Annotated in this window: 54 protein-coding genes and 1 pseudogene (2 of these 55 cut by a window edge); 23 read left to right on the forward strand and 32 right to left on the reverse strand. The window is 66.6% G+C overall.

The window, feature by feature from the left end:
- Nucleotides 1-198, forward strand: the 3' end of a protein-coding gene (locus D9X30_RS19065) for a CreA family protein (RefSeq protein WP_153947974.1). 291 nt of this gene lie to the left of the window's left edge; the window shows 198 of its 489 coding nt (coding positions 292-489); its start codon lies beyond the left edge, outside the window; it ends in the stop codon at nt 196-198.
- A 40-nt stretch (nt 199-238) separates the two neighbouring features.
- On the opposite strand, the gene D9X30_RS19070 is transcribed toward D9X30_RS19065, so the two are convergent.
- The 3 genes from D9X30_RS19070 to D9X30_RS19080 form a co-directional block, all read right to left on the reverse strand.
- Nucleotides 239-2,005 (reverse strand): class I adenylate-forming enzyme family protein, encoded by a 1,767-nt coding sequence (locus D9X30_RS19070; RefSeq protein WP_153947973.1) that lies wholly within the window; start codon nt 2,003-2,005, stop codon nt 239-241.
- A 24-nt stretch (nt 2,006-2,029) separates the two neighbouring features.
- On the reverse strand, nt 2,030-2,794 hold the full coding sequence (locus tag D9X30_RS19075) for an SDR family oxidoreductase (protein ID WP_153947972.1): 765 nt from the start codon (nt 2,792-2,794) through the stop codon (nt 2,030-2,032).
- Nucleotides 2,795-2,974: 180 nt separating this feature from the next.
- Nucleotides 2,975-3,871, reverse strand: a complete 897-nt coding sequence (locus D9X30_RS19080) for an arylamine N-acetyltransferase family protein (protein ID WP_153947971.1) — start codon at nt 3,869-3,871, stop codon at nt 2,975-2,977.
- A 215-nt stretch (nt 3,872-4,086) separates the two neighbouring features.
- Here D9X30_RS19080 and D9X30_RS19085 point away from each other — a divergent pair, with 215 nt between their 5' ends.
- The gene (locus D9X30_RS19085; protein WP_249641011.1) at nt 4,087-4,584 is read left to right on the forward strand and encodes an Mpo1 family 2-hydroxy fatty acid dioxygenase; all 498 of its coding nucleotides are present in this window, start codon (nt 4,087-4,089) and stop codon (nt 4,582-4,584) included.
- 274 nt (nt 4,585-4,858) lie between these two features.
- Nucleotides 4,859-5,317: an HU family DNA-binding protein gene (locus D9X30_RS19090; RefSeq protein WP_153947970.1), complete on the forward strand. Its 459-nt coding sequence runs from the start codon at nt 4,859-4,861 to the stop codon at nt 5,315-5,317.
- A 125-nt stretch (nt 5,318-5,442) separates the two neighbouring features.
- On the opposite strand, the gene D9X30_RS19095 is transcribed toward D9X30_RS19090, so the two are convergent.
- The 3 genes from D9X30_RS19095 to kdgD all read right to left on the reverse strand — a co-directional run bounded on the left by D9X30_RS19095 (nt 5,443) and on the right by kdgD (nt 8,708).
- The gene (locus D9X30_RS19095; protein ID WP_153947969.1) at nt 5,443-6,438 is read right to left on the reverse strand and encodes an isopenicillin N synthase family dioxygenase; all 996 of its coding nucleotides are present in this window, start codon (nt 6,436-6,438) and stop codon (nt 5,443-5,445) included.
- A gap of 335 nt (nt 6,439-6,773) precedes the next feature.
- Nucleotides 6,774-7,577, reverse strand: a complete 804-nt coding sequence (locus D9X30_RS19100; RefSeq protein WP_153947968.1) for an enoyl-CoA hydratase — start codon at nt 7,575-7,577, stop codon at nt 6,774-6,776.
- A gap of 216 nt (nt 7,578-7,793) precedes the next feature.
- On the reverse strand, nt 7,794-8,708 hold the full coding sequence (kdgD, locus tag D9X30_RS19105; protein ID WP_153947967.1) for a 5-dehydro-4-deoxyglucarate dehydratase: 915 nt from the start codon (nt 8,706-8,708) through the stop codon (nt 7,794-7,796).
- A 432-nt stretch (nt 8,709-9,140) separates the two neighbouring features.
- On the opposite strand from kdgD, the gene D9X30_RS19110 reads away from it, so the two are divergent.
- Both D9X30_RS19110 and garD read left to right on the forward strand, forming a co-directional pair.
- Nucleotides 9,141-10,508 (forward strand): MFS transporter, encoded by a 1,368-nt coding sequence (locus tag D9X30_RS19110; protein ID WP_153947966.1) that lies wholly within the window; start codon nt 9,141-9,143, stop codon nt 10,506-10,508.
- Nucleotides 10,509-10,524: 16 nt separating this feature from the next.
- Nucleotides 10,525-12,114, forward strand: coding sequence for a galactarate dehydratase (garD, locus tag D9X30_RS19115; protein WP_153947965.1), 1,590 nt, complete (start codon nt 10,525-10,527; stop codon nt 12,112-12,114).
- A 93-nt stretch (nt 12,115-12,207) separates the two neighbouring features.
- Here the strand turns inward: garD and D9X30_RS19120 are convergent, their stop codons facing one another.
- The 3 genes from D9X30_RS19120 to D9X30_RS19130 form a co-directional block, all read right to left on the reverse strand.
- Entirely contained in the window at nt 12,208-12,585 is a 378-nt protein-coding gene (locus tag D9X30_RS19120) for a hypothetical protein (RefSeq protein ID WP_153947964.1), read from the reverse strand.
- 152 nt (nt 12,586-12,737) lie between these two features.
- Nucleotides 12,738-12,977, reverse strand: coding sequence for a DUF2789 domain-containing protein (locus D9X30_RS19125; protein WP_153947963.1), 240 nt, complete (start codon nt 12,975-12,977; stop codon nt 12,738-12,740).
- Nucleotides 12,978-13,083: 106 nt separating this feature from the next.
- Complete coding sequence (locus tag D9X30_RS19130; RefSeq protein ID WP_153947962.1) at nt 13,084-13,452, reverse strand: 5-carboxymethyl-2-hydroxymuconate Delta-isomerase; 369 nt, start codon at nt 13,450-13,452, stop codon at nt 13,084-13,086.
- A 91-nt stretch (nt 13,453-13,543) separates the two neighbouring features.
- On the opposite strand from D9X30_RS19130, the gene D9X30_RS19135 reads away from it, so the two are divergent.
- Entirely contained in the window at nt 13,544-14,047 is a 504-nt protein-coding gene (locus D9X30_RS19135; protein ID WP_153947961.1) for an MgtC/SapB family protein, read from the forward strand.
- 32 nt (nt 14,048-14,079) lie between these two features.
- Here D9X30_RS19135 and D9X30_RS19140 read toward each other — a convergent pair whose 3' ends face one another.
- On the reverse strand, nt 14,080-14,952 hold the full coding sequence (locus tag D9X30_RS19140; RefSeq protein WP_228770917.1) for an IclR family transcriptional regulator: 873 nt from the start codon (nt 14,950-14,952) through the stop codon (nt 14,080-14,082).
- A gap of 8 nt (nt 14,953-14,960) precedes the next feature.
- Nucleotides 14,961-16,562, reverse strand: coding sequence for a class I adenylate-forming enzyme family protein (locus D9X30_RS19145; protein WP_228770916.1), 1,602 nt, complete (start codon nt 16,560-16,562; stop codon nt 14,961-14,963).
- Between the two features lie 306 nt (nt 16,563-16,868).
- On the opposite strand from D9X30_RS19145, the gene D9X30_RS19150 reads away from it, so the two are divergent.
- From D9X30_RS19150 to D9X30_RS19165, 4 genes are all read left to right on the forward strand, one after another.
- Nucleotides 16,869-17,168 carry a DUF3649 domain-containing protein gene (locus tag D9X30_RS19150; RefSeq protein ID WP_153947960.1) on the forward strand — a complete coding sequence of 100 codons (300 nt, stop codon included), beginning with the start codon at nt 16,869-16,871 and terminating at the stop codon, nt 17,166-17,168.
- Entirely contained in the window at nt 17,168-18,814 is a 1,647-nt protein-coding gene (locus D9X30_RS19155) for a PepSY-associated TM helix domain-containing protein (protein WP_153947959.1), read from the forward strand. The genes D9X30_RS19150 and D9X30_RS19155 overlap by 1 nt, the downstream gene beginning before the upstream one ends.
- Entirely contained in the window at nt 18,811-19,191 is a 381-nt protein-coding gene (locus D9X30_RS19160; protein ID WP_228770915.1) for a DUF3325 domain-containing protein, read from the forward strand. The genes D9X30_RS19155 and D9X30_RS19160 overlap by 4 nt, the downstream gene beginning before the upstream one ends.
- 137 nt (nt 19,192-19,328) lie before the next feature.
- On the forward strand, nt 19,329-21,542 hold the full coding sequence (locus D9X30_RS19165; RefSeq protein ID WP_194946516.1) for a TonB-dependent receptor: 2,214 nt from the start codon (nt 19,329-19,331) through the stop codon (nt 21,540-21,542).
- On the opposite strand, the gene D9X30_RS19170 is transcribed toward D9X30_RS19165, so the two are convergent.
- Entirely contained in the window at nt 21,536-22,561 is a 1,026-nt protein-coding gene (locus D9X30_RS19170) for an AraC family transcriptional regulator (RefSeq protein ID WP_228770914.1), read from the reverse strand. The two genes, D9X30_RS19165 and D9X30_RS19170, sit on opposite strands and share 7 nt — an antisense overlap.
- Here D9X30_RS19170 and D9X30_RS19175 point away from each other — a divergent pair.
- A complete protein-coding gene (locus D9X30_RS19175; protein WP_153947957.1) occupies nt 22,560-23,105 on the forward strand; it encodes a carboxymuconolactone decarboxylase family protein in 546 nt (181 codons plus the stop codon). The genes D9X30_RS19170 and D9X30_RS19175 overlap by 2 nt on opposite strands.
- Nucleotides 23,106-23,208: 103 nt before the next feature.
- Here D9X30_RS19175 and D9X30_RS19180 read toward each other — a convergent pair whose 3' ends face one another.
- The 4 genes from D9X30_RS19180 to D9X30_RS19195 form a co-directional block, all read right to left on the reverse strand.
- Nucleotides 23,209-23,859 (reverse strand): HAD domain-containing protein, encoded by a 651-nt coding sequence (locus D9X30_RS19180; RefSeq protein ID WP_153947956.1) that lies wholly within the window; start codon nt 23,857-23,859, stop codon nt 23,209-23,211.
- 370 nt (nt 23,860-24,229) lie between these two features.
- Nucleotides 24,230-24,430 (reverse strand): hypothetical protein, encoded by a 201-nt coding sequence (locus D9X30_RS19185; protein WP_153947955.1) that lies wholly within the window; start codon nt 24,428-24,430, stop codon nt 24,230-24,232.
- Nucleotides 24,431-24,645: 215 nt separating this feature from the next.
- Nucleotides 24,646-26,250 (reverse strand): methyl-accepting chemotaxis protein, encoded by a 1,605-nt coding sequence (locus tag D9X30_RS19190; RefSeq protein ID WP_249641012.1) that lies wholly within the window; start codon nt 26,248-26,250, stop codon nt 24,646-24,648.
- Nucleotides 26,251-26,740: 490 nt separating this feature from the next.
- On the reverse strand, nt 26,741-27,514 hold the full coding sequence (locus D9X30_RS19195) for a response regulator transcription factor (protein WP_153947953.1): 774 nt from the start codon (nt 27,512-27,514) through the stop codon (nt 26,741-26,743).
- Between the two features lie 385 nt (nt 27,515-27,899).
- Between D9X30_RS19195 and cls the strand changes: the two genes are divergently transcribed.
- Entirely contained in the window at nt 27,900-29,333 is a 1,434-nt protein-coding gene (gene cls, locus D9X30_RS19200) for a cardiolipin synthase (protein ID WP_153947952.1), read from the forward strand.
- 121 nt (nt 29,334-29,454) lie between these two features.
- Complete coding sequence (locus tag D9X30_RS19205) at nt 29,455-30,114, forward strand: TetR/AcrR family transcriptional regulator (protein ID WP_153947951.1); 660 nt, start codon at nt 29,455-29,457, stop codon at nt 30,112-30,114.
- A gap of 39 nt (nt 30,115-30,153) precedes the next feature.
- On the opposite strand, the gene D9X30_RS19210 is transcribed toward D9X30_RS19205, so the two are convergent.
- Nucleotides 30,154-30,489, reverse strand: a complete 336-nt coding sequence (locus D9X30_RS19210; RefSeq protein ID WP_228770913.1) for a hypothetical protein — start codon at nt 30,487-30,489, stop codon at nt 30,154-30,156.
- A gap of 52 nt (nt 30,490-30,541) precedes the next feature.
- Nucleotides 30,542-31,696, reverse strand: coding sequence for a 3-deoxy-7-phosphoheptulonate synthase (locus D9X30_RS19215; protein WP_153947950.1), 1,155 nt, complete (start codon nt 31,694-31,696; stop codon nt 30,542-30,544).
- Nucleotides 31,697-31,932: 236 nt separating this feature from the next.
- On the opposite strand from D9X30_RS19215, the gene D9X30_RS19220 reads away from it, so the two are divergent.
- Nucleotides 31,933-33,210: a TIGR03862 family flavoprotein gene (locus tag D9X30_RS19220; RefSeq protein WP_153947949.1), complete on the forward strand. Its 1,278-nt coding sequence runs from the start codon at nt 31,933-31,935 to the stop codon at nt 33,208-33,210.
- A 5-nt stretch (nt 33,211-33,215) separates the two neighbouring features.
- On the opposite strand, the gene D9X30_RS19225 is transcribed toward D9X30_RS19220, so the two are convergent.
- The 10 genes from D9X30_RS19225 to D9X30_RS19270 all read right to left on the reverse strand — a co-directional run bounded on the left by D9X30_RS19225 (nt 33,216) and on the right by D9X30_RS19270 (nt 42,331).
- Nucleotides 33,216-34,283, reverse strand: coding sequence for an AbrB family transcriptional regulator (locus D9X30_RS19225; protein WP_153947948.1), 1,068 nt, complete (start codon nt 34,281-34,283; stop codon nt 33,216-33,218).
- A gap of 94 nt (nt 34,284-34,377) precedes the next feature.
- The gene (locus D9X30_RS19230; protein WP_228770912.1) at nt 34,378-35,355 is read right to left on the reverse strand and encodes a Bug family tripartite tricarboxylate transporter substrate binding protein; all 978 of its coding nucleotides are present in this window, start codon (nt 35,353-35,355) and stop codon (nt 34,378-34,380) included.
- A gap of 171 nt (nt 35,356-35,526) precedes the next feature.
- Nucleotides 35,527-37,011 carry an FAD/NAD(P)-dependent oxidoreductase gene (locus D9X30_RS19235; RefSeq protein WP_228770911.1) on the reverse strand — a complete coding sequence of 495 codons (1,485 nt, stop codon included), beginning with the start codon at nt 37,009-37,011 and terminating at the stop codon, nt 35,527-35,529.
- Nucleotides 37,008-37,316 (reverse strand): (2Fe-2S)-binding protein, encoded by a 309-nt coding sequence (locus D9X30_RS19240; RefSeq protein ID WP_228770910.1) that lies wholly within the window; start codon nt 37,314-37,316, stop codon nt 37,008-37,010. Before D9X30_RS19240 ends, D9X30_RS19235 begins: the two co-directional genes overlap by 4 nt.
- The gene (locus D9X30_RS19245; RefSeq protein ID WP_194946515.1) at nt 37,300-38,439 is read right to left on the reverse strand and encodes an NAD(P)/FAD-dependent oxidoreductase; all 1,140 of its coding nucleotides are present in this window, start codon (nt 38,437-38,439) and stop codon (nt 37,300-37,302) included. The genes D9X30_RS19240 and D9X30_RS19245 overlap by 17 nt, the downstream gene beginning before the upstream one ends.
- Nucleotides 38,440-38,604: 165 nt before the next feature.
- Nucleotides 38,605-39,528, reverse strand: a complete 924-nt coding sequence (locus D9X30_RS19250; RefSeq protein ID WP_153947946.1) for a LysR substrate-binding domain-containing protein — start codon at nt 39,526-39,528, stop codon at nt 38,605-38,607.
- 87 nt (nt 39,529-39,615) lie between these two features.
- Nucleotides 39,616-40,290, reverse strand: coding sequence for a 5,6-dimethylbenzimidazole synthase (bluB, locus tag D9X30_RS19255; RefSeq protein WP_153947945.1), 675 nt, complete (start codon nt 40,288-40,290; stop codon nt 39,616-39,618).
- 14 nt (nt 40,291-40,304) lie between these two features.
- Complete coding sequence (locus tag D9X30_RS19260; protein WP_153947944.1) at nt 40,305-40,892, reverse strand: redoxin domain-containing protein; 588 nt, start codon at nt 40,890-40,892, stop codon at nt 40,305-40,307.
- A gap of 133 nt (nt 40,893-41,025) precedes the next feature.
- Nucleotides 41,026-41,718, reverse strand: coding sequence for a ProQ/FinO family protein (locus D9X30_RS19265; RefSeq protein WP_153947943.1), 693 nt, complete (start codon nt 41,716-41,718; stop codon nt 41,026-41,028).
- A 103-nt stretch (nt 41,719-41,821) separates the two neighbouring features.
- Nucleotides 41,822-42,331, reverse strand: coding sequence for a hypothetical protein (locus tag D9X30_RS19270; protein ID WP_153947942.1), 510 nt, complete (start codon nt 42,329-42,331; stop codon nt 41,822-41,824).
- Between the two features lie 427 nt (nt 42,332-42,758).
- Here D9X30_RS19270 and D9X30_RS19275 point away from each other — a divergent pair, with 427 nt between their 5' ends.
- Nucleotides 42,759-42,962, forward strand: coding sequence for a cold-shock protein (locus tag D9X30_RS19275; RefSeq protein WP_066740354.1), 204 nt, complete (start codon nt 42,759-42,761; stop codon nt 42,960-42,962).
- Between the two features lie 82 nt (nt 42,963-43,044).
- On the opposite strand, the gene rpoD is transcribed toward D9X30_RS19275, so the two are convergent.
- The 3 genes and pseudogenes from rpoD to D9X30_RS19290 all read right to left on the reverse strand — a co-directional run bounded on the left by rpoD (nt 43,045) and on the right by D9X30_RS19290 (nt 47,441).
- Entirely contained in the window at nt 43,045-45,012 is a 1,968-nt protein-coding gene (gene rpoD, locus D9X30_RS19280) for an RNA polymerase sigma factor RpoD (protein WP_153947941.1), read from the reverse strand.
- A gap of 630 nt (nt 45,013-45,642) precedes the next feature.
- A pseudogene (yihG, locus tag D9X30_RS19285) lies at nt 45,643-46,548 on the reverse strand (1-acylglycerol-3-phosphate O-acyltransferase, YihG family).
- Between the two features lie 284 nt (nt 46,549-46,832).
- The gene (locus D9X30_RS19290) at nt 46,833-47,441 is read right to left on the reverse strand and encodes a hypothetical protein (RefSeq protein ID WP_153947940.1); all 609 of its coding nucleotides are present in this window, start codon (nt 47,439-47,441) and stop codon (nt 46,833-46,835) included.
- Nucleotides 47,442-47,583: 142 nt separating this feature from the next.
- Between D9X30_RS19290 and yddG the strand changes: the two genes are divergently transcribed.
- Nucleotides 47,584-48,513, forward strand: a complete 930-nt coding sequence (yddG, locus tag D9X30_RS19295) for an aromatic amino acid DMT transporter YddG (RefSeq protein ID WP_153947939.1) — start codon at nt 47,584-47,586, stop codon at nt 48,511-48,513.
- A 102-nt stretch (nt 48,514-48,615) separates the two neighbouring features.
- On the opposite strand, the gene D9X30_RS19300 is transcribed toward yddG, so the two are convergent.
- Nucleotides 48,616-48,972: a hypothetical protein gene (locus tag D9X30_RS19300; protein WP_153947938.1), complete on the reverse strand. Its 357-nt coding sequence runs from the start codon at nt 48,970-48,972 to the stop codon at nt 48,616-48,618.
- 276 nt (nt 48,973-49,248) lie between these two features.
- Between D9X30_RS19300 and D9X30_RS19305 the strand changes: the two genes are divergently transcribed.
- The 7 genes from D9X30_RS19305 to D9X30_RS19335 form a co-directional block, all read left to right on the forward strand.
- Nucleotides 49,249-50,331, forward strand: a complete 1,083-nt coding sequence (locus tag D9X30_RS19305) for a mechanosensitive ion channel family protein (protein ID WP_153947937.1) — start codon at nt 49,249-49,251, stop codon at nt 50,329-50,331.
- A 290-nt stretch (nt 50,332-50,621) separates the two neighbouring features.
- Nucleotides 50,622-51,155: a type IV pilin protein gene (locus tag D9X30_RS19310; RefSeq protein WP_153947936.1), complete on the forward strand. Its 534-nt coding sequence runs from the start codon at nt 50,622-50,624 to the stop codon at nt 51,153-51,155.
- Nucleotides 51,156-51,196: 41 nt separating this feature from the next.
- Nucleotides 51,197-51,661, forward strand: a complete 465-nt coding sequence (locus D9X30_RS19315) for a GspH/FimT family pseudopilin (RefSeq protein WP_153948063.1) — start codon at nt 51,197-51,199, stop codon at nt 51,659-51,661.
- Entirely contained in the window at nt 51,658-52,257 is a 600-nt protein-coding gene (pilV, locus tag D9X30_RS19320) for a type IV pilus modification protein PilV (protein ID WP_153947935.1), read from the forward strand. The genes D9X30_RS19315 and pilV overlap by 4 nt, the downstream gene beginning before the upstream one ends.
- Complete coding sequence (locus tag D9X30_RS19325; protein ID WP_153947934.1) at nt 52,254-53,303, forward strand: PilW family protein; 1,050 nt, start codon at nt 52,254-52,256, stop codon at nt 53,301-53,303. The genes pilV and D9X30_RS19325 overlap by 4 nt, the downstream gene beginning before the upstream one ends.
- Nucleotides 53,300-53,842 carry a pilus assembly PilX family protein gene (locus D9X30_RS19330; RefSeq protein WP_153947933.1) on the forward strand — a complete coding sequence of 181 codons (543 nt, stop codon included), beginning with the start codon at nt 53,300-53,302 and terminating at the stop codon, nt 53,840-53,842. Before D9X30_RS19325 ends, D9X30_RS19330 begins: the two co-directional genes overlap by 4 nt.
- A gap of 75 nt (nt 53,843-53,917) precedes the next feature.
- A protein-coding gene (locus D9X30_RS19335; protein ID WP_153947932.1) for a pilus assembly protein crosses the window boundary here: on the forward strand, nt 53,918-55,362 show its 5' portion. The gene runs 1,744 nt beyond the window's last position; 1,445 of the gene's 3,189 nt are visible here — the first part of the coding sequence; the start codon lies at nt 53,918-53,920; its stop codon lies beyond the right edge, outside the window.

The raw sequence follows: 55,362 nt of genomic DNA on the forward strand, positions 1-55,362 counted from the left end.
CCGCTCAAGGCGCAGGAGGACGTGTTCTCCGAACGCATGTCGATCCTGTTCAAGACGCTGCACGTGGTGCGCGCGGTGGATCGCAAGCGTAATACGCTGGTCTACCTGACCTATTCGGACCGCATCGTCAGCGGCAGCCCGCAGAACGCGGTGACGGCCGTCCCGGTGCCCGCCGGGACGCCGATTCCTGTGAAGTGACAGCCTCGCGGCGTCGCCGGGCGTTGCGACGCCGGCCTTCCTATTCGAACAGCTTGCGCAGGTTCGATTTCAGGATCTTGCCGTTCGGATTGCGGGGCAGCATGTCGTCCCGGACGATGACCCGTACCGGCACCTTGAACGCGGCCAGCTGCTGGCGCACGAAATCCTGCAGCTCCGCTTCGGTGGCCCGGGCGCCCGGCTTGAGGCTGACCACGGCGCCCGGCTCCTCGCCCAGCGTCCGGTGCGCAATGCCGACCACGGCCGCGTCCATGACGGCCGGATGCGCATACAACGCGCTTTCCACCTCGATACAGTAGATGTTCTCGCCGCCCCGGATCAGCATGTCCTTCATGCGGTCGACGATGTAGAGAAAGCCTTCCTCGTCCAGCCTCGCCACGTCGCCGGTGTGCAGCCATCCATCGACAAAGGTCTTTGCCGTGGCCTCAGGCTTGTTCCAGTAGCCACGCACGACGTTGGCGCCGCGCACCATCAGTTCGCCGATCTCCCCGGGCGGCAGCGCATTGCCGAAGCCATCGTCGATCTTCATCTCGCCGATCGGCAGCGCAGGGCCGCTGGCGTCCGGCCGGTGAATGTACTCGTCGGCGCTGTGGCTGGTGAACGTGGCGGACGTTTCCGTCATGCCCCAGCCGATGCCGGGCGCGGCGTTCGGAAAGGCCGCCTGGATGCGGCGCACCAGTTCGGGCGATGCCGGCGCGCCGCCGTAGTGGATGTTTTCGAGCGACGACAGGTCGAATTCGTCGCGCCGCGGATGTTCGATGATCTGCCAGGCGATCGTGGGTACGCCGCCGGCCGACGTGCATCGCTCGCGTTCGATCAGTTCCATTGCGCGCAGCGTGTCCCAGCGATACATCAGCACGATCTTGCCGCCGCTGGCCAGCGCCCCGTTCAGCACCGACATGCAGCCGGTGACGTGGAAGAACGGCACGGCCAGCAGCGCGGCCTTCTGCGGGGCATCGGGATTCGGCTCAGGCACCGGCTCGCCGCGCCGCAGCAAGTTGCGCAGCGGGCTGAACTGCGCGCAGACGGCCACCGAGCAGGCGTTGCGGTGGGTGCCGACGGCGCCCTTGGGTTTGCCCGTGGTGCCCGACGTATAGAAGATCGTGGCGTCGTCTTCGGGGTCGAGCGGCACCAGCGGCAGCGATTGCGACGGCAGCGACGGCCAGGCGCCGGAATCGCCGATCACCGAGGCCAGCGGCACGATGCGCGGGTCGTCGAACGTGGCGTCGGCCGGCGCACGGGACACGTAGATGCGTTCCAGCGCGGGGCAGTCCGGCAGGTGCTCCAGGATGCGGTCAAGGCGCTCGTGATCGACGATGGCGATGCGGCTGCCCGAATCCGACAGGCCGTATTCGAGTTCGGGGCCGGTCCACCAGGCATTGAGCGGCGTGACGATGGCGCCCGTCAGCAGCCCGGCATAGAGCGCCACGGGCCACTCGGGCAGGTTGCGCATGGCCACGGCCACGCGGTCGCCCTTGCGCACGCCGTCGCGCACCAGCTGGTGGGCAAGCGCGGTGGCGGCCAGCGCAAATGCGCGATAGCTGACCCGTTCGTCCTCGTAGACGACGAACGTCTTTTCGCCCCAGGCCGCGGCGACCAGGAACAGGTCGCGCAGCGTGGGCGGGGCGTTCTTCCAGACCGTGGTGGGAATGCCCCGGATCACACGCGTCTCGGTTTCGAACGGCGCCCCGGGGGCGGTCAGCCGGGCGTGCGCCTCGGCAATCGACATGACCGGCCACTGTGGGCCGGCCGGCGAGGGTTGCTGCGGATGTTGCGGATGTTGCGACATGCGTTGCCTCCCGCGCAAGACAGATCAGATCGTGACGCCCCCGTCCACCACCAAGGCCTGGCCGGTCATGAAGGTACTGGCCGCCGATGCCAGGAAGCAGGCCGCGCCGGCGATTTCCACCGGCTCGCCGATGCGGCGCAGCGGCGCGTTCTCGGTGGACTGCTTGTAGCGCACGGGATCGTCCCACAAGGCCTTGGCGAAATCGGTCTTGATCAGGCCCGGGGCGATGCAGTTCACGCGCACGTTGTGCGGCCCGAATTCCACGGCCAGGTTGCGCGCCAGCTGGAAGTCGGCCGCCTTCGAGACGTTGTAGACGCCAATCGTGGGCGATCCGCGCAGGCCGCCGATCGACGACACGATGATGATCGAGCCTTCCTTGCGTTCGATCATCTGCGGCGCCACCATCTGGATCAGCCAGTGGTTCGAGATCACGTTGTTGTCCAGCACCTTGCGGAACTGGTCGTCCGACACACCGCTCATCGGCCCGTAGTAGGGGTTCGACGCGGCATTGCAGACCAGGATGTCGACCTTGCCGAAAGTGCGGTTGGTTTCGTCGACCAGGTTTTGCAGGGCTTCCTTGGACGAGATGTTGGCGGCCACGGCCAGCGCCGTGCCGGCGCCGTGTTGCGCATTGATGGCATCGGCCACCTCCTGGCAGGCCTCGGCCTTGCGCGACGAGATGACGACCTTGGCGCCCTGGACGGCCATTTGCTCGGCAATGGCCCGGCCGATACCGCGCGAGGACCCGGTGATGATGGCAACCTTGCCCGACAGATCGAACAATGACATGGTGTCTCCTGATAGGGATGGGCAGCGGTCTTGGCCGCCGCCTGAATCGTGAATTGGCCGGGACATTATGGGCAGGCGTCGTTTCCCAGTCCACAGCCCGACTCGTACGGCAGGGCCGATATCAGCAAACTTTCTGCGGGCAATTCATGCGATGCATGAACCGTGCCGCAGCGCGGAATGTCAGGGCGCCGCCAGCACGGCTGGCAGCCGTGCCGCCAGCCCGGCGCGCAGGTCGTCGTCGATACGGATGCCGAAGCGGTCGGCCAGAGCGTCGATGACGTGGCCGGCCGTCGGCAGGTCGGTCTTTTGCACGCTGCCGTCCGGCATGCGCGCGGTCAGGCTGCCGTTGCCGAGCGACAGCCGCGTGCCGTCGGCTTCCGTGCGGGCGGCGATCAGCTTCTGCGTGAAGTGGCTGTCGGGATGCGTCGAGACGTACCAGTTGCGCGCCACGTAGTCGATTTGCGGCTGCGGCGTCAGGTCGAAGCGATACAGCACGCGCCAGGCCTCTGCATCGTCAGCATTCGCCTCGGGATCACGCACGGCCAGGTCATACGAATGGAAGCCCGTGCCGGCCACGGCGGCCGGCGTGGGCAGCAGCCGGTACGGGGATGCGGCAGCCGCCGGCAATGACAGCGCCAGCGCGCGGTCCGGCGTGGGGCCGCCAAAGCCGACATCGGCGACATGGCTTTCGTGCGCCACTTCCACGCGCAGCAGCATGTGCGACAGCCCCGTGGGGCGCTCGTCTGGCACGTTCCAGCGCACGCGGGCGGCCAGTGGCGTCACCGCGAATCCCAGCGCCTTGAGGCCCGCGCAAAACAGCGTATTGAGCTCGAAACAGTAGCCACCGCGCCGCTGCGCGACGAGCTTGTCGAATACCGCCGGCAGATCGATATTCACGCGCCAGCCCACCAGCGGGGTCAGGTTTTCGAACGGGATATGTCGCAGGTGGGCGCCGATCAGGATATTCAGCGTGTCCAGGGTGGGCGACAGATCGGCCTCGTTGCCGATGCCGATCCGTTCGAGCCAGGCATCGCGCTGGCCGATGGTGAGGGCGGGGATCTCGTCTTCGTGGCGCATATCGAGGGGACTGGAAGAATTAGTAGGGCGGCTCGAACGGCGGGTTGACCCTCTTCCGGAGCACGCGGTGCATCACTAATATAAATCCACAGCAAAACCCGGCGCGCAACGTGGTCTGGCGGTGCCGGCGGCCTGCGGGTGCGATCGCGCACGACCGCGCGCACGAGCAGAGACCAGAAAGCGCCTGAAAAAAGCCAGAAGAGAGGAGACGCCCCGTGAAAACCCTGATCGATCATCTGTCCAGCTACGCAGCCTACCACCGCGACAGCCGTAACGTCGTCACGCATTTCGTCGGCATTCCGATGATCGTGCTGGCCGTTACCGCGCTGCTGGGCCGCCCCGCCATGCCGCTTGGGGAAGGCGCGCTGTTCCTGACGCCGGCCATCGTCGTTTATGTGCTGGCCTGCCTGTTCTACCTGCGCCTGTCCTTCGGCTTTGGCGTGGCGATGGCCGCGATCCTGGCCATATTCGTGTGGGCGGGGGCATGGATTGCCGCGCTGTCCACCGTGGCGTGGCTGACCACGGGGATCGGCCTGTTCGTGGCAGGGTGGGTCATCCAGTTCGTCGGCCACTACTTCGAGGGCCGCAAGCCGGCCTTTGTCGACGACCTCGTCGGCCTGCTGGTGGGGCCGCTGTTTCTGGTGGCCGAAGCCGCCTTTGCCATGGGGCTGGCGCGCGAAACGCGCGATGCGGTGGCCGCGCACGCGCACTGATTCGCGGAAACTTTTGCGCGTTCGCGGCGTCTGTCACGTGCGAAAGTGGGGGGACGTACCGCTCCGCAGCGCATCTGCTGACGCAAACCAGCGACAAAACCCGGGTTTTTCCCTTGGTTTGACCTGTCGCATGTGAGAAAACCCCTTTACTTCTGGCCGTTTCCGCTATGATTCAGTGCGTGCCGGCCAGCACGATTCGCAAGCGATGACAGGTGCTACGCTGCGATGGATGGCAAATGGCCGGGACATCAATCTTCAACTCTCGTATATCGATATGGCGACCAAAGCGAAACCGACCGCGAAGACTGCAACCAAGCCTGCTGCCAAGAAGGCCGCAGCAACCAAGGCACCCGTGAAGGCTGCCGCAAAGAAGGCCGCACCGGCCAAGAAGGCTGCTCCCGCCGCTGCTCCGACCGTGAAGCCGCTGAAGGACACCTTCAACAAGTCGAGCCTGGTCGCTCACCTGGTGGCACAAACCCAGCTCGAAGCCAAGGCTGTGAAGACGGTGCTGGCTCACCTCGAAAACACCATCGTCAGCGCGCTGAACAAGAAGGGCGCTGGCGAATTCACGCTGCCGGGCCTGCTGAAGGTGACCGCGCAGCAAGTGCCGGCCAAGAAGAAGCGTTTCGGCAAGGACCCGTTCACGGGTGAAGAGCGTTGGTTCCCGGCCAAGCCGGCCAGCGTCAAGGTCAAGGTCCGTCCGCTGAAGAAGCTGAAGGACGCTGCGGCCTGATAGCCGAACTTTGGTAGTCGCCCGCCCGATGCCTGCCCCGTGCAGGCGCCGGACGGCTAAAGACCCCGTGTCTCGCAAGAGCACGGGGTCTTTTGGTTTATGGGCGCCCGGCCGGCGCCCGGGCGTCAGTACGCCTTGAAGTTCGCCGCCACGCGCTGGCGCAGGAAATCGCCGGCGGTGATCGGCGGATACTGCTTCGCCGGCCCCTCGATCACGGCATTGCGGTTGGCCTGGCAAAAGAACGCCAGGCTGTAGCGCGGGCCCATGTATTCGCCCGGCAGCGGGTTGCGTACGCGGTGAAAGTTCGACGGCAGGCGGTCGTCGCTCCAGCGCATCAGCATGTCGCCGATGTTGCAGGTGATCACGTCCTCGTCCGGTGGAATCGGCGTCCATGCCTGGGCCTCCATCTCCTTGCCGGGGCATACCTGCAAGCCGCCTTGTCCCTGGCGCTGGAAAAGCAGCGTCAGGCAGTCGAAATCGGTGTGCGCGCCGGCGCGCCAGAGGTCCAGTTTGTCCTGCGCCTCAGGGGGAATCGCGTAGTAGTGGAGCAGGCGCAGCGTGCTCTGATAGTCGGGCGCTACGGGGTCGTGCGCGCGCCTGAAGAAACCGGCGTCAAAGCCCAGCTTGTCGGCAAAGCAGGACAGCACCTTCATGCCGACGTCCCAGCATTGCCGTTCGAACGCGAGCATGGTGGCCTGGAAACCGGGCAGCTCGGTGTCCGTGGGCCACAGCGCGGCCATATGCGGGCGCGTGATCTGGTACGACTCTTTCTGATCGGGCGTGCCGGTGGACGGGCGGACCTGGGCGCGGGTTTCCCAGCCGGCGTTGTTGGCCTTCTGCAGCGGATACTGGCCCTTGATCGTCTCAGGCAGCGCGAAGAACTGTTCGGTCATGGCAAACGCTTCGCGCACGGCTGTCAGGTCGATGCCGTGGTTTTCCAGCTGGAAGAAGCCAATTTCGACGGCAGCCTGCCAGAGCTGGTCGGCAATCTCGGCTTTGCGTTGGTCAAAATCCGACAGGTCGATGCGGCGGATGTCCCGCGCATCGGTCTCGGTGCCGTGGGCGCCCATGCGCGACTCGCGCGCCAGTTCGTGCAGGGGGAGGGTGGTTGTCCTGGTCATGTCGTTCCGGGTTCAGGAAAAGTTGAACGGGTCCGGCCGACCGGGAAAGCGGGATACCTGGAATACCTGGGATGCAGGAAGTCTCTGGCTCTCGAGTTCCGCAGCGGCGCGGACATCAAGAGCAATTTCCTGCCGCCCGCCTGCGCCGATGGGTCGTCAGGAAACGGGCGGTTGAACGCTTCTACTCTTCAATCATCACCATCGCAGGTTTTGGGCCAGCGCAAAACGGACGAAATCCAGGTGTTTTTCACCTTCCTGGCGCATGGGGGGGGCGGTTGTGGTGCGTGGATGGGCTGGCGACGGTGCATCATCCGCACGGGGCGATGCATCCGGTGCTATCGCTGGGTCCAGCGCGGATCGCGCTTCTGCAGGAACGCGTCGATCCCTTCGCCCGCATCCTCTTCCATCATGTTGCGCGCCATCACGTCGCCAGCGAAGGCGTAGGCGTCGGCCAGCTGCATCGACTGCTGCCTGTAGAACATGGCCTTGCCATAGCGGATGGCCGTCGGGCTTTTCGCGCAGATCTGGGCTACCTTGCGCGCGACGGCGGCATCGAGGTCATCGTCGGCCACGGCTTCGTTGATCAGGCCCCAATCGGCCGCTGTCCGGGCGTCGATGAAGCGCCCGGTCACCAGCAGGTCGAAGGCCCGTTTCGTTGCCACGTTGCGCGACAGCGCCACCGACGGCGTGGAGCAAAAGAGCCCGACGTTGATGCCGGACACGGCAAACTGCGCCTGCATGGATGCGATCGCCAGGTCGCAACTGGCTACCAGCTGGCAGCCGGCGGCGGTGGCGATGCCATGGACGCGCGCAATGACAGGCACCGGCAGCGCCTGGATGGCCTGCATCACGACGCTGCACCGGGCGAACAGGCCCTGGTAGTACGAAAGCTCGGGCTGGCCGCGCATTTCCCGCAGATCGTGGCCCGCGCAGAATGCCTTGCCCTGGGCTGCCAGGATCACGCAACGCACGCTGTCATCGCTGGCGATGCGCTGGAGGGCGCCGTGCAGCGCGGCCAGCATGGCTTCCGAGAGCGCATTGAACTGCAGCGGCCGGTTCAGCCGCAGCGTCACCACGCCATCGCGGCTGTCACGCAGCACCAGCGGCTCGGTTGCCTTGTCGTCTGACTGCGCTGCCATATCGGACTCCGTCATCGGTCAATGGCGCAATGATCGCGCGATTTGTTCGAAATGGGTGCGGAATCAGGGTGAATCCGGATGCCGGGATCGCGGACGATTGGCGTAACGGTGGGTTGCCAGTGGTCTGCCCGAGTCCACCGCTGGCGCCGGCGGCGACTCCAAAAAAAAGAGCCGACTTGTGTCGGCTCTCAATGCTTCAACTCGATACGGTATGGCTTATTGCGGACCCAGCTTCTTGATCAGGGCGTCCAGCTTTGCCACTTCTTCCTCGGTCAGGTCGGTCAGCGGCGCGCGCACCGGGCCGGCGTCGTGGCCAACCAGCCTGGCGCCGGCCTTCACGATCGACACGGCGTAGCCATGCTTGCGGTTGCGGATGTCCAGGTACGGCAGGAAGAAGTCGTCGATCAGGCGGCCGATCGTGGCGTGGTCGTCGGCGGCCACGGCACGGTAGAAGTCCATCGCGGTCTTCGGGATGAAGTTGAACACGGCCGACGAGTACACCGGCACGCCCAGCGCCTTGTAGGCAGCGGCATAGACTTCGGCGGTGGGCAGGCCACCCAGGTAGGCCAGGCGGTCGCCCAGCTTGCGGCGCACGCGCACCATGGCTTCGATGTCACCCACGCCGTCCTTGAAACCGATCAGGTTCGGGCACTTGTCCACGACCTTGGCCAGCAGGTCGGCGCCGATGCGCGAATTGGCGCGGTTGTAGACGATCACGCCGCATCGGGTCGCCTTGCAAACCTCTTCGATGTGGTTGGCGATGCCGTCTTCGCTGGCTTCGGTCAGGTAGTGCGGCATCAGCAGGATGCCGTGGGCGCCCAGGCGCTCGGCTTCCCTGGCGTACTCGATGGCCACGCGGGTCGGGCCGCCAGCGCCGGCCAGGATGGGCACCTTGCCACGGCACGTTTCCACGGCGGTGCGGATCACATTCGAGTAGTCCTGCTGCGTCAGCGAGAAGAACTCACCGGTGCCGCCCGCGGCGAACAGGGCCGAGGCACCGTACGGCGCCAGCCATTCCAGGCGCTCGGTATAGGTGTCGGCGCGGAAGTTGCCCTGTGCGTCGAAATCGGTAACGGGGAACGAGAGCAGGCCTTCGGAAATAATCTGCTTCAGTTCTTGCGGTGTAGTCATGTCGCTCTTCCTGATCGCCACATGGCGAATGGTGGGTGAAGTGTGGATCAAGGCCCGTGGGTCCCCGTCCATTGTTGTGAACGTTTCGAGATAAGTCATCGTACAACTAACAACTTGACCATGCAAGTGGGATGGTGCAAACCAAGGGAAAACCCCGGGGAAAAGGGTGGCCAGGACGAGTGTCCACACGTCGCTCGGGGCCGCCGGGTTGGGATCGCAAACCGGGCAGCATCCCCCGCCAAGCCGCAAGCCAATTGAAAGGCAGCGGGATCGCCTGACGCACCGTAATACAGCCCATCGCACCAAGGCAGGGTAAACGCGCACTGTGGTGGACGGAACCGCGTCTCTATAATTCCGGTCGTACGACGACATATCACAAGCCGGTCCAGACGCATTCCCGCATCGAGGTCCACCGGCTGTGAGGAGACCCAGATGAACGCAACACCCGCTTCCAGCGCGGCCGCCGCATCCGGCGCCCGCCGCACCAACGTCCGCTACTGGATTCTTGCCCTGATCTTTATCGTGACCACGATCAATTACGCCGATCGTGCCACGCTGTCCATCACCGGCCCGGCCATGCGCGAGGAGTTCGGCTTCTCGGCGGTGCAGATGGGCTATATCTTCTCGGCCTTCAGCTGGGCCTATGTGATGGCGCAGATCCCGGGCGGCTGGCTGCTCGACCGTTTCGGCGCGCGCCGCATCTATGCCTTCAGCATTTTCCTGTGGTCGTTCTTCACGCTGCTGCAAGGCTGGATTGGCGTTTTCGCTACGATCGGCCAGGCCATCAGCGTGCTGTTCGCGCTGCGCTTTGCCGTGGGACTGGCGGAATCACCGGCTTTCCCGGCCAACGCCAAGGTGGTGGCCAGTTGGTTCCCGACCGCCGAGCGCGGTACCGCATCGGCCATCTTCAACGCCGCGCAGTATTTTGCGGCCGTGGTGTTCACGCCGCTGATGGCGTGGATCGTTCATAGCTGGGGCTGGCACCATGTGTACCTGTGGATGGGCATCATGGGCATGCTGCTGGCGCTGGTCTGGCTCAAGGTCATGCGCAGCCCGGCCACGCACACCGGCGTCAACCAGGCCGAACTCGACCATATCGCGCAGGGCGGCGGCCTGATCCACATGGGCGAAGGCGAAGAAGCCAAGAAGGGCGGCCGCGCGGCCAATCCGGCCGGCTGGTTCTACGCCAGGCAGCTGCTGACCAACCGCATGCTGGCCGGCGTCTACCTGGGCCAGTACTGCATCAACGTGCTGACGTACTTCTTCCTGACGTGGTTCCCGGTGTACCTGGTGCAGGCGCGCGGCATGTCGATCCTGAAGGCCGGTTTCGTGGCCTCGCTGCCGGCCATCTGCGGTTTTCTGGGCGGCGTGCTGGGCGGCGTGATCTCCGACACGCTGCTGCGCCGCGGCCATTCGCTGACGCTGGCCCGCAAGGTACCCATCGTGGCCGGCATGCTGCTGTCGGTGTCGATGATCGCGTGCAACTACGTCGATGCCGAATGGCTGGTCGTGGCCATCATGGCGCTGGCGTTCTTCGGCAAGGGCATTGGCGCGCTGGGCTGGGCCGTGGTGGCCGATACGGCGCCCAAGGAAGTGATCGGCCTGGCCGGCAGCATTTTCAACACGTTTGGCAATATCGCGGGCATCGTGACGCCGATTGTGATCGGCTATATCCTGAGCGCCACGGGCTCGTTCAACGGCGCGCTGGTCTTTGTGGGCATCAACGCCCTGGTGACCGTGCTGAGCTACCTGGTGATCGTCAAGGACATTCGCCGTGTCGAACTGAAGCACCCCCAATAAAGAAGGAATCCCCACCATGTCGGACCTGTCGGTACAGAACGCCCAGGCCGCGGAGCAACGTCCGCCGCTGTACATCCGCATCCACGCCAATGACAACGTGGCCATCGTCGCCAATGACGGCGGCCTGCCTGCCGGCACGGTGTTCCCGTGCGGCCTGACCCTGGTGGAACGCGTGCCGCAGGGCCACAAGGTGGCGCTGACGGACCTGAAAAAGGGCGACGCGGTCACGCGCTACAACGTGACCATCGGCTACGCGCTGCAGGACCTGCCGCGCGGCAGCTGGGTCAACGAGCGCGTGATCGAAATGCCCGTGGCTCCGGGGCTGACCGACCTGCCGATCGGCACGCGCCTGCCCGAGCCGCTGCCGCCGCTGGAAGGGTACACGTTCGAAGGCTTCCGCAATCCGGACGGCTCGGTGGGCACCCGCAACATCCTGGCCATCACCCAGACCGTGCAGTGCGTGGCTGGCGTGGTCGATCACGCGGTCAAGCGCATCAAGGCCGAACTGCTGCCGAAATATCCGAACGTTGACGACGTGATCGGGCTGGAGCACACGTACGGCTGCGGCGTGGCCATCGATGCGCCCGATGCCGTGGTGCCGATCCGCACGCTGCGCAATATCGCGCTGAACCCGAATTTTGGCGGAACTGCCATGATGGTGAGCCTGGGCTGCGAGAAGCTGCAACCTGAGCGCCTGATGCCACCGGGCACGATTCCGATCCAGACCGGCGCCGGCGAAGTGCAGGTGGGTGTTGTCTGCCTGCAGGACGACAAGCATGTGGGCTTCGGCTCGATGATCGATTCGATCGTGCAGATGGCCATTCCGCACCTCGAGGCGCTCAATGCGCGCAAGCGCGAGACGGTACCTGTTTCCGAGCTGGTGGTAGGCGTGCAGTGCGGCGGCAGCGATGCGTTCTCGGGCGTCACCGCCAACCCGGCCGTCGGCTTTGCCACCGACCTGCTGGTGCGTGCCGGCGCCACGGTGATGTTCTCGGAAGTGACCGAAGTGCGCGACGGCATCGACCAGCTGACCTCGCGCGCCGCCACGCCCGAAGTGGCCGAGGCGATGATTCGCGAGATGGACTGGTATGACAAATACCTGGACCGTGGCCGCGTGGACCGCAGCGCCAACACCACGCCCGGCAACAAGAAGGGCGGCCTGTCGAACATCGTCGAGAAGGCCATGGGGTCGATCGTGAAATCGGGCAGCGCGCCGATCTCGGGCGTGGTGTCGCCCGGCGACAAGGTTCGCACCAAGGGCCTGATCTACGCCGCCACGCCGGCCAGCGACTTTATCTGCGGCACGCTGCAACTGGCGGCCGGCATGAACCTGCACGTGTTCACCACGGGCCGGGGCACGCCTTACGGCCTGGCCGAGGTGCCGGTCATCAAGGTGGCTACCCGCAGCGATCTGGCGCGCCGCTGGCACGACCTGATGGATGTCAACGCCGGCCGCATCGCCACGGGCGAAGCCACCATCGAGGATGTGGGCTGGGAGCTGTTCCGCCTGATGATCGACGTGGCCAGCGGCCGCAAGAAGACCTGGGCCGAGCACCATGGCCTGCACAATTCGCTGGCACTGTTCAACCCGGCGCCGGTGACCTGAGCGGAAGTGCGGAGGAGGGCGCTTTCTGCCGTGATCCCCGTTATCCGATCACGGCAGGGCCGCCTTCCCCGGCAGTAGCGGAGCGATGGTCCGCTACTGCATGCATTTTTCCTGATAAACCTTCTGCAGTTGCCGGCGGGTGCGGTCGCGCTCGACCGTCGAGATTTCATTGCCCTGGCTGTTTTCGACCGGCGCGTTCGAGGGCCGGTAGCTGCGGCGCGGGGTTTCGCCGATCTGCAAGGCCAGCTGGTCGCATTGCTCTTCGAGCGTGGGCGCATGCGACGGTGTGGGCTGGAAGCGGATCGAGCCTTGGCGGACCGCATCGGAAATGGCGTCGTTGATGGCGGCGTCGCCCGGGGACGGCTGCGGTGTCTGGGCATGCCCATGGAAAACGGGCGTCAGACCGGCGAACACGATGACGAACGACGCGGCGAACAATGCGAGTCGGTTTGCATGACGGCGCAGCAGCATGGATATCTCCGTGGCGTACTGGCACGCCCGCCGCAGGGCGGCGGGTGGCGGGTCGCAACCACCCTGGAGGGTGGATCAGCCGATGGTAGCGCCGATCCCGCGCCCGCGTCCATCGGCCCAAGGTGCTATGCGCGGGCGACGTGCGGCGCGGATCAGGCGGGCGCGCGCAGGGCCAGGTTCAGCTGATCGACCGCCTCGGCCCAGTCGGCATCCTCGATGATCTCGTCGCGCAGCAGCGCGGCCTGTGCCGGTGTCCAGAAGGGGGCGTCCCAGAGATCCACATCTTGCGGCACCGGCGAATGCCTGGCGATAAAGGCGCGGATGCTGGCCTCGTCCGACGGCAGGCCAAGCTGTGCGAAGAGGTCGGAGAACGGGTGGAAGGGGGTGTCCATGGCGATGTCTCCCGGCAACTGGCGGCCGGCGTGGCCAGCCGGAGGTTCCAGCTTAGGTCAGGATTGGCGCTGCGCGAGATCGCGCCGTCCCGATTCGGCTGGCCATTCAGCCGCCAATGATCTGCTTGGAAAACGTGGCGCGCTCCATTTCCACGACGTTCACCGTGACTTGCACGGTCTGCCCTGGCGCGCCGGGCCGCACCATTTCCGAAATCGCATTCACCACCAGTTCGCCAAGCTGCTTGCGCACGCCCTGGTCGCGGCCGTCCAGGATCTGCAGCGTGGCATGGACGAAGGCGCGGTCGGCCGGCTCCGTGCCCTGGCGGAACGTGGACAGCGTGACGCAACGCGACTTGATATCGGGTTCCTGGAACTGGCCGCTCGACAGCAGCGCGGCATTCGCTTCGTCCAGCAGTTCCTCATAGGAGCAGGTCAGGCGCGTGTTTTCGGTGATTTCGACAATCAGATGGGGCATGGAAACGGTTCCGTGGGACGAAGGCAGGGAATCCGCATCGTACGGCAATCCCGGCTGTCATGTCGACGCTTCACGCGCTAAGCTTGCCGACATGGACCAATTCTCTCTGGAACTCTTCTGGCGGCTGCTGGGCGGGCTTGCCGCGGGCGCCATCATCGGCCTGGACCGCAACCTGCACGGCAAGGCGGCCGGCATGCGAACGCTGGGGCTGGTGGCGCTGGGGGCGGCCACGGCCGTGTGCGTGGTGACGCTCAACGGACACCCTGCCGATGCCATGTCGCGTGTGCTGCAGGGCTTGCTGACCGGGGTGGGCTTCCTGGGGGTAGGCGTGATTGCGCGGCACGGCGTGCATGACCGGCCGCAGGGGCTGACCACGGCGGCGGGTATCTGGCTGGCGGCCATCCTGGGCGCGGCGTCGGGCGCCGGCTATTACGCGATCGTGGTGATGGCGCTCGTGCTGGGCATGCTGCTGCTGCGGCTGGGCGGCAAGTTCGAGAACAGCCTGCATGCCCGCTTCGACGGCAGGCTGACCAAAAAGCTACCCCCGGAATACCGCGACGGCGACGACGATGGGGCCGACACGCCGCCGCGCTGAGCGCGAAGCGGCGTGTCCGGCAGGCTCCCGGCTCAGGCGCTCACGCCCAGTGCCGCCTCGATGCCCCGGATGTGCTGCTGCAGCAGCGGCCGGACCTTTTCCAGTAGATGGGCGGGCGGCACCAGCGCGTTGGGGCCGCTGCAGCTCAACGTCATCGGCGGCAGCGACGACCCCGGCCGGAACGCCAGCGCAATCGAGTTGATATCGGGCAGCCATTCCCCGAACGACGTCGTGCAGCCCAGCCGGCGCTGTTCGTCGCGGCAGTTCGACAGGATGCCTTCGGCCTGCGCGGCGCTGACCTTGTCGTCGGCGCGGAATGCGCTCAGCGCCTGGCGCTGCTCGGCGGGCGGCAGGGCCAGCAGGTACGCGCGTCCCGCCGCAGTGGTCAGGCCCGAAACGCGACTGCCGACCGGCACCCGCAGCGTCAGGTAGCTTTCCGACTGGCAGTTTTCATAGATCAGCATGCGGCCGCGGTCGCGCACGATCAGCGACGCCACGCCTTGCGACAGTTCGGCCAGTTCGCGCATGAAGGGCTTGGCCACCGACAGCACGTCGGCGCCTTGCTGACCGGCGGGCGCCAGCGCCAGCGCGGAACTGCCCAGGCGGTAACGCACGGGGTCGGACAGCGCCTGCAGGTAGCCGAGTTCGGTCAGCGTGTGGGTCAGCCGCGAGATCGTCGATTTCGGCAGGCCGCAGCGTTGTGCCAGTTCGGCATTGCCGAGTTCCGCGTCGAACCCGCGAAAGCACGCTAGTACGTCGAGCCCGCGCGCCAGTGCCGTCACGAAGTGGCGGTCTTCCTTGCGGTTGTCCTTGCGTGCGGGGGTGGTGTCGGACGGCATGTCGATGGCGTGGTCGCGGTCGCCAAGGTCGGCGGCGTCCGGCCGTTCGGTCAGGGTGTCTTCCATGAGGCTGCTCACACGTTGCCGGCCGCCAGCTGCTCGCGCAGGCGGGCCTTGAGGATCTTGCCCGACGGTGCGGCAGGCAGTTGCTGCACCGTGCGGATTTCAGCGGGAATCTTGTAGGGCGACAGGCGCTCGCGCAGGAAGGCCCGCAAGGCGGCTTCGTCCAGCGCCATGCCACTGCGTACCTCGACAAACGCAATCACTTCCTCGTTGCCTTCGACGGCGCGGCCCACCACGGCCGACTGCAGCACGGCCGGGAAGGCATTGAGCGACTGCTCCACTTCCTCCGGGTACACGTTGAAGCCCGAATGGATGATGATTTCCTTCGAGCGGCCGACGATCGACACGGCGCCGTCGGCATCGATGCGCGCGAGGTCGCCGGTATGCAGCCAGCCATCGCTGTCGATGGTCTGCGCGGTCAGGTCGGGCCTGCGGTAGTAGCCCTTCATCACATTGGGCCCGCGCACCAGCAGTTCGCCACTGCCGTCGGGCAGCGGGTTGCCCAGGCGGATTTCCACGTCGGGCACGGCCGGGCCCACGGAGCAGTCATTGCGTGGCTGTTCCACCCGGGTCTGGCAGACCGTGGGAGATGTCTCGGTCATGCCGTAGCCATTGTTCAGCACGATACCGAACGCGTCTTCAAAGGCGGCCTTCAGCGATGCCGTCAGCGGTGCGCCGCCCGACTGCGCGATGCGCAGCGACGGCGTGCGCAGCGATTGGTTGTTGGCGCGGCCCCATTCGATGATCTTGGCGTACATGGCCGGCACCCCGTGCAGCACCGTCAGCTGATCGTCGATCAGCGTACGCACCAGCTTGTCGGGCCGGAAACGCGGTTCGTAGAACACCGTCGCACCGTTCGATACCGGGCCCACCAGCAGCACGGACAGGCCGTACACGTGCGAGATCGGCAGCACGCCGTAGATGCGGTCGCCGGGCTTCACGCGCGACTGCATGCGGTTGGAATGGCCGATGAACATCAGGTTGGCGTGCGTCAGCATCACGGCCTTCGACGCGCCGGTGGTGCCTGTCGTGTAGATCATCGCCGCCACCTGCTGGCGCGGGTCGGCTTCGACGGGTTCGGGCTCGACGCCGTCGTCGATGGCGCTGACCAGCAGCTTGCCCACGTGCGGCCATTCGGCCCACTGCGCGCCACGCGCCAGGCCGTGCTCGCGCGCCTCGGGGAAATCGTTGTCGAGATACAGCGTCACGCGCGCGCCGGCGTGCTCGACGATATTGGCGATCTCGCGCTGCGACAGCCGCGCATTGACCGGCACCGACCAGGCGTCGATGGCGCTCAGCGCCAGCAGCAGCACCGCGCAGCCCACGCTGTTCTCGGTCACCAGCACCACGCGGTCGCCGCCGCGCACACCGAGTTCGGACAGCGTCGTGGCCGTTTCACGAACCGCCACGTCGAGTTCGGCGTAGCGCAAGGCCCGGTGTGCATCCATGATCGCGATCCGCTCGGGCGTGCTAGCCACCCAGGGCGCCATGGTCTGGTGCAAGCGGGCGAACGCGGGTTCGAACGGGGGCGGCGTATCGGGGGTGTTTGCGGCGGATGGCGCCTGAGCGGGTGCGGACCCGGAATGGGTCGCGGGTGCAGCGGTACTGCGCATGATGTCTCCGGGTAAGGCTCCGGCGTTGACCTCTGGGATCGCCGGTATTCGATGTGGGTCATCGTCCCATCGTTTTTCAACGAGTGCAACCGCACGGTGGAATAGTGGTTCTGCATAGCGGAATCAGACGCGAATCTCTGTGCGAATATCGGAGCGCCACGCTTGCCGTTCGTCTCCCGGATTTGTCGTGTTTGCGACATGTCTGCCAATGTCTTGTGCCAGTAACAGGACTTGTCGTACGTCTTCAAAGACAATGGAGATGAGAACGCTTATCATGTGCGTTCCATTTTTCGGACTAGTACAAACATGAAGCAGGGCGTTCCGATGGGCTATCGCATGGCGATTGCCTCGCGCGCAGTGGCCGCCATCCTCGGTGGCTACGCCGTTGCCGCCTTGGCGACGGGATGCCTGGCGCTGGTGCTTGCCGACTGGGCGGGCATGGCGCGCGTCGAGGCGGTCATCACGTCCACGCTGCTGTCGTTCCTGTGGTTTGCGCTGGCGGTGATCTGGGTGTTTGCCGCCGATACGGCCCGGCGTGCCTGGATCGGCCTGGCCGTGCCCGCCGCAGTGCTGGCCGCGGGCTGGCTCGCCTTGCGGAGCGCGTGATGGCCGGGCTCAGGAAAGGCCAGGGCCTGCGGCAGTCGATGGCGTGGCTGCATACGTGGTCGGGCCTGCTGGTGTGCTGGGTGCTGTTCCTGGTGTTCTGCGGCGGCACCGCCAGCTATGTCAAGGACGAGATCACCGTCTGGATGAAGCCGGAGTTCCACGCTTCGCTGAACCAGAACGTGCCGGCCGCCGATGCCGTCGGGCGCGCCGTCGCCTTCCTGCAGCGCGAGGCACCGGACGCAGAACGCTGGTTCATCACACTCCCTGACGAGCGCAATCCCGCCATCTCGATGTTCTGGCTGCGTCCGGCCAAGCCCGAGGACGCCGGCAAGCCCAATCGTGCGCGGCTGGAAACGCGTACGCTCGACGCCGTATCCGGCGAACCGATCCCCGGCGCCCGCCAGACGCGCGGCGGTGAATTCCTGTACCGGCTCCATTTCGACCTGCACTACATGCCCGCGATCTGGGCCCGCTGGATCATCGGCTTCTGCACCATGTTCATGCTGGTGGCCATCATCAGCGGCGTGATCACGCACCGGCGCATCTTCGCGGATTTCTTCACGTTCCGCGCCCGCAAGGGACAGCGTTCCTGGCTTGACGCCCACAACGCGGTGGCCGTGCTGGCGCTGCCGTTCCATCTGATGATCACCTACACGGGCCTGGTGACGCTGCTGTTCATGTACATGCCCTGGGGCATCCAGGCCGTGTACAGGGGCGACGAGCAGGCCTTCAACGCCGAGCTGGCCGCCCGCGCGCCCCGTGTGAAGCCAACCACCGAAACCGCGCCGCTGGCGGCGATCGGGCCGATGCTCGCGCAGGCGACGGCGCACTGGCAGGGTGCCGCGCCGCGCCGCATCACGGTGGAGGCGCCCAACAAGGCCAATGCCACGGTAGCCGTGGCACGCGAGCAAGGCCGGCAGTTCGGCACGACGACGCCCACCGTGGTCTTCACGGGCGCCACCGGTGAACGGAAGGCAACGCTGGGCGATGAGATGGCGCCGGCGGCCACCACGCGTTCGGCCATGATCGGTCTGCACGTGGCGCACTTTGCGCCGCCGCTGCTGCGCGCGCTGTTCTTCGCGTCCGGTCTCGCCGGCTGCCTGATGGTGGCCACCGGCGCGTTGCTATGGGCGGTCAAGACGCGGCAGAGCCATGCCAAACGGATTGCCGCCACGGGCCGTACGCCGTTCGGCCTGCGGCTGGTCGAGGCGCTGAACCTTGGCGTGATTGCGGGCCTGCCGATCGCGATCGGTGCGTACTTCTGGGCCAATCGTTTGCTTCCCGTCGATCTGGCGCAACGCCAGGCCGCCGAAATCCAGACATTCTTCGGCGCCTGGGCCGTGGCGGCGCTGCTGGCGCAATGGCGCCCCACGCGCGCCATGTGGCGCGTGCAGCTGTGGGTGGCCGCGACGCTGTTTGCCGGCGTGCCCGTGCTGAATGCACTGACCACATCGACCCATCTCGGCGTGACGCTGTTCCACGGGCCCGGCGTGGTCGCTGGCTTCGATCTGACTGCGATGGCGCTGGGCATCGGCCTGGGTGCGGCGGCCTGGGTGCTTGGCAAGCAAGGCGCCGCCCCGCGCAAGGCGGCTGCCCCGCGCGCGGTAGCTGGCGTGGGCGAGATGTCGCGGGAGGTGTCGCAATGAGCGTGGCATGGATGCCGGTCGGGCCGGCCTGCGTCGCGGGCCTGGGCTTCGCGATCGGCGGATTCATGTGGCTGGCGCAGGCCATGGATCGCCATCACGCGGACATGTTCGGACGCGGCAGCACGCCGGCACCGGCCCGGGCCATGCGGCTGCGCTGGCAGGGCTCGTTCGCGCTGGTGCTGGCCCTGGCCGCGTGCGTGCTGGCCGAAGGCTGGGCCTTCGGCGTCGTCTACTGGGCCGGACTGTTGACGCTTGGCGCGCTGGCCGTGGTCGGTGCGTTTGCCTGGGCGCCGCATGCCACGCCGCGGCTGGCGCGCGCGTCCATCGCGGTGGGCATGGCGGCGACCATGGCGTCGCCGTGGCTCATGCCGTCATAAGGCGCCGACGCATCACAACCAATTCCAACGAGCATCGCCGACAGAGCGATGCCGCCATTCACGGACACGGGTCATGCCTGTTGGCCGCGTCGGGAACGCGGTGCAGGCGTCATCGGTTTATTTTTGGGAGTGTCATCTTGTCTTTTGCCGTACCTCACGCCGTTGCACATGCCGCACGCGCTGCCCGCTCTTCTCGTTCATCCCGTAGTGCCCGACTCAGTATTCTGGCCGCCTCGCTGGCTGCCGCGGGCGCGCTGCCGTCCCTGGCCTTCGCGCAGGAAGCCGCGCCGCCGCCCACGCAGCAGACGCTGCCGACGGTGACGGTCAAGGCCGAGTCGTCGCCAGACCAGTTGCCCGCGCCGTACGCCGGCGGGCAGGTGGCACGCGGCGGCCGTATCGGCATCCTGGGCAACCAGGATTTCATGGATGTGCCGTTCAGCGTCACGTCGTACACGGCCGGGCAGATCCAGAACCAGCAGGCACACACGGTGGGCCAGGTGCTGGCCGACGATCCGGCCGTCCGCGTCAGCTCGGGCTTCGGCAATTTCTCCGAGACCTTCGTCGTGCGCGGCTTCACGCTGAGTTCGGATGACCTTGGCTACAACGGCCTGTACGGCATTGCACCGCGCCAACTGGCATCGACCGAGGGGCTGGAGCGCGTGGAAGTGTTCCGCGGCGCCAACGCCTTCCTGACCGGCGTGTCGGCCGCCGGCACCGCCGTGGGCGGCGCGATCAACCTGGTGCCGAAGTACGCCACGGCCGCGCCGATCACGCAGGGCACGCTTGACTACACCAGCGACGGCCAGGCCGGCGGCCACATCGACGTGGGCCGCCGTTTCGGCGAAAAGAAGGAATTCGGGGTACGCGTGAACGCCATGGCGCGCGGCGGCGACACGGCCATCGACAACGAAAGCCGCCAGCAGCGCCTGTTCACGCTGGGCCTGGACTACCAGGGCGACAACCTGCGCGTGAACGCCGATTTCGGCTATCAGAAGCAGCGCATCTACCAGGGCCGCAGCACGGTCAACCTGACTGGCACGGCGCTGCCACCGGTGCCGTCGGCCAGCACGAACTTCGCGCAGCCTTGGACCAATTCTTCGCTCGAAGATATCTACGGCACGATCCGCGCCGAGTACGACCTCACGAAGGACTGGACGGCCTATGCCGCCTTCGGCGGACACCATACCAACGAATTCGGCAGCTATAGCGGCGCGAGCGTCGGCAACAACGGCGTGGGCACGGCAACGCGCCTGACCGTGCCGTTCGAGCAGGACACGTTCTCCGGCGAAGTCGGCGTGCGCGGACGCTTCGTGACCGGGCCGGTCAAGCATACGGTCAACCTGAGCTGGTCGGGGCTGGAGCAGAAGCGGGCCACGGCGTTCGAATTCTCGGGCGCGTTTGCGACCAACCTCTATAACGCGCCGGTTGTTCCGTATCCGGCCGCCCCGGCCACCGGCAATATGTCCGATCCGTACGTGACGCAGCGGACCAATCTCAATGGCGTGTCGGTGTCCGATACGCTGGGCTTCCTCAACGACGGCGTGCTGCTGACCGCCGGCGTGCGCCAGCAGGTGATCAATGTGCGCGGCTACGCCACCGCGACCGGTGCCCAGACGTCGACCTATAGCGATTCGGCCACGTCGCCGATGTTCGGTCTGGTGGTCAAGCCGCTCCAGAACGTATCGGTCTATTACAACTACATCGAAGGCCTGGCGCAGGGTCCGACAGCAGGCAATACCGCCGTCAACCGCGGCGAGGTCTTCGCGCCGGTCAAGTCGAAGCAGCACGAGGCGGGGGTGAAGTACGACGCGGGCGCGTTCGGCACGACACTGGCGTTCTTCCAGATCGAACAGCCGCAGGGCACCACCATGCAGGGCAACGTGTTCGGCCTGCAGGACCTGCGCAATCGCGGCGTGGAATTGAGCGTGTTTGGCGAACCCGTGCGCGGCGTGCGCCTGCTGGGCGGCGTGTCGTATATCGATTCGCAGTACCAGGACACCGGCAACCCGCTGACGGAAGGCAAGAAGGGCGTAGGCGTCCCGAACTACACGATGACGCTGAGCGGCGAGTACGACCTGCCGTTCCTGGCGGGGGCCACCGTGTCGGGCCGCTATATCCAGACCGGCCGCCAGTACGCGAACAACACGAACACGATCGCGCTGCCGTCCTGGAACCGCTTCGACCTGGGCGCGCGTTACACCTTCAAGGCTTCGCAAATGCGCTACACGCTGCGCGCCGCCGTCGAGAACGTGGCGAACAAGGATTACTGGGCTGGCGTGTCGACATCGGCCAGCACGCTGTACATCGGCAATCCGCGTACGTTCAAGGTGTCGATGACGGTCGACTACTGAGTCGCAGCCGCGGCCATGCCGTGACTCTCCGCGCGCAGCCAGTCGCGCGGAGACTGGCCCACCCTGGCCAGGAAGACACGTGACAGGGCCGACGGATTGGCATAGCCCAGTTCGTCGGCCAGCAGCTTCAGTGGCGCGCCGTCGCGCAGCCGTGCCTGGGCCAGGCTGATGCGCCAGTCCGTCAGATAGTCGGCCGGGGTCTGGCCGACGATGTCGCGGAAGGCTGCCGCGAAGGCGCTGCGCGACATGCCCGCGCAGGCCGCCATCTTTTCCAGATTCCAGTGGGCGCCAGGGGCCTCGTGCATGGCGACCAGCACCCGCGCCAGGCGCGGATCGGACAGCCCCGTGATCAGCCCCGGCTGGACCCCGACCTGCTGGGGATGATCGAGCATCCAGCGCAAGAGCTGGATCACCACCACTTCGAATAGCCGATCCGCCAGTAATCGCTGGCCACATCGCACGCGTTCGGTTTCCGCGAACAGCAGCGACAGTGCCGGGGCCAGCCCTGGCACGTCAGCCAGCGGCAGCACGATCAGCGGTGGCAGCGCGCGTGCCAGCGGATTGCGGGCACCGCCTGCAAATTCCAGCGTGGCACACGAGAACTGTGACCCTTCGGCCGGTGGATTGTGGAAGGTGTGGATCGCGGGACGCGGATAAAACAGCAGCGAGGGCTCGTGAACCTCGAGCCGCCGGGGCAGACCCCGGCTCTGATGCGTCACCGTCATGCTGCCTTCGCGCATGACGTGCAGAAAGCCGCGATGGGACTCGTCGAAACGCGACACACCGCATAGCGGGCCGGTATGGAACAGGTGCGCCTGGATGCGGAACCGCTCAAGCAGCGCGGACAGGCGATCGACGGTAAGCGGTGCAGCGGTGGCAGTCACGGCGGGATGAATTGATACGTTTCTGGGACGGTTGGTATCCCATCGTACGCCTTGCGACACCATAGTGGAACCCATGGACGGCGACGTCCTGACTTCGATCACTTTCCAGATCACTTCGACAGGAGATTCCATCATGACCGCACGTATTTCCGTACCCGAACCCAAGGCCGCGCCGGCCGGCAGCCAGGCCGCGCTGGCCCAGATCCAGTCGGCTTTTGGCGGTGTGCCCCAGATGTTCCGCGCCGTGTCCAATTCGCCGGCCGCGCTGCAGTCGATGTGGGCCGCGTTTGGCGCGCTCGGCGCTGGCGTGATCCCGGCCAAGCTGGGCGAGCAGATTGCCGTGGCCGTGGCGGACCGCAATCGCTGCGACTATTGCCTGGCCGCGCATACGGCGCTGGGCCGCAAGGCTGGCGCGTCGGCCGAAGAGATGGCGGCCGCCCAGGCCGGCCAATCGAATGACCCGAAGACGGCGGCGGCGCTGGCGTTTGCGCTGAAACTCGTCGAGGCGCGCGGTCAGGTATCCGGTGCCGACGTGGCCGCGCTGCGCGAAGTGGGCTTCAACGACGGGGAAATCGTCGAGATCGTCGCCCATGTTGCGCTGAATCTGTTCACCAACTACATCAACGTGGCATTTGCCGTGCCCGTGGATTTCCCGGCGGTCAAGCTGACCGCCCGCTGATCTGCGCGTCGCACGCGCATGAAAAAGGCCGCCAACGCTGGCGGCCTTCTTGTTATTGCATCACGGCGTGATGCTTGCGGCGGATGCTGAGACCCGGCGCGGATCAGGCATGAATGACGGCAGGTTCCAGATGCTTGCCCGTCAGGCTGGCCACAGCCACGGCCATCGCCAGTTCGCGGGCTTCTGCCGCGGCCGGTGCCGGCATGAAACGCTCGGGTTCGTCGCGTGCCAGGCGCTGCAGGTGACGCAGCTTGGCTTTCAGGCCGGGCTCCACGCGCGAATCGGGCGTCACGGTGGACGGGCAGGCCACACCGAGGATGTCCAGCGCCTGACGGAAGTTGTCCACCGTCAGACCTTCAGCCGGATTCACCTGTACCAGGCGCGCGCGTTGAGCCTCGGTGAACGACGATGCCGGTGCGCTCGACAGGATGACCCAGGCGCCCGGGGCCGGGCGTTGGCTGAACCAGGCGTCGATTTCGGCGCCATGGCCACCTGCCACGCGGGGCGTCATGCCTTCCACCTGCAGATCAAGCTGCTGGAAGATGGCCGCCGGGGTGCCCCGGCGCCAAGCGTCGGAAACCACCACACGGGCGCCGGCGATACCGAAAAGGCGGCGCAGGAAGCCCAGCGCGATGGGATCGAAAAACCTGACGTCACGCAGGGTCCCCGTGTTTGGCGTACCGCCCAGGCGGGCTGCGGAGCGGTCCGAATACAGGACGCCGGGTACGTCCAGCATGATCAGGCGTTCAGTCATGATTTCTCGCGGTCAATCAGTGATGGGATGAATCAAGCGTATCCGGCTTTTGCGCGGGAAAGGCGACACAAAGTGTGCGTAAGTGCAACAGTTGTGTAACTTTTACGCGTGACTCGTTAATGCCGGTTACTGCGTAGGTCGAAGTGTTTCTCGCGGACACACCTGCCGCGCCAGGCCTCGTTTTCCGGCCGGCTCCGCGTTGCGGATATCGCCGTAATGCACGCCTCAACGGGTGGTAGGCGACGGTGGTTGACAGGAATTTGAAAGGAAATGTTCGTCGCGTTGACACACAGCACGCGCAACCGGAATGCCGTCCGGTGTGGGGCGGAAATTTGCGGGGGCGGGCGTGGTGCCCGTTGGGCGTCCGGTTCTATTCCTTGCGCAGTAAACGCATTTCGAAATGCTCGAACGCGTACTGGCAGGTGATGCTGCAGAACAGCTCGGCCTGGCCGACCGGCTTCTCGCAGGCATGGCAGGTGCCGCACGGCCTGAGCCTGGGGGCCCAGTCGCGTCCAGCCGCCTCGAAATCCTCCTGGAACGCTGCATCGTCATCCACTGCCTTGCGTAGCATGTGTGTTCTCCGCTCTTTGTCCGCCTCAGCGATGATCCCTGTCTCGACCGGCCGCCGGAGGGCGACGGTGCTATCGCCATGCTAGCGGCGCAATGCGTGCCGTCGAATCGGATCTTCTTTAATTACGGCGGGGCGGAACGAAGCTGAAGCGGGGCCAGTGCGTCGGGGTGCCCGCTTCCGGTTGCGGCGTCGAACGTGCGGGGGGAGGTAGCCCGTCAGAACTGGAAGCGCGCGACGTCGGTCTCCAATGCGGCCGCCTGATGGTCAAGCCGCGACGCCTGGTCGCTGACCACGTCGACGAGCTTGGCGTTGTCGGCGCTGGTCTGCTCCAGGCGGGACAATGCATCGCCTACGGTGCGAATGCCGCTGGCCTGTTCGTCGGCCAGCATGCGCAGTTCGGCGGCCAGGGTGTGGCTATGCTGCACTGCGGCGTCGATGCCTGACATGGCAGATTCCACGCGGCCGCTCAGGCTGGCGCCCCGGGCCATCTCGTTGGCGGCGTCGCCAATAATGCCGCCAATCTCGCGGGCTGCGGTGGCGCTGCGCTGCGCCAGGGCCCGCACTTCCTGCGCCACCACGGCAAAGCCGCGGCCCGCCTCGCCGGCCCGGGCGGCTTCCACGGCGGCGTTGAGCGCGAGGATATTGGTCTGGAAGGCGATGCTCTCGATGACGGAGACAATCTCAGAGATATTGCGCGACTGTGCATGCACGTTGGCCATCGCGCCACTCATGTCGCGCACGGCGGCCATGCCCGTGCCCGTGGCTTCGCGCGCCCGGCTGGCCATTTCACTCGATTCCTGTGCCTGCGCGTGGGCCTGCTGAACCAGCGCGGTAAGCCGGGCGACATTTGCCGTGGCCTCGCCCAGCGCGGCGGTCTGCAGCCCGGTGCGGGTCGCCAACGCCTGGTTGCCGCGCGCAATGCCGTCGCTGGCGGCCGATATCTCGTGCGCGCATTGCTGGATGCGCGCCAGCACGCCTGCCAGCTGGTCGCGCATGCCCGCCAGGTTGAACAGGAGGCTGCCGCCATCACGCTCGCGCAAGGCAATGCGGGCGGTGAGATCGCCGCCGGCAATGCGCGTGGCGATGGCCGCCGCGTCACGCGGCTCGCCGCCAAGTTCACGCGTCAGGCTGCGCGCGGCGATCCATGCCAGCAGTCCGGCCGCGCCCAGGCTGGCCACCAGCAGCACGCTCATCCACGTTTGCGCGGTCACCTGGGCCGATGCCACGCCGGCAACAGTATCGGCGGCCTGCTGTGCCAGCGTCGTACGCGTAGATTCCATCAGGGTGCCAAGTTTTCGTAGCTGTTCTCCTAGAAAGTGGCCGTCAATCGAAACCGATGCGTCGAATTGCAGCGAATCGAGCGGCTGCTTGCGGATCAATTCGACGTACTTCGTCACCAGTTCGCCGGCCGCGGCACGCTCGGCGAGTAGGGCGCGGGCCTGCGCCGGGGCGGCCACGCGAACGTCGTCGACCGCCGCGTCGAGCTGTTTCGAGGCCTGGGTGATGTCATTCGCGGCGGTGTCGCGTTCGGCGGAACTGGTAGCCAGTGTCAGCGCAAGCTGTGCGCGGCCCAGCATGGCCAGCGATGCCTGCGCGCGTTCGGCGGCGATGGCGCCGCGCATGTCGCGCTGGTACAGCCTGTCGGTATCGCGCTTGAGGTCGATCAGGTTGACGATGCCGGTGAGCCCGACAATCGCGCCGAACGCGTAGATCAGGGCAAACGCTGCGGACAGACGCACGACCAGCGGCAACCCCGCCAGTCCTTGCCATGCGGATTGGCCGCGCCGTCCCTGCAATCCCAGCTTGATGGCTTGCAACACTACGAACTCCTTCGGGGCGACGCCCCGCCATACCATGACCCTTGCGCCGCAGCAGTTCGGCCTCTCGGCGAGGCATGTCGTCAGCGACGCGTCGCGGGGCCGGGTCTTGTTGCGGTGCGGCGTGATCGTCGGGCAAGCATGTGACGACTGGGTGACAAACGGCATGCGGCGCGTTTGTCATACGGCGGACATATGACTGTCAGGCAATGGCGCGGGCTGCATACGTGCCTGTATGCCGCGTCTGACCGCGCGGCCGGCGGCATTCAGTCGGAAGATCGCCACGGGCGGCCCATGTTCTTTCCCTCGATGACGATGGCTGTCGGCGCTGTGCGCGTGGGCGTCGATGCGATGGCCGCGTGGCGGCTTGGCAGCCAGCACGTGGGTGCGGCAGCGGCCGTGGCCAAGCGCAGGGCTAAGGCGGTGGCGCAGGGCGTGGCGCGTATCGACATTGCTGACCTCGCCGCCCGCGGAGAGCTGGACTGCCAGTGCGCTAGTAGTCGGCGAGCGCGCCGTTGCCAACCAGTCCGAGCCGACGGTGTGCCGTCAGTTCGGCCCGCGCGGCGCTGTCCAGGATGTCGAGGCGATACCCCTGTGCGTATACCACCGTGATCGTCACGCCGTTCTCGGCGCGAAGGTCGAGCGTGCGGCGCATGCGCGAGACCAGGCCGGCAAGCGCGCGCGACGAATGCGGCAGCGTGTGTCCCCAGATGGTGTTTTCGATGCGCTGCGTGGCCAGGATGCGGCCGGCATTGGCGAACATCAGCATGGCCAGGTCGAATTCCTTTGGTGTCATTGGAATCCGCTGTCCATGGAGCGTGGCGAAGCGCCCGGGGTTGTTGAGCTCATAGGGGCCGGCACGCAGCGGCATGCTGGCATTGAGCCGGGTGCCGGCCATGCGCCGGCGCAACGCGGCGATGCGGGCCAGCAGCACGCGGGCATTGAGCGGCCGGACGATGTAATCGTCGGCGCCCGCGTCCAGGGCTTCCACCATGTCGTCGTCGTCGCTGTCGCCCGAGAACATCACGATGGGCACGTCGCGATTGCGCACCGCGCGCACGGCACGGATGACGTCGATGGCGGAGATATCGGGCAGGTCGCGGTCGATCAGCAGCATGTCATAGCTGTCATGACCCAGGCCGTGGATCAGGTCGCGGCCTGCCTGGAAGACGTTGCATTGGAATCCCGCGATGGAGAGCAGCTCCTGCATGGGATGGAGAGGCGAGTTGCGGCTGGCCAGCAGCGCAATATTGGATTGGGCATTCATACGACACTATCGGACACTATCGGACGGGCGAAACGCATTGAATCGGGCAAACACGATGCAGCGTATCGGCCCGGCAGAGGTCCAACAATCGGCGTTTCTTTAAATGGGGGAGATCCGCTTGCATGCCGACGGCTTGTTGCAGACAGCCATCGTTATCCACAGATTTTGTGGATAACCGGGGCGGGGACGGGCGGTGGGGTGCGGCGGAGCGGGTAACGGATCGGTGTGATTAAAATTTGAGCAGACAGGGCGAAGGCATCCGTCTGGCGGGACGGGGCCGAGCTGGGCCGCGGGACCCGCCGCCCGCGATATCGGCTGCGCCAAAGTGATCCGCTATGCCAGAATACGGCTCATCGAATCCGGGCCGTTCGTGGTGCCAGTGCCTATGCTCAGTCCCAGCGTCATTGCCGCCGTTGTCCTCGCGTTCCATATCGTCGGCGTCCTCGCGGCGCTGCATGCCGTGATGACCGTGCGCACGGCGCCGGGCGCCATCGCGTGGGCGGGCTCGCTGGTGATGATGCCGTACTTCACGATCATCCCGTACCTGATCTTCGGGCGCAGCCGTTTCGCCGGTTATGTCAATGCGCGCCGGTTCAACAACGACCGCCTGCGCGAGATCCGGCACGGCATGACGGCCAAGGATCGCGAGGCGCTGGCCGCCAGCGTGGTGCTGCAGCCCGAGCAGGCCTGCATGCGGGCGCTGCCCAGCCTGACCGGTGTGCCATGCCTGATGAATAACGATGTGCGGCTGCTCATCAACGGCGACGCCACCTTCGATGCCATCTTCGCCGCCATCGACGCGGCCACCGAGCAGGTGCTGGTGCAGTTCTTCATCGTGCATGACGACGAACTCGGACGCGCGCTGCAAAAGCGCCTCTGCGACCGGGCGCGTGCCGGCGTAAGGGTCTATTTCCTCTACGACAGCATCGGTTGCCATGCGCTGGGGCGTGGCTACGTGCGCGTGCTGCAGGAGGCCGGCGTGGAGGCGCGACCGTTTTCCACGCATCCCGGCTTTGTCAATCGCTTCCAGCTCAATTTTCGCAATCATCGCAAGCTTGTGGTCGTCGATGGCGCGCAGGCGTTCGTGGGCGGGCACAACGTCGGCAACGAGTACCTGGGCCGTCGGCCGCCGCTGGCGCCGTGGCGCGATACGCATATCGCCATCCGGGGCGCGGCGGTGCTAGACCTGCAGATGGCCTTTGCGGAGGACTGGTACTGGGCAGCGCGGGAAGTGCCGTATCTGATGACGCCGCCGTCGGGCCACGTGGGCGACATGGTGTGTCAGGTCGTGCCGTCGGGGCCGGCCGACGCGCAGGAAACCTGTTCGCTGTTCTTTGTGGAGGCCATCCAGTCGGCCACGCGCCGGCTGTGGATGACATCGCCATACTTCGTGCCCGACGAAGCCGTGTTTGCAATGCTGCGGCTGGCCGTGCTGCGTGGCGTGGATGTGCGCATCCTGATCCCCTCGCGGCCCGATCACAAGGTGGTCTACGGGGCGTCCACCATCTACGCGTACCAGGCGATTCGCGCGGGCGTGAAGATCTATCGCTACCAGCCCGGCTTCCTGCACCAGAAGGTGATCCTGATCGACGACGAGGCGGCCGCCGTGGGCACCGCCAACCTGGACAACCGGTCTTTCCGCCTGAATTTCGAGTTGATGGTGATGACCGCCCACCCCGAATTCGCCGCGGACGTGGCGCGCATGCTCGAAGCCGATTTTGCCCAGGCGCGCCAGATTGGCCCCAGCGACTTCCTGGGCTCGCCCGCGATCCTGCGCGTGGCCATGCATGTGGCCAAGCTGTTCGCGCCGATACTTTGACGATTTCCAACTGCCGTGCCCTCCATATTCGCTCCGGATGACGTGTCAGGCACTGGCAGGATTTGTGTACACTGTCTACTATGAAACGAAATGGGGTGGACGCCGTCCACATGGGGATGACATGAACCGTGCCGTTGCTGCAACGCCGCCCACGCGCACGACCTATCGGCACGGCGACCTGCGCCGCGCGCTGCTGGAGGCCGGTATCGACCTGGCCCGCGATGGCGGGCCGGACGCCATCGTGCTGCGCGAAGCCACGCGGCGCGCGGGTGTGGTGCCCAACGCCGCGTATCGCCATTTCGCCAGCCGGCAGGATTTGCTGCAGGCGGTGCGCGCGTGGGCCCTGTCGAACCTGGCGATGGCCATGGAGGCCGAGATGGCGGCGATTCCTGCCGATGCGTCGCCGGCCGAGCGCGCGCGAGGCAGTCTGCGGGCGGTCGGCATGGGATATCTGCAGTTTGCGCTGGCGGAGACCGGCCTGTTCCGCACGGCGTTTTCGGTGCCGGACGATGTGGAAGACGATACCGACCCGGCCAAGGCCGGCAACAGCGGACTGAATCCGTTCGAGCTGCTGGGCGCCGCACTGGATCGCTGGGTGGAAGCGGGCCTGCTGGCACCGGACCGCCGGCCCGGCGCCGAATACATCGCGTGGTCGGCGGTCCATGGCCTGGCCGTCCTGCTGATCGACGGCCCGCTGCGCAGCCGGGCCAGGGAGCAGGCGGCGGTGATCGGGCAGCGGTTACTGGAAATGGTGGATCGAGGGCTCCAGGCCGGCGGTTGAGACGCGGCGCGGCGGCGCAGCGGCCCCCGACGCATTGCCTTACCGGCCCTGGCGGGAGCGCGGCGCGCCGATGTCCGTCAGGTGCTGCCGCCACGCGGAAAACACCGCATCCAGGCAACTGGCCGTGTCGCAGGCGTCGCGCTGACGCCGGAAGGCGTCGATGTCCGCCTGCGAGATCACGCCGGCCTTGAGTAGCCGCTGCTGGTCGGCATGGATGCGCTGGTAGCCCATCGAGAACAGTGCGGTCTCGCAGATGATCTGGCTGGCGCGCGTGGCCGGCGCCTCGCAGGCGATATCGCTGGCATGGGCCGCGCAGGCCACGCCGGCAGCGATGGCCGCAGCCCCGCCGCGAAGGTAATGGATGACACTCGACATGGGGCCGGATTCTACCCGGCCTCAAGCCGGCGCCATCCCGCAACGCCGCCGATCAGCTTGCCGCTTGCGGCCTGGCCACTCCGCGGCGCGCCTTGACCGCCTGGCTCAGCGTTTCCAGCACCGCGACCGAATCGTCCCAGCCGATGCACGCATCCGTGATGCTCTGGCCATAGGTCAGGTTGCACGGCTGGTGTTCGCCCGGCGTGAATTTCTGCGCGCCCGGCAGCAGGTGGCTTTCCACCATGACGCCGAAGATCGAGCCGCTGCCGGCGCTGATCTGCCGCGCCAGGTCGGCCGCCACGTCGATCTGCTTCTGGTGCTGCTTGCTGCTGTTGGCGTGGCTGCAATCGACCATCAGCGTATTGCGCAGCCCGGCCGCTTCCAGTTCGCGGCACGCGGTGGCCACCGCATCGGCATCGTAGTTGGGCACCTTGCCGCCGCGCAGGATGACGTGGCAGTCCGGGTTGCCCTTGGTATGGACCGTGGCTACCTGGCCGTTCTTGTGCACCCCCAGGAAGTGATGCGGACGCGATGCGGCCTGGATGGCGTCGATGGCGATCTTGATGTTGCCGTCGGTGCCGTTCTTGAAGCCGATGGGCGCGGAAATGCCCGAGGCCAGTTCCCGATGCACCTGGCTCTCGGTGGTGCGCGCGCCAATCGCGCCCCAGCAGATCAGGTCGCCGATATATTGGGGCGAAATCACGTCCAGGAATTCACCGGCGGCCGGCAGGCCCAGCCGGTCGATGTCCAGCAGCAGGCTGCGCGCAATGCGCAGCCCTTCGTCGATGCGATAGCTCTCGTCCAGGTACGGGTCGTTGATCAGCCCCTTCCAGCCCACCGTGGTGCGGGGTTTCTCGAAATACACCCGCATCACGATTTCCAGCGCGTCGGCATAGTGCTCGCGCTGGGCCATCAGCCGCCGCGCATATTCCAGGGCTGCCTGCGGGTCGTGGATCGAGCAGGGGCCCATGATGACCAGCAGCCGGTCGTCCTGGCCGTGCAGGATGCGCGAGATGCGCTGGCGCGTCTGGGTGACCAGCGATTCCACCGGCGTGCCGCGGATCGGGAAGAAGCGGATCAGGTGCTCGGGCGGGGGCAGGGGGATGATGTCGTCCACATGCGCGTCATCGGTCACGCTCGTACGGTCCGGCGGCGGCGCCTGCCAGCCCTCGGCAACGGTCGGCGGCGATTTATGTGGGTCTTGCATGGCGAACTCCTGCGAATCTGGGGAAAAGGACACCTGCGGAAAGCCTGCCGCAAACATGGGGCCACCCGCCGCGGATGTCGATGGAAAGCGATTCTAAGGCAGGCCGGCGGCCACGTCGCCGGGCATGGGCTGGAAACCGCTGCCGGCAGAGGCGCCGTCACCGGGGCGCCAGGCATGCCCCGCATCGCTACGCTTATAATTCGCCGGCTTTCCGCCCTCGCCACCGCATCGATTCCATGTCCGCTGTCACTTCCGTCGAACCCGTCCGCCTTGCCGGTGCCATTGTCGTGGGCGGTGGCCCGGCCGGCCTGATGGCAGCCGAGATGCTGGCCGCGCAGGGTTTGCCGGTCGATGTCTACGACGCCATGCCGTCGGTCGGGCGCAAGTTCCTGATGGCGGGCAAGGGCGGCATGAACATCACGCATTCCGAGCCGGCCGATGCCTTCCTGGGCCGCTACGGCGTGCGTGCCGACCGCATCGGGCCGTTGCTCGACGCGTTCGATGCCACCCGGCTGCGCGCCTGGGTGCATGCGCTGGGCATCGACACCTTCGTGGGCAGTTCCGGCCGGGTATTTCCCACCGACATGAAGGCCGCCCCGCTGCTGCGCGCGTGGCTCCATCGCCTGCGCGAAGGCGGCATGCGGCTGCATGTGCGGCATCGCTGGGTTGGTTTCGGGCAGCCCGTCGATGGCTGGCACGTGCTGCGTTTCGCTACCCGCCAGGGCGAGGCGCAGGTCGAGGTGGAAGTGGCGGCCCGCGCCGTGGTGCTGGCGCTGGGCGGCGGCAGCTGGGCGCGGCTTGGGTCCGATGGCGCGTGGCTGCCGATGCTGGCAGCCCGCGGTGTCGATGTGGCGCCGTTGCGGCCCGCCAACTGCGGCTTCGACGTCGAATGGAGCGACGTGTTCCGCACCGGGCACGCCGGCGAGCCCGTCAAGTCGGTGGCCATCGGCGTGACCGCGCGCGACGGCACGGTACTGTATCGGCAAGGCGAGTTCGTGATCAGCGAGACCGGCATCGAGGGCAGCCTGGTCTACGCGCTGTCCGCGCCGATCCGCGACTTGATCGACGCCCAAGGAAGCGTCACCATCACGCTGGACCTGGCGCCTGGGCGGTCTGCCGGGGATGTTGCCGCCGAAGTCGCACGGCCGCGAGGATCGCGCTCGGTGTCCAGTCATCTGCAGAGCCGGCTGGGCATTACCGGCGTCAAGGCGCGGCTGCTGCGCGAGGCGCTGACCCGGGAAGCGATGCACGACCCCGTGGCGCTGGCCGCAGCCATCAAGGCGCTACCGTTGCGGCTGGTGCGCACACGACCCATCGACGAAGTCATCAGCACGGCGGGCGGTGTCCGGTTCGAGGCGATGGACGCCCACCTGATGCTCAACGCGATGCCGGGCGTGTTCTGTGCGGGCGAGATGCTCGACTGGGAAGCGCCGACCGGCGGCTACCTGCTGACGGCCTGCTTTGCCAGCGGGCGGGTGGCCGGGGCGGGCGCCGCGGCGTATCTGGCCGGCTGACGCCGTCAGCCCATCGGCCCGCCAACCGACCTGCCGATCCGCCTGGCCAGCCACGGCCCGATCAGCACGACCGAGAACAGCCGCAGCGTCTGGGTGGCCACCACGAAGTTCATGTCCGCGTTGGTCCCGAGCGCGATGGCCACGATCGATTCCACGCCGCCCGGCGAGGTGGCCAGGTAGGCCGTCAGGAAGCTGACCTTGTGACTGGCCGAGATCAGCCAGGCCGAGGCCGCGCACAGCGCAATCATGGCCACGATGGCAGCCAGCATGGTCGGCAGCGACGCCACCAGCGGCCGCAGCAGGTCGCGCCGGAACTGCAGGCCGATGGTCCAGCCCAGCACCGCGAAGCCGCAGCCGAGCAGCGGGGTGGGCACCACCACCGGAGCCGGCACTACCGTCACCCACACGGCGCCCAGCGCCAGCGGCACCAGGAACGCCCCGGCCAGGATGCGAAAGCGCACGCCAATCCAGCAGCCCACCATCGCAATACCGATGGCGACCGGCGTGCCGACCGGCGAGACATGGCGGAATGCCTGCACGGCAGTCGCCGATGCCGAGGCCGTCGCCATCTGTGCATCGACGATGGCATGGGCCACCAGCGGCCCGGTGACGACCACCAGCACCACGCGCAGGTACTGCATCAGCGACACCAGGATGCCGTCGCCGCCGTTCTCGGTGGCCAGTGCGCCCATGATCGACGCCGCGCCGGGCAGGCTGCCCCACGCGCCCGTGGTGCCAGGCAACTGCGAATAGCGGACCAGCAACCAGCCCACGGCCGCGGCGCTGCCGATGGTCAGGGCCACGCCCAGCACCACCAGCCCGTCGGAGGCCGCTTCGAGCAGTTCCGCCAGATGCAGCGTGCTGGCAATGGCCGTCCCCGTCAGGGCCTGCGCGAACGCCGTCAACGCGGGGCGGATGCGCAGCCGGACATCCATGAAACCGGCGACCATGGCGCACGCCATCGCGGCAACCAGCACGCTGGCAGTCGATATCACGGGTTGCAGCAGATAGCCCAATACGAGCGTACCGGCCATGAGCGCGGACCAGTGCAGCGCGCGGCTTGTGTGTGCCATGTCCTGTGCGGTGTTGCGCGAAGGGTGACCTAGCCGCGAATTCTATCTTCCCTGTCTGCGATGCTCCGGCATTCGGTACGCGGGTCGGCGGCGGTCAGTCCAGCTTGATGCCGACGCTCTTCACGACCTTCTCCCACTTCTGCGTGTCGCGGTTCACCAGTTGCGTGAATTCCACCGGACCCAGCGCGCTGGGCTCCATGCCCTGCTTGGCGATCGATTCGCGGATCGACGGCTGCGCCACCACGGCGGCAATTTCCTGGGCCAGGCGGTTGACGGTCGGCATCGGCGTGCCGCCCGTCGTAAAAACGCCATACCACGACACCACCTCATAGCCCGGCACGCCCGATTCGGCGATGGTCGGCACGTTCGGCATCGTTTCCACGCGCCTGGCGCTGGTCACGGCCAGGATGCGGACCTTGCCGGAATCGGCGCCGGCCTTGGCCGACGGCAGGCTGGCAAATGTCATCTGGGCCTGGCCGGCCATCACGTCCTGCATGGCGGGGGCATCGCCGCGATACGGAATATGCGTGATGGACACGCCCGCCATGCTCTTGAACAGCTCCGCCGACAGGTGCGAGATCGTGCCATTGCCGGGCGACGTCACGTTGAGCTTGCCGGGGTGGGCCTTGGCGTAGGCCAGCAGTTCCTGCACGTTCTTGACCGGCAGGTCGTTGTTGACCACCAGCGCGTTGGCGGACCTGGCCACCAGCGACACCGGCTGTACGCCCTTGACCGGATCGTAGGGCAGCTTGCTATAGATCGACGGCGCGATGGCCTGGCCGCCAACCGAGCCCAGCAGCAGCACCGAGCCATCAGGCTTGGCCCGCGCCATCTCGGCGGTGGCCAGCGTGCTGCCGCCGCCGGGCTTGTTCTCCACCACGATCGTCGTCCTGGTATTCAACTGGAATTGCGTGGCGACGGTGCGGGCGATGACGTCGTTGCCGCCGCCGGGCGCGAATCCGACCAGCATGCGGAGCGGGCCCGGGGGCAGTTCCTGGGCCACGGCAGGGATGGCGGCCGAGGCAGCGGCCACTGCGAGCGTGAGAGCGGGGACGATCTTGGAAAACAACATGGTTGATTCTCTAAAAGATGGGTGGATGAGTGCTCTCAGGATGAACTCGCTGTGCTGGTCCAACTGGCGGGGCGCGGTGTATCCCGGCTCCCGCTCATTTTGTGTAGGCGTGTGCTGCTGGCGTGGCCGGTCGGCCTTGCAATCCGGCCACGCGTGCCGCCATGTCGCGGCTTACTTCTTGAATCGCACCACGGCTTCCCGCGATGCCTGGGTCTGCGGCAACGTCGCAATTTCGCCAAGCGTCACCGGCTTGGTGGGAAACCGCAGGCGGTAGTAGCCCACATCGCGCGGATGCCGCTGCTGCTCGTCGGCGATCAGTTCGGTCACGGTCAGCCCGCAGAAGCGGCCCTGGCAGGGCCCCATGCCACAGCGCAGGAACGCCTTCAGCTGGTTCGGCCCCTGGCAACCGATGCGCGCGGCATGGCGTACCTGTTCGGCCGTGGCTTCCTCGCAGCGGCACACGATGGTGTCGCCCACCGGGCGGCGGAACTGCGGCAGCGGGCGGTACAGCACCTCGAAGAACTCGCGGCCACGCGTGGCGCGTGCCAGTTCGGCGCGCGGCTGGGCCGCCGTGCGGTCGCGCGTGGCGGTGCTGATGCGGCCCAGCGCAGCGGCCGCATGCGCGGCAGCGATACGGCCCCGATGCTCGGCGACGACGGCACCCGCAATGCCTGCGCCGTCGCCGGCAATGCTGACGTGCGGCACCGACGTGGCGCCCCACTCATCGACCTGCGGCTCCCAGCAATCCTGGCGGTCGTTCCACACATGCTCGGCGCCCACGGCGCGCGACAGGTTGGTGTTCGGCACCACGCCCTGGTGCAGCAGCAACTGGTCGATGGCGATGGTGCGGCGCTGGCCGCCGGCTTCGTAGCGCAGTTCGGCGACCTGGCCGCCGGGCCCCGCCACGGCCTCCAGCGCGGTCACGCCGCTGACGATGGGCACCGCCTTGCGCACGGCGCGCAGCAGCTTCAGGCCCTTGCCCAGGTAGGGCGAGCGCAGGAAGCCCCAGGCATGCGGCAGCGCCTGGCGCCATTGGCCGCTGGCCGTGGTTTCCAGAATGGCTGCCAGCTTCACGCCGGCATTCAGGTACTGCCAGGCCAGCAGATAGAGCAGCGGGCCGCCGCCTGCCAGCACGGTCCGCCCCTCGGGCACCACGCCCGATGTCTTCAGCAGGATCTGCGCGGCGCCGGCCGTGATCACGCCCGGCAGGGTCCAGCCGGGAATCGGGAATGGCCGCTCCTGCGCGCCGGTGGCCAGGATGAGATGGCGACAGTGCAGCAACGCGGCCTGCGGGTCCCGGCCGGCATGGGCGATCGAGTAGGCCACCTCGTAGCCGGCGGACTCGCCTGTTTCCGCTGCGTCCGGCTGGCCTTCGCGTGCATGGATCGACCACACGGTGGCGGCCGGAATATGGCGCGCGCCGCTGCGGGCAAACGGCTCCAGCAGGCGCAGGCCGTGCCAGTAGTCCTGGCCAAGGATGGCGCGGTTCTGCACCGGCGTGCTGCCGATGGCGCGATAGATCTGGCCGCCCGGTGCGGGTTGCTCGTCGATCAGCACCGTCGACAGGCCCAGTTCGGCGGCCTGGGTGGCGGCGGCCAGCCCGGCCGGGCCGGCGCCGATCACCAGCAGGTCGCACGTCGTGATATCGACCGTCATGCTGCCACCTCGCGTGCGCCAAGCTGGCGCTCCACCTTCATGCCGTCCTGCACGCGCGTCATGCAGGCCTGCTGGTTGGGCCGGCCGTCGATGCGTACCAGGCAGTCGTAGCACACGCCCATCATGCAGTACGGCCCGCGCGCGGCGCCCGATACGGCGGTGTCGCGGCAGGCCAGCACGCCGGCCGCAAACAGTGCGGCGGCGACGCTGTCGCCTTCGCGGCATTCGAGCGCGGTGCCGTCCACGGTGACCCGCACGCTGCGCGCCGTTCCTTGCAGCACGGCCGCGTCAATTCGTTTGAACATGGAATCTCCGGGTCGAAAAGGTGTCCAGCTCCGGCGCCAGCGCCCCGGCGGCGATCATCGGGGCCAGGTGCATGGCGTGCGTGGCGGCCAGCGTCACGCCGCTATGGCACGTGACAATGAACGCGCCGGGATGCGTGGCCGACTGCTCGTAGACCGGAAAGCCGTCCTTGGCGCGCACGCGCAGGGCTGACCAGGCGCGCACGGCGCGGACGTCGCGCAGCGCCGGCAGCGTCCGCACGGCGCGGTCGGCCAGCGTGGCCAGCACCGGCAGCGTGGTCACATGGTCGGCATAGCCGGCGTCTTCCTGCGAATCGCCGACCAGCCAGCTGCCTTCGTCGTTCTGGCGCAGCGTGACCAGCGGGGTGTCCAGCAGGCGGCGCGTGCGCTCCAGCACCAGGATCTGGCCACGCTGCGGCGCCATCGGCAGGTCGATGCCCACCATGGCGCCCAGGTCGCCGTTGCGCAGGCCGCCGGCCAGCACGATCTTGCGCGCCCGCACCTCGCCGTTCGGCGTGGTCAGCACGAAATCGCCGCCGGGCTGCTGCACGATATCGGTGACGCCATGGTGCGGCAGGTATTCGACCCCACTGATGCTGAACGCGGTATGGAACGCGCGCAGCAGCTTGAGCGGATTGACGATGCCGTCGTGCGGCGTCCAGATCGCGCCGGTCACGTCCGGGCCCAGGCCGGGCACCAGCGACGCCGCCTGATGGTGATCGAGCAGCTTCCACTCGTACGGCTCGACGCCGGGCTGGGACATCAGCGTATTGACCCACGCCAGGCGGGCTTCCACCTCGTAGTCGCCCATCAGCGGCGTGAGGCCGCCTTTCTGTTCCAGCGCGACGTCGATGCCGGTTTCCTTGAACAGGTCGGCCGCCAGTTGCGGCCACAGGCGCGTGGAATGCAGCGTCCAGCGGCTGTAGGCACCCATGCCGTAGCCCTTGCTCTGCAGCCAGACCAGGCCGAAATTGCCGCGCGAGGCGCGCAGGGCGATATCGCCCTCGTCCAGCACGGCGATGGTACCGACGCGATTGCGCAAGCCGTAGGCCACGGCGGAGCCGACCAGGCCGCCGCCCACCACGGCGACGTCGAATACGGGGTATCGGGGGCTGGAGGCCACCATCAGCGGCGCCTCCCGTGGGGATTGTGCGGGCCCTGGGCCCTGCTGGAATTCATGTCGGCTACTCGCAAGAATCGTGACACCACCGGCCATCTGGGACGATCTGGCCGGTGTGTCTGTCCGGACGAGTATTGCGGAGCCAGCACCCCGGACGCAAATACGAGTCTGTCAGGCGGTCATACCAAAACCTGATAGGGTGGCCGGCAGGGATGCCGTTTCGGTGGCGATCACCTCGATCATCCGTTCGGTGAACCGGTCCACCAGCACATTGGCCGGCCGGTTGCGGGCCAGCAGCAGGTAGCTGACAAACGGGATCTGCGGCCGGAATGGCCGGATGACGACTTCCGCGGCGTGCATGCGCGCAACCAGCGGATTGACGATGCCGACCCCCAGGCCCAGGCCGACCATCTTGCAGATGGTGGCACCGTAGGGGGTCTCGAAGTGCATCACGCGCCGGTCGTCGCTGGCGAACGCGGCATCCACGGCAGCGCGCAGGCCGTCGCCATGGCTCATCGAGATGAACGATTCCCCGGCCAGGTCGGCGGGCGTGATGGCATCGAGCGCGGCAAGCCGGTGTCCGGGCGGCAGCACGCAACAGCCCGACAGTTCGGCCACGGGCCGGGCTTCGGTCACGGCGGCGGGCGGCAGGAACGAAACCAGCCCCAGATCGCAGTAGCGGCTGCCGACCTGGTCGGCCACCAGCTGGGTGCTGCCGGTTTCCATGGCCACGTTGACGTCGGGGTACTCGGCATGAAACCGCTGCAGCACGAGCGGCAGCACGGTCATTGCCAGCGACGGCACGGTGGCAATGCGCAGGCGGCCCTTGCCGAACTGGCGGATATTGCGCGCGGCGTCCTTCAGCGCGTCAAGGCCGACGAAGGCGCGTTCGACCTCGCGCACGAAGGCCAGCCCTTCTTCGGTCGGATGCAGGCGCCCCGCCGTGCGCGTGAAGAGTGTCAGGCCGGTGGAGTATTCGAGCTGGGCGATGAGCCGGCTCACGTTTGGCTGCGACGTATAGAGCTCGGTGGCCGCCGCGGTCATCGAGCCGGACCGCATGACTGCCTGGAACGCGTGGATTTCCTTGAACTTCATGCCAGGGTCTTTGGATGGATGCTGCGGCGATGGTATAGCAAATCCGTATGGGAATCCCTGGCAGAACGATAAGCCGGTATGGGCTGCCTATGCAGTAGGCGGTCCAGGTGGCGCCGGAGGCTCCCAGAGGATGTCCTGCAGCGGGGCGCGCTTGCGCCAGCCTTCCTGCTCGAGCATCGGCGCCGCGTAGAAGGCCGGCACCGGCCCCAGGCAGAGCAGCCCGAATGGTTTTGCGCCGGGGGGCAGACCCAGTTCGCGCGCCAGGGCAGCGGGGTCGAACATCGATACCCAGCCCAGACCGAGATTCTCGGCGCGCGCGGCCAGCCAGAGGTTCTGCACCGCACAGGCGGCAGACGCCCACGCCATTTCGGCGGGCATGCTGCGGCGTCCGAATACCGTGCCGTCGTCGGGTGCCAGGATCACCGCCAGCAATTCGGCGCAGTCGCGCATGCCCTCCACCTTGAGCCGCAGGAATTCGGCGCCGCGTTCGCCCAGTGCCTGGGCCGTGGCCTGCCGTTCGGCTTCCACCAGCGGCGCCAGGCGCGAGCGCCAGGCCGGCGTGCTCAGGCGCATGAAGCGCCAGGGCTGCATCATGCCCACCGAGGGCGCCTGATGGGCGGCACGCAGCAGGCGTTCCAACTGGTCGTCGGGCAGTCGGGGCCCGGGCGTGAAGTGCCGGCAGTCGCGCCGCAGCGCCAGGATGCGGTACAGCGCGGCGCGCTCGGTATCGTCGACGTGAGGGCCGGGCCCGGTGTCTGCCATGTGTCTTGGGTAGGTTATGGGGTGTCGACGGGACAGGCGCCCGATGCGCAGTCGTCGGCAGCCGTGCTGGCCGGGTTGCCGGCGGGCAGGGCGGAAGGCTCCCCCTTGTCTGCACGGGAAGCCGCGCGCGCTTCGAGAATCAGTTCGGCAATATCGGCGCCCAGCGTGAGATCGTTGACCGAGCCGAAATACTGCCGGCGCAGCAGGCCATCCGCGTCGATCAGGATCAGCGTCGGCGTGCCGCGCATGGCGTAGGCCCGCATCGTCAGCGGCACGCCGCCGTGGCCGTCGGGCATATCCACCCCAACCGGGAACGGAATCCGGTACTCGTGCAGGAACGCGCGCAGCGCCGTCGGCGTCATGGCGTCGTGGTGCTCGAATACCGTGTGCAGGCCGACCACGGCCACTTCGGACGACTGAAACGTCTGATGGATCCGCAGCGCCTGCGGCAAGCCGTGCGACACGCAGCCCGGGCACAGCATCTGGAATGCTTCCAGAACGATGACCTTGCCGCGCAGGGCTTCGATGGACAGGGGACGGTCAGTGTTGAACCATTGCTGGACGGCCCAGGCGGGTGCGGGCTGTGGACGAAATTCGCTCATGGTAGGGATCTCCGGCTGCATGACTGCGGCAGTATGCGGCGGCGAAAACTCCGTGGGATGGCGATTCGTCCAGGAAAACAGCCCGTTCGTACGCGGGGGCGTGCGACGGGCTGCGGGGGTATCCCTTGGCGCGTTATTCCGGCTGGGAAGGTGTTTCGGGTGTGGCGGGTGTGACGTCAGGCGTAACGGCGGGCGACCCGGCAGGCGTGTCTGCCGCGGCGGCTTCCGGCTGCGGGGCGGCCTGCGCTTCAGCCTGGGAGGCGGCCGGCTGGGCAGCTTGCTGCGCCGCCGGCTTTGGCTGGGCCGGCTTCTGTTTCGGGCGGGCGGAGCGCAGCTGGCGGCCGCGTGCCGCATCGGCTTCGGTCACTTCGCCGGCCGGCTGGCCAGCCAGATCCAGACGCGGGGCGCCCTGCGTCAGGCAAGTCCAGTAGCGGGCGCCACGGCACCAGGTGCGGATCGCCTCGCGCAGTTCGGCTTCGGACAGGCCCAGTTCGGTGGCGTGCGTCAGCAGATCGTCGAAGATACCGATCTTGAGCGGCACCTTGGGCGCGGGGTTCTTCGGGAACGCCAGCGGGAATTTCTTTTGCAGCTTGCCGATATTGCGGACCACCGGATCGACAGGCGTCGCCGGCCTGGCCTGCTGTGCCGCCTGACCAGACGGCTTTGCGGCCGGCTTCGCCCCCGGTTTGGCGCCCGGCTTGTTCGGCCGCGACGGCTTGTTCGGCTTGGCGGCAGGCGCAGGCTGGCGCGGAGCCTTCTCGCGCGCCTCTTTCTTTGCCTGCTCGGCCAGTTTTGCCCTCAGTCCTGCCAGTTGTTCGAAACCCATTGCTCTAGCTCAGTAAACGACGCGGGATTATAGCGTGGATACCGGCCGTGGCCGGTTGTCGTCGGAAAATGCCGCCCCGGCGTCACCGGGAAGGCTGAAAGGGTCAGCGGATCTTGCCGAACCCGTCGGCTGCCCAGCGCCCGGCGCTCTCGCGCGTCAGGCGGAAATCGGGCCGCACATTGGTGGTGGCGAGTACGTCACCGAACGGGCTGGTGGCCGTCAGCGTGCCGAATGGCTCGAACTCGTCCGGCGTGATGGCCAGCTTGACGCTGATGACCTGATCGTCCACTTCAATCGTAATTTGCTTGTTAAGCTGCGCGTGCAACTGCTGCTCGTGGCGGCGGATTACCTCGGAGGCGGTCTTCACGAGAGTTTGGTGCGCAGTGGCATCGAGCGGTTTGGGATCGACCTTGTTGCGGCCCATGGTCCAGGGGCCGACCAGGGCAGGTTCGGCGCTGCCGTCGCGGATCATCTCGACGGCCCAGCCGTCGCCGTCCTCGTTCTTGATGACGCGCGCGGTCCAGCCCTTGTCGCGCCAGAGCCGGGGCTCGTGAATCTGATCGGGTTCGACGTGGGAGTCGGAAACCGTGGTGTCGGTGTGGGGCTGAGGCATGACGCGGAAAAGCTGGGCTGGGGAGCGGCTGTGGCCGAAAGGCTGGCATTCTAGCCCAGTCGCCAGCCCGCACCGTGCCGTCCGGGCACGTCTTGCATACCGCTTGCGATCATCTGGTCTGGACAGGATGGGGCGCTGGCGGTGCTGGTAATCCCATTGCGCGCTGCCGGATGGTGCCGTGTGCGCCATGTTGTTTGCCACGGCGGGCAGCATTGGGCGCCTGGCCCGCAGTCTGGAACACCGGGAAGTGGGGGCAGGGCATCCGCCCGAGGGGCCGCAATGTCGGTGCGATGCCTGACAAGGCCTAATTGGCGGGGTCAGAACAATCCTGATTGTCGCGAACGCCCGGGGTGTGATACAAGATAACTGCGCGCCCGCCATACTGGCGGCGTCGTCTTTATCTCGTTTTAGTTGGAATATTCAGAAAATGGCAACTGGTACCGTGAAGTGGTTTAACGATGCGAAGGGTTTTGGTTTCATCTCGCCGGATGACGGCGGTGAAGACCTGTTCGCGCACTTCTCCGAAATTCAGGGCAACGGCTTCAAGTCGCTGCAAGAAGGCCAGAAGGTCAGCTTCGAAGTGAAGCAGGGCCCCAAGGGCAAGCAGGCAGGCGCGATCAAGCCGCTGTAAATCCTCACGCATTGACTGCGTGATCTGCGGCGCCCCGCCTTGAAACGGGGCGCCGTATCACTTTTTGCTGCCGGGTTCCTGCTTAACGCTCCAGGAACAGCTTCAGCTTGTCGGCACGGCTGGGATGCTGCAGCTTGCGCATCGCCTTGGTCTCGATCTGGCGGATCCGCTCGCGGGTCACGTCGAACTGCTTGCCGACCTCTTCCAGCGTGTGATCGGACACCATGTCAAGGCCGAATCGCATGCGCAGGACCTTTGCCTCGCGCGGCGTCAGTGCGTCGAGTGCCTCGTCGATCGCCGCCCGCAGGTTGGCCTGAATCGCCGCTTCGGCCGGCGAGCTTGCCGACACGTCCTCGATCATGTCGCCGAGCGTTGCGTCGGCGTCGTCGCCCACCGGGGTTTCCAGCGAGACGGGCTGCCGCGCAATCCGCAGGATGCCGCGTACCTTTTCCTCGGTCATTTCCATGCGTTCCGCCAGCACCGCGGGATGGGCCTCCTGGCCGGTCTGCTGCAGGATTTCGCGTGAAATGCGGTTCAGCTTGTTGATCGTCTCGATCATGTGAACTGGCACCCGGATGGTGCGTGCCTGATCGGCCAGCGCGCGCGTGACGGCCTGACGTACCCACCACGTGGCATACGTCGAAAACTTCCAGCCACGCCGGTATTCGAACTTGTCCACGGCCTTCATCAGGCCGATGTTGCCTTCCTGGATCAGGTCCAGGAACTGCATGCCGCGGTTCACGTACTTCTTGGCGATGGAAATCACCAGGCGCAGGTTGGCCTCGGTCAGCTCGCGCTTGGCCTGCCGCATCTTCTGCTCGGCGGCACTCATCTGGCGGTAGATCTGCTTGAGCTGCTGCAGCGGCACCGAGACAGCGGTCTCGATATCGACCAGCTTGCGCTGGCAGGCCTGAATGGCCGGCAGGTGACGCTCCAGCGCCGGGCCGAACTGCGGCGACGTAGCCGCCATCTGGCTGGTCCAGCCGAGATCGGTCTCGCGGCCCGGGAACGACGCCACGAAGGCCTCGCGCGGCATGCTGCAACGCTCGACGGCGATCTCCAGGATGTTGCGCTCGATCGCGCGCACGGCGTCAACTTGTTCGCGCATGCTGGCGCACAGGCGGTCGATCATCTTGGCGCCGAAGCGGATCGGCGCCAGTTCGCGCTGGATCTCGGCAAGCACCTGCGCGACGGCCGCCGAGCGGGCCTTGCCCGTTACCGGGGTGCCGGGCAGTTTCTCGTACAGGGTTCGCACGCGCGCGAAAATCGCCAGGCTGTCGGCGGTCAGCTGCTCCAGGCGGGCGGCGTTTGCCTTTTCCGGGTTCGGGGTGTCCGAATCGTCCTCGTCATCGTCCGATTCGTCGTCGGACGCGCTGTCGTCGTCGGCATCGGCGTCGTCGGAGGCGTCATCGGCCGCACTGGCCATGTCGACGTCTTCCGCGCCGTCGTTGATGCCGTCAACCAGTTCGTCGATGCGCAGTTCGCCGGCGACGATGCGGTCCACGTCGGCCAGCAGCGCGGCAACGATGGACGGGCACGCCGCAACGGCCTGGATCATGTCCTGCAGGCCGCTTTCGATGCGCTTGGCGATCTCGATCTCGCCGGCGCGGGTCAGCAGCTCGCTGGCGCCCATTTCACGCATGTACAGGCGCACGGGGTCGGTGGTGCGGCCGAATTCGGAGTCCACGGTGGACAGGGCGGCTTCGGCTTCCTCGTACGCCTGGTCGTCCGATGTCGCAGCCGGGGCGGCATCGCTCAGCAGCAGCGTCTCGGCGTCCGGCGCCTGCTCGTAGACGGACACCCCCATGTCGTTGAACGTGCTGACGATGGTTTCCATCGCAGCCGTCTGCGTCACGTTGTCGGGAAGGTGATCGTTGATGTCCGCGTGGGTGAGGTAGCCCCGTTCCCGGCCAAGCGCGATCAGCGCGCGCATCTGGCGCTGGCGCTCCTCGTCCAGGCGCGCCGCCAGGGCGTGGTCCAGCGGGGCGGCGGTGGCCGGGGCCTTGCCGGCCGGCTTGCGGCGGGCGGTCTTCGAAATAGCCGTCGTCATGCGGGATGCGGAATCGTCACGAACCGGATTTGCCAATACATTCTCCTGGACTGGTGGCCGACGATCGTCGCGGACATGACCGTCGGTCAAGCCTGCGGGCGCGAACGAAATCGTGGAGTGGCGCACGGAACGTCGAGGCCGAATGCCTCCCGCAGAATCCAGTGTGCGCAAAATGGGGAACCGCGCATCATACTTGACGATGTTGTGCGGTGCAATAACCGGCGGCCCGCTTTTTGTCGCAAAAAGGGCCGACTAGGGCGCATTACAACAAAAAAACGCGGTTGGTGCTGTTCGCCGGTGACAGGTTCTGGTGTGGGGGCAGGCAAGGACATTTCAAGCCAAAGGATTGGCGATGACTCTGGCGACAGGTCTGGCGGATGCCAGGCGGTTTGACGCCATCGTCACCGGTACCGGGCAGGCCGGTCCTGCGCTGGCAGACCTCCTGTCATCGGCCACGCACAAAAAAAATGCCACGCGGCGGGGAACCGCGTGGCATCTGAAGTGAAGAGAGCAGGGGAGGGGTCAACCCTGAACTCCATTGGGTCGCCCGCATTGCACGGGCGACTGCAGTGTAAGAAGACAATTCTCATTCGAACATCGGAATCTTCTGAAATTCGGGTGCGACTTGTCTCAGTCGCGGCCGCCCGGTGTGGGCCGCTGCGCCGCCATGAACGCATCGATTTCTTGGTCCTTGGCTTGCCACTGATCGGCAAGCCAGTGGTGAAACGCCGACCGGAAAGCCTTGTCGGTCGCGTAGTCGGCGCCGCAAAAGTCGTCGGGTATAGGAATTTGCCGAATGCGGACGACGATCCGGCCGGCACGGCCGGAGGCAAGGTGCCAGAAGCTGGGCACGCCGTCCGGGTAGATGATCGTCGCGTCGATCATCGAGCGGAACTGGGTGCCCATGGCATTGAGCGTGGTGGCCAGCGCGCCGGCGCGGGGCTTGAGCAGGTGGCGATACGGTGACGATTGCGCCTGCCGCCGCGCTGCCGAAAACCGCGTGCCCTCGGCAAACACCATCACGCTGGTGGGCACCAGCCTGAATTTCTCGCAGGCGCGCCGCGCGGTGTCCTGGTCCTTGCGGCCCAGCGCCGGATTGCGACGCAACTGTGCCTTGCTGTACCGCTTCATGAACGGGAAGTCCAGCGCCCACCAGGCCAGGCCAATCACCGGCACGTAGAGCAACTGCTGCTTCAGGAAGAACTTCAGCAGCGGAATGCGCTTGTTCAGCACCCGCTGGAGCACAAAGATGTCCACCCACGACTAGTGGTTGCAGTTGACCAGATACCAGTCGTCCAGGCGCGAACCCGTATTGCCCTGAACGTCCCAGATTTGCGGTTGCAGCCGCGCGATCCAGCGGGTGTTCCGGGATACCCAGCCCGTTGCAATGCCGTTCAGCCAGGGATCCACGCGGCGGCGCACCGCTGGCGTCGGCACGGCCAGCTTGAGCAATGCCAGCGGCACGATCGGCACAAAGCAGGCCAGCGTGTTGAGCACGAGCAGCGTGGCGCTGAGCAGGCCGGTCAGCCATGCCAGGCGTTGCGGCCGGGCCTTCGACGGCTGCCGGCCAGCGGTATCGACAGATTCGGGTGGTTGGGGTGGTTGAGGCGGGAGCGATCCGGTGCGGGAAGCACGCCGTGAGGATGCGGACGAAGGGGAGGTCGAATTCATGTGCGCAAGTTTGCAAGAGCCAGAAGGCCGTCAATTTGTCCTCGATCAATTTGAAGACGTTGAAACTAAAGAATCGACGATGTGAGGGGGCGTTTCCGTGGCATGGCTGGATCGGATGATTCGTCCGATGAGGCGAACGCCCGGGCGAATCAACGCTGGCCAGCGTCGGGTGATGCTGGAGCCGATGCCGGGCCGGCCGGCTTTGGCGGCCCCGCATCCAGCAGCGCGGCGATCTCGGGGTCTCGCTGGCCGATGTCCCATTCGCCGGCGTTGACCTTGGCGAATTGCTCCATGCAGAGTTGCTCGACCGCTTCGGGCTGCTCATGCTCGAGGGCCACGCGCATCACGTCGAGCTGCTGGTTGGTAAAGCTGCCGATCAGCGTGGCGTGCTGGTCCAGCAGGGTCTGGTTGGCCTGCCGCTCGCTTTCGCTGGGGGCATTGGCGGCCGCGTCTTCGAGGCGCTGGCGATAGATGCGGGCCACGGCCAGCCGCGCCGCGTTGCGGTCCAGCCAGAGTGTCCACGCTGCTTCGACGGCCTTGCGCGCCTGGGGCGCATGCTCGACACAGAAGTCGACCGTATTGCGCAGCACGGCTTCGTCCATCTGGGGCACCAGCCCGGCGGACACGACAAGCTCGCTGCGGGCGTCGGGCTGCAAAGGCGGGACCGGCGGCGTCTGCGCTTCACGCGAGCATGCCGTTGTCACAAGGGCGGCCAGGGCGGTGACCAGCATCATCTGGATGGATTCGAGGCGGTACATCCGGGGCAGGTTGTCTGTCGATGGGCGGCATTCTACCGGCCGGGCGCCGCCGACCCTGCACAGCGGGCGCCACGGGGCGGGTTTCGGGGACGCCAGCGGGTAGAATGCCGCTCCTCCCGCATCCATCCCAGTGCACACGCAAATGGCAGTCACGCGCAGTAAGAGGCAGGCAACGCTGATCGGGCTCGTCGCGGTCCTTTTGTGGAGTTCGATCGTCGGGCTGATCCGGAGTGTCAGTGAAAGTTTCGGGGCCACGGGCGGCGCCGCGCTGGTCTATACGGTCGCTGCCGCACTGCTCTGGCTCACCGTGGGCCCGCCCCGCGCGCGGGTGCTGCCACGCGCCTACCTGATCTGGGGCAGCCTGCTGTTCGTGGCCTACGAGCTCTGCCTGTCGCTGTCCATCGGATACGCCAACACCGGCAGGCAGGCCATCGAGGTAGGCATGGTCAACTATCTGTGGCCGAGCTTCACGATGCTGGCCGCCATCGCCTTCAACGGCCAGCGGGCCAACTGGCTGGTGGTGCCGGGATTCCTGGTGGCCATCCTGGGGATTGCGTCGGTACTGGGCGGCGACCAGGGGCTGGACCTGGCCGGCATGGCCGGCAACGTGCGGGACAACCCGCTCAGCTATGGCCTGGCGTTCGCCGGCGCCCTGATCTGGGCCGCGTATTGCACCGTGACGAGCCGTATCGCGCAGGGCAAGAACGCCGTGACGCTGTTCTTCATGCTGACGGCGCTGACGCTATGGGGCAAATACCTGGTTACCGATGGCGAAACCATGGTGCTCGGGCTCAAGGGCGTCACGTACCTGGTGCTCGCGGCCTGTGCGATGGGGTTTGGCTATGCCGCCTGGAATGTCGGCATCCTGCACGGCAACGTCACCGTGCTGGCGGGCGCGTCGTACTTTATCCCGGTGATCTCGGCCGCGCTGGCGGCCGTGCTGCTGCACGCGCCGCTTTCCTTGTCGTTCTGGAAAGGCGCGGCAATGGTCTGCGCGGGGTCCATCCTGTGCTGGCTCGCGACGCGCGGCCGCAGCGCACCGGCATCGGCTGCAAGGCGATCCGGGGCGTGAGCACCGCCCGACAGGCACGCGCGGCGCGCCGGTCGGGCGCGCCGCGCGTACTCCAGCCGTCAGGCCCTCAGGCGCCTTGCGCCGTTGGCATCGGTCGCGCTGTTACTGGCACTGGCTGAGCGCGCCCGCAGCGTTGCTGTCGTCGCCGCGGAAGCCCAGCCACGAGCCTGGCCCGTTGGTGGATTTGCGCACGACGGCTGCGGACCCGGCTGGCGGTTGCTGACCTGGCACGTAGACATCGAATGCCTGGTCATTGGCCAGCATGTATTGCATCCAAACCTGCTGGTTGGTGGCATCCGCCCATTTCTGCCCGATGCATTGCGCGGCAGCCTTCGGCGCCAGCTTGCTTTCGCCAACGGCTCGCGTGGTGGGCGTTGGCGGCGGGGTGTAGGGGGCGGGCATGTTGGCGCAGCCTGCAAGCGTGGCCACGGCCAGTACGACGATGACGGGATACTTCATATTATTGACTCCATATCCGATCGTGGAATGCACCGACGGCCTGCCCATCGGTTGGGGTGCCGGCCGGTGCGTCTGGGTGTGCGGTACGCAAGCGATACTCCACGTCGTACCAGATACGAGTCTAGGCGCCAGATCCCCGATACGCCTATGCCCTGTGCGCCATCTCGCCGTGTCGGTCTTTGTCTGATCCTGAAAACTGCCTTTGGGGAAACTTTCGGGCGCGGCAGGCGTCGCTATCTGCATATCCGTGATGCAACAGCGCAGGGGGCGTGACAGATGAACATGGCAATCGTGGCGAGTCATCCGTGGTTTGGCACGGCGATGGGTGCCGTTGCCGCCATTCTGCTCGGGCTGCTCGCCCACCGGCTGGGCGGCCTGCTGCTGTTGCGGATGACCCGCCATACCCCGGTGCTGCACGCGATGGTGGTCAAGGCACGCGTGCCCGCCAAGGCGGTGGTGCCGCTGTTCCTGCTGCAGACCACCTGGCAGGCCGCGCCCGACGACCTGGCCTGGATCAACAGCGTCCGGCATCTGAACGGCCTGCTGATGATCGTGTCGATGACCTGGCTGCTGGTGCGCATCATCGCCGGGTTCGCGCAGGGTGTGCTGGACCAGCACCCGGTCGATGTGGCCGACAACATGGGCGCGCGCCGCATCCACACCCAGACGCGCGTGATCTCGCGGATCGCCATGACGCTGGTCATCGTGATGGGCGCGGCCATGCTGCTGATGACGTTCCCGGGCGCCCGGCAGGTGGGCGCGAGCCTGCTGGCATCGGCCGGCGTGGTCGGCCTGATTGCCGGTTTTGCGGCCAAGCCGGTGTTCAGCAACATGATCGCCGGGCTGCAGCTGGCCCTGACGCAGCCGCTGCGGCTTGACGACGTGCTGATCGTCGAGGGCGAATGGGGGCGCGTGGAAGAAATCACCAGCACCTACGTGGTGCTGCAGATCTGGGACGAACGCCGCCTGATCATTCCGCTGCAGTACTTCATCGAAAAGCCATTCCAGAACTGGACCCGCAACAGCGCCCAGATCATGGGCTCGGTGTTTTTTCACGTGGACTACGGCATGCCGCTGGCGCCGTTGCGCGAGGCACTGACGCGCATCGTCCATGCGCGTCCCGAGTGGGATGGCCGATTCTTTAATCTCGTGGTCAGCGACACCACAGACAAGACGATGCAGTTGCGCGTGCTGTGTACCGCGGCGTCCTCAGGACTTGCGTGGGACCTGCGCTGCGCCGTGCGTGAGGCACTGATCGATTTCATGCAGCGCGAGTATCCGCAGTTCCTGCCCAGGTTGCGGATCGAGGGCGACGGGGACCGGCCCGCGGTGCAGCCCGTGCAGTCGGGGCCCGCCTGATCGTTCGCCAAAAAAAAACAGGCTGCTTCCCAAAGGGGAAAGGAAGCAGCCTAATGTGCCGGAACGGAAAGTCATTGGCCGAATGACGCTACTGGCCAAACATTAACCATGCATTAATCCGCGTGCACAGGCGCCCGCCTGATCGCGTAATTTTTCGTCCGTTTGCAAATCGGCAACGCTGTACCTGATCGATACTCACAAAGCGTTGACTCGTTTGGAGCGCTGCCTCTACACTCGCCGGCAAAGGTTCCTCGCGGCTAGGGTCAGCCGGAAAGAACGGGAGCAAAAAAATGGGCAAGCATAGCCCCACAAGGCAGCCGGGTCGCGGACGCATGTTTGCGCCTGCGCCAAACGGGATTATCGGGATCGTCGGGATTATCGGGTCGGGCAGGGGGGCCACTTCACGCGCCCGCGCGCCGTCGTCCGGCTTCACGCTGGTCGAACTGATGATCACGGTCGCCATCATCGGCATCATCGCCGCATTCGCATTTCCCTCGTATACCAGTTATGTCGTCCGCGGCAACCGCGCGGCCGCCGAGTCCTACATGCTGGAACTGGCGAGCCTGCAGGAGCGGTTCATGGTCGACAACCGCGCCTATGCCGCCAGCCTGGCGGCGCTGAACGCCCCGGCCACGCCGGCCAGCGTGTCGGCGTACTACCAGATCACCGTGACCGCCACCGCGACGCCGCCGGCCTATACGATCACGGCCGCGCCAATCGGCAGCCAGGCGTCGCGCGATACCAGCTGCGGCACGCTGGCCTTGACGCAGGCCGGCGACAAGAGCGCCACCGGCGCTGCCGGACAGGCCGGCTGCTGGAGATAAGCATGCCGGTCAATCTGGGATCAGCAACCCGCCGGCGCCGCATGGCCGGGACGAATGGGCAGGCCAGGGGCTTTACCCTGGTCGAACTGATCGTGACGCTACTGGTGCTGACCATCCTGTCCACCATGGCGGCGCCTTCGTTCCAGCAGTTCATTGCCGGCCAGCGCCTGCGCAATGCCGCCAGCGACCTGGCGTCGGCGGTCACGCTGATGCGCAGCGAGGCCGTCAAGCGCAATGGCATCACGACGCTGTCGGCCAATGGCACGTGGTCGGCCGGCTGGGTCGTCACGGCCGGCACAGAGCGCCTGCGTGCCTATGGCCCCTATACGGATATCACCGTCAGCACGGCAGGCGGGAACTCGTTGTGGGTCGGCAACGATGGCCGGCCCGGCAACGGCAGCCAGACGTTTCAGGTTTCGATGGCGGGCACCGGCACGTCGAACGTCGTCTGTATCCAGATCAACGGCACCGGCCGGGTGGCCACTGTCAGCGGAGCCTGCTCATGAACACGTCCGTCCGTACTCGCCGGTGGCGGCGTTCCGGCGGCCAGCGAGCCTCGCAGCGCGGGACGACGCTGATCGAGGTGCTGGTCTCGGTGGTGATCGTGCTGGTGGCGTTGCTCGGCACAGCCGGGATGATCGCGCGCTCGGGCCAGACGGAAATGGAGTCGTACCAGCGTGGGCAGGCGTTGACGCTGCTCCAGGACATGGTGGCGCGGCTCAACGCCAACCGGCAGGTCATCGGCTGCTACGCAAGCGGGCCAAACGCCACCGTGGCAGGCAGCACGACAGTGCCGCCAGCCGCGTGCACGGTGGGAACCAACGCGCAACGCGCGGTGGCCGCCGCTGACCTGGCGACATGGGGCGCGGCCCTGCAGGGCAGTGCCGAGACCGATGGGGGCAACAAGGTGGGCGCGATGATCGGTGCGCTGGGCTGTATCGAGGCGATCGATCCCGCCACGCAGACGTACCGCGTCACGGTAGCCTGGCAAGGCCTGGCCAAAACGGGGGCGCCGGCGTTGCCGTGCGGGCAGAACCAGTTCGGTAATGACGCGAACCGGCGGGCGGTCAGCGTGCAGGTGCGTATCGGGGTGCTGTCATGACGCGGCACATTCCCGTGCGACACATCGCGCCGATGCGCCGCCAGCGAGGCCTGTCGCTGGTGGAACTGATGGTGTCGATGACGCTTGGCCTGCTGCTGATCACGGCGCTGGCGACGCTGTACTTCAATACCAGCCGTGCGCGCAATGCGTTTTCAAACAGCGCCGAGCAGATCGAGAACGGCCGTTACGCGCTGGACATCATGAGCCGCGAGGTGGAACTGGCCGGTTTCTTCGGGCCTGCCAACGTGGCGGCCGGCGCGCTGGTGTCGGCCCCCGACCTGTGCGCGACCGACCCGGCGTCGCTCGGCTTCTCGGCGTCGCCCGCCACCGTGCCGCTTGCCGTGCAGGGCTTCGCGCCGGGCGCCGTGGCGCCATGCCTGCCCAACCTGCTGGCCGGATCGGAGATCCTGGCCGTGCGGCGCGTCAGCACCACGCCGGTGTCGGCCGCGGTGGTCGGGACGCCATACCTGCAGGCTTCCTACTGTGCCGACGACATGGCATCGCTGGTATTCGATGCCAGCGCGCCGGCGTTCAAGCTGCGCACCAAGGCCTGCGACAGCACGGTGCCGTCCGAACTGCGTGCGGCGGTGGTCCGCATCTTCTATCTGGCCGGATGCGACCTGTGCACCGGCGCCGGCGACGGCAAGCCAACGCTGAAGATGGCGGAACTGTTCAATGGCGGCTTCCGCGTGCAGTCCGTGGCCAACGGCATCGAGGACATGCACCTGTCGTACGGGGTCGACCTCGACGGCAACGGCGCGCCGGACTGCTACGTAGGCGACCCCGGTGCCGACCACTCGGCAGATTGCACCGGTGCGCCCGCCTACGACTGGTCCGTGCCGCTGACGAACTGGCGCAACGTGACCGCCGTGCGGGTCCAGTTGCTGGCCCGCACCGCCGTGGTGACCAGTGGCTGGACCGACCAGCGCACCTACGATCTGGGGCGGGCCCAGGCAAGCGGCCCGTTCCGGGATGGATACAAGCGCCACGTCTATGCGGAACTGGCCCGCGTGGCCAACATCGCCGGTTCCCGGGAGTCCCAATGAGTCCGATCCGACATCGCCAGCATGGCGTCACGCTGCTGATCACGCTGGTGTTCCTGGTCGTGTTCCTGATGTTGACCATCTCGCTGGTGGGCTCCAGCGTGGTCAACACCAAGGTGGCGGCGAACCAGCAGTACGGCGTGGAGGCACGTCACGCCGCGCAACAGGGGATCGAGCAGGTCATCAGCCAGGACTTCACGGCGGCGCCGGTGGCCAGGACCGTGCCTGTCGACGTGACTGGCGACGGCAAGGCCGACTACACCGTGCAGGTCGCCGCACCGGTCTGCGAGACCAGCAAGCCGGTCAAGAATATCGAACTCGACGAGAACAATGCCGACGATGTGTCCTGTTTCGTGGGCAATGGCAACAACAACACCGGCATCGTGACCGGGAGCGGCGGCGGGGGCGGCAATTCGCTCTGTAACGGGACCCAGTGGGACGTGGCCGCGACGGTCAGCGATACCGCCGTGACCGCCAGCCGCACCACCCTGCATCAGGGGATTGCCGTGCGGGTGCCGTATGGCACCGCATGTCCGTCGTGACCATGGCCCGGCCGATTGCCTGACCGATCGCCAAACCGTTTTCCAGCTAGCTGTCTTCTTCCGGGCTCCGCACTCATGCGCATCTCTTCTCTTTGTCTGGCCCTTGCCCTGAGCCTGGCCACGGCGGCATCTCCAAGCCTGGCCGAGGATATCGACCTCTACACCGGGCTGCAGCCCCAGGCGGGCAAGCCCAACGTGCTGATCATCCTCGACAATGCGTCGACGTGGGATGCCTCCGCCAGCTTCACCTGCTCCACGGACGGTGTGGTCAGCAGCAACAACGCCGGCAAGGACGTCGGCGCGCTGCAGTGCGCGCTCTATAACGCGATCAACTCGATCACGACGTCGCCCACGCTCTACGGCAACATCAACATCGGGTTGATGATGTTCGGCACCGGCAACAACGCAGGCGGCAAGATGCGCTATCCGGGCGCGGCGCCGTACAAGTTGCCGCTGATGGACAACAACGGCATCTCCGCATTCCTTGCCTACCTGAAGTCGATCGACCGCCAGGCCGACAATTCGAACAACTCGCAGGTAGGCGGCGCGATGCAGGAGGCCTGGGCCTTCTTCTCGGGCAACACGGGGCTGTCCGGCACCAAGTACACGTCGCCGATCGACAATCCGTGCCAGCGCAACTTCATCATCTACATTGGCAACGCGGTCAACAACGGCAAGCCGCAGGACACCGGACAGAACGCCTTCGATTCACTGGTCAGCGCCGGCGCCACCAAGGCGCAGCAGCAGGAAATCGTGCTGGCCACCAACGCCAAGTACCAGAGCAGCTGGGGGGACGAGTGGGCGCGGTTCCTGAACCAGACCGATGTGCTGGGCAACATGGACAACCGCCAGAACGTGACGACGTACACGATCGCGGTGACCGACAACAACAACCCTGACTACGTGCAGCTGGCCCAGAGCATGGGCACCAACGGCGGGGGCAAGTCCTATACGGTGCAGCTTGGCGATGCCAACGGCCTGGCGGCCGACCTGATTTCGATCTTCAATGAGGTGCAGGCCGTGAACAGCGTGTTCGCGTCGGTCAGCCTGCCGGCATCGGTCAACGCGCAGGGGCAGTTCCTGAACCAGGTGTACATCGGCATGTTCCGGCCCGACGCCACGGCGGCACCGCGCTGGATGGGCAACCTGAAGCAGTACAAGGTGGGCTACGACAAGACCGGAAAGCTCGTGATGCAGGATGCGACGGGCGCATCGGCCATCAGCAACGCCCAGACGGGGTTCGTGTCGGCGAACGCGGTGAGTTTCTGGACAGCCGACGCGCCGCTGTCGTTTTCAGGTGGCAAGTATGGCGGCACGGTCAAGAACTGGCCAAGCACGGGCTACTGGCAGAACAGCCCGTCAGGCACGGGGTGGAAGCTCGATACGCCCGACGGGGAAATCGTCGAAAAGGGCGGCGTCGGCGAGATGATGCGCGTGCAGTGGCTGACCAGCCAGGACTCGCGCACGCTGCTGACCTGCAATGGCGTGGGCAATTGCCCGGTGTCGGCCGCGTTCCCGAG

Origin of the sequence: Cupriavidus sp. U2, assembly GCF_009663685.2 — a bacterium.
Lineage (GTDB): Bacteria > Pseudomonadota > Gammaproteobacteria > Burkholderiales > Burkholderiaceae > Cupriavidus > Cupriavidus necator_C.

Excerpts from the sequence above, each read along its gene's own strand:
- D9X30_RS19070 (WP_153947973.1), bottom strand. The coding sequence starts at position 2,005 with ATGTCGCAACATCCGCAACATCCGCAGCAACCCTCGCCGGCCGGCCCA.
- D9X30_RS19075 (WP_153947972.1), bottom strand. The coding sequence starts at position 2,794 with ATGTCATTGTTCGATCTGTCGGGCAAGGTTGCCATCATCACCGGGTCC.
- D9X30_RS19080 (WP_153947971.1), bottom strand. The coding sequence starts at position 3,871 with ATGCGCCACGAAGACGAGATCCCCGCCCTCACCATCGGCCAGCGCGAT.
- D9X30_RS19090 (WP_153947970.1), top strand. The coding sequence starts at position 4,859 with ATGGCGACCAAAGCGAAACCGACCGCGAAGACTGCAACCAAGCCTGCT.
- D9X30_RS19095 (WP_153947969.1), bottom strand. The coding sequence starts at position 6,438 with ATGACCAGGACAACCACCCTCCCCCTGCACGAACTGGCGCGCGAGTCG.
- D9X30_RS19100 (WP_153947968.1), bottom strand. The coding sequence starts at position 7,577 with ATGGCAGCGCAGTCAGACGACAAGGCAACCGAGCCGCTGGTGCTGCGT.
- kdgD (WP_153947967.1), bottom strand. The coding sequence starts at position 8,708 with ATGACTACACCGCAAGAACTGAAGCAGATTATTTCCGAAGGCCTGCTC.
- D9X30_RS19110 (WP_153947966.1), top strand. The coding sequence starts at position 9,141 with ATGAACGCAACACCCGCTTCCAGCGCGGCCGCCGCATCCGGCGCCCGC.
- garD (WP_153947965.1), top strand. The coding sequence starts at position 10,525 with ATGTCGGACCTGTCGGTACAGAACGCCCAGGCCGCGGAGCAACGTCCG.
- D9X30_RS19120 (WP_153947964.1), bottom strand. The coding sequence starts at position 12,585 with ATGCTGCTGCGCCGTCATGCAAACCGACTCGCATTGTTCGCCGCGTCG.
- D9X30_RS19125 (WP_153947963.1), bottom strand. The coding sequence starts at position 12,977 with ATGGACACCCCCTTCCACCCGTTCTCCGACCTCTTCGCACAGCTTGGC.
- D9X30_RS19130 (WP_153947962.1), bottom strand. The coding sequence starts at position 13,452 with ATGCCCCATCTGATTGTCGAAATCACCGAAAACACGCGCCTGACCTGC.
- D9X30_RS19135 (WP_153947961.1), top strand. The coding sequence starts at position 13,544 with ATGGACCAATTCTCTCTGGAACTCTTCTGGCGGCTGCTGGGCGGGCTT.
- D9X30_RS19140 (WP_228770917.1), bottom strand. The coding sequence starts at position 14,952 with ATGGAAGACACCCTGACCGAACGGCCGGACGCCGCCGACCTTGGCGAC.
- D9X30_RS19145 (WP_228770916.1), bottom strand. The coding sequence starts at position 16,562 with ATGCGCAGTACCGCTGCACCCGCGACCCATTCCGGGTCCGCACCCGCT.
- D9X30_RS19150 (WP_153947960.1), top strand. The coding sequence starts at position 16,869 with ATGAAGCAGGGCGTTCCGATGGGCTATCGCATGGCGATTGCCTCGCGC.
- D9X30_RS19155 (WP_153947959.1), top strand. The coding sequence starts at position 17,168 with ATGGCCGGGCTCAGGAAAGGCCAGGGCCTGCGGCAGTCGATGGCGTGG.
- D9X30_RS19160 (WP_228770915.1), top strand. The coding sequence starts at position 18,811 with ATGAGCGTGGCATGGATGCCGGTCGGGCCGGCCTGCGTCGCGGGCCTG.
- D9X30_RS19175 (WP_153947957.1), top strand. The coding sequence starts at position 22,560 with ATGACCGCACGTATTTCCGTACCCGAACCCAAGGCCGCGCCGGCCGGC.
- D9X30_RS19170 (WP_228770914.1), bottom strand. The coding sequence starts at position 22,561 with ATGATGGAATCTCCTGTCGAAGTGATCTGGAAAGTGATCGAAGTCAGG.
- D9X30_RS19180 (WP_153947956.1), bottom strand. The coding sequence starts at position 23,859 with ATGACTGAACGCCTGATCATGCTGGACGTACCCGGCGTCCTGTATTCG.
- D9X30_RS19185 (WP_153947955.1), bottom strand. The coding sequence starts at position 24,430 with ATGCTACGCAAGGCAGTGGATGACGATGCAGCGTTCCAGGAGGATTTC.
- D9X30_RS19195 (WP_153947953.1), bottom strand. The coding sequence starts at position 27,514 with ATGAATGCCCAATCCAATATTGCGCTGCTGGCCAGCCGCAACTCGCCT.
- cls (WP_153947952.1), top strand. The coding sequence starts at position 27,900 with ATGCTCAGTCCCAGCGTCATTGCCGCCGTTGTCCTCGCGTTCCATATC.
- D9X30_RS19205 (WP_153947951.1), top strand. The coding sequence starts at position 29,455 with ATGAACCGTGCCGTTGCTGCAACGCCGCCCACGCGCACGACCTATCGG.
- D9X30_RS19210 (WP_228770913.1), bottom strand. The coding sequence starts at position 30,489 with ATGTCGAGTGTCATCCATTACCTTCGCGGCGGGGCTGCGGCCATCGCT.
- D9X30_RS19215 (WP_153947950.1), bottom strand. The coding sequence starts at position 31,696 with ATGCAAGACCCACATAAATCGCCGCCGACCGTTGCCGAGGGCTGGCAG.
- D9X30_RS19220 (WP_153947949.1), top strand. The coding sequence starts at position 31,933 with ATGTCCGCTGTCACTTCCGTCGAACCCGTCCGCCTTGCCGGTGCCATT.
- D9X30_RS19225 (WP_153947948.1), bottom strand. The coding sequence starts at position 34,283 with ATGGCACACACAAGCCGCGCGCTGCACTGGTCCGCGCTCATGGCCGGT.
- D9X30_RS19230 (WP_228770912.1), bottom strand. The coding sequence starts at position 35,355 with ATGTTGTTTTCCAAGATCGTCCCCGCTCTCACGCTCGCAGTGGCCGCT.
- D9X30_RS19235 (WP_228770911.1), bottom strand. The coding sequence starts at position 37,011 with ATGACGGTCGATATCACGACGTGCGACCTGCTGGTGATCGGCGCCGGC.
- D9X30_RS19240 (WP_228770910.1), bottom strand. The coding sequence starts at position 37,316 with ATGTTCAAACGAATTGACGCGGCCGTGCTGCAAGGAACGGCGCGCAGC.
- D9X30_RS19245 (WP_194946515.1), bottom strand. The coding sequence starts at position 38,439 with ATGGTGGCCTCCAGCCCCCGATACCCCGTATTCGACGTCGCCGTGGTG.
- D9X30_RS19250 (WP_153947946.1), bottom strand. The coding sequence starts at position 39,528 with ATGAAGTTCAAGGAAATCCACGCGTTCCAGGCAGTCATGCGGTCCGGC.
- bluB (WP_153947945.1), bottom strand. The coding sequence starts at position 40,290 with ATGGCAGACACCGGGCCCGGCCCTCACGTCGACGATACCGAGCGCGCC.
- D9X30_RS19260 (WP_153947944.1), bottom strand. The coding sequence starts at position 40,892 with ATGAGCGAATTTCGTCCACAGCCCGCACCCGCCTGGGCCGTCCAGCAA.
- D9X30_RS19265 (WP_153947943.1), bottom strand. The coding sequence starts at position 41,718 with ATGGGTTTCGAACAACTGGCAGGACTGAGGGCAAAACTGGCCGAGCAG.
- D9X30_RS19270 (WP_153947942.1), bottom strand. The coding sequence starts at position 42,331 with ATGCCTCAGCCCCACACCGACACCACGGTTTCCGACTCCCACGTCGAA.
- D9X30_RS19275 (WP_066740354.1), top strand. The coding sequence starts at position 42,759 with ATGGCAACTGGTACCGTGAAGTGGTTTAACGATGCGAAGGGTTTTGGT.
- rpoD (WP_153947941.1), bottom strand. The coding sequence starts at position 45,012 with ATGACGACGGCTATTTCGAAGACCGCCCGCCGCAAGCCGGCCGGCAAG.
- D9X30_RS19290 (WP_153947940.1), bottom strand. The coding sequence starts at position 47,441 with ATGTACCGCCTCGAATCCATCCAGATGATGCTGGTCACCGCCCTGGCC.
- yddG (WP_153947939.1), top strand. The coding sequence starts at position 47,584 with ATGGCAGTCACGCGCAGTAAGAGGCAGGCAACGCTGATCGGGCTCGTC.
- D9X30_RS19300 (WP_153947938.1), bottom strand. The coding sequence starts at position 48,972 with ATGAAGTATCCCGTCATCGTCGTACTGGCCGTGGCCACGCTTGCAGGC.
- D9X30_RS19305 (WP_153947937.1), top strand. The coding sequence starts at position 49,249 with ATGAACATGGCAATCGTGGCGAGTCATCCGTGGTTTGGCACGGCGATG.
- D9X30_RS19310 (WP_153947936.1), top strand. The coding sequence starts at position 50,622 with ATGGGCAAGCATAGCCCCACAAGGCAGCCGGGTCGCGGACGCATGTTT.
- D9X30_RS19315 (WP_153948063.1), top strand. The coding sequence starts at position 51,197 with ATGGCCGGGACGAATGGGCAGGCCAGGGGCTTTACCCTGGTCGAACTG.
- pilV (WP_153947935.1), top strand. The coding sequence starts at position 51,658 with ATGAACACGTCCGTCCGTACTCGCCGGTGGCGGCGTTCCGGCGGCCAG.
- D9X30_RS19325 (WP_153947934.1), top strand. The coding sequence starts at position 52,254 with ATGACGCGGCACATTCCCGTGCGACACATCGCGCCGATGCGCCGCCAG.
- D9X30_RS19330 (WP_153947933.1), top strand. The coding sequence starts at position 53,300 with ATGAGTCCGATCCGACATCGCCAGCATGGCGTCACGCTGCTGATCACG.